This window comes from Aquimarina algiphila, assembly GCF_007489275.1.
GTDB classification, from domain to species: domain Bacteria; phylum Bacteroidota; class Bacteroidia; order Flavobacteriales; family Flavobacteriaceae; genus Aquimarina; species Aquimarina algiphila.
Window position 1 is genome coordinate 1 of the sequence record NZ_VLNR01000054.1, and the last position, 44,641, is coordinate 44,641.

Genomic DNA, 44,641 nt, shown 5'->3' on the forward strand with positions numbered 1-44,641 from the left:
AAGTGACGCAAACGTTTAATGCAGCACAACCATCACTTACAATTACAGGTTCTGGCTTTACAGGATTAGATGGAGAGTATTGGGCGACAGAAGATTCGGGTAATTTTGTGTTAGTTTCCAAAACAGGAGGGTTTACTATTTATTTCAGTACAACTGCTATAGCTCCTGATTGTGGAGGTGTTAGCACTACTTCTTTGCAGGATAAATCTAATATTGTAGTAAGCCCTAACCCAGCATCAAGTCATATTAACGTATCTATCGATAATAACATCGAAGCTAAAAGCAGAAATAATGTAATAGATGTTAGAATCGCAATATTTGATTTGGTTGGTAATGTGGTTAAAGTTAAAAACATACAAAATAGACAACAGCAATTAGAAGCAAAGATATCTGTTGAAGAATTAACTTCTGGACTATATATATTAGAAACTTTTGATAGAGTATCAAAAAGAAAATATCAAAGTAAGATATTGATTAATAGATAGTTTTTTTGAAGTCGACTTTTTAAGGATTATCTTAAAGAAGTGTTTAATCTATTTTATAATAAAGAGAGAGGTGAAAAACCTCTCTCTTATATTTTACCCAAATTAGACAACATGATAAAAAGCAGGATTATCAGATGATTAAGCTTATATGACGAGTTAAATAAATGTTAAAATAAAACAATAAAAGAGAACTCCTGATCCCCTGATGGAGTGATAATAGAATTTATTATTTAATCCGAAAATCAAATAATAATCCAGATATAACGAATTCTATTTTTTAAAAGTCAGATGGTAATTTATACAATACATAATCAAGTATTATTAGTATGTTTAATTCCTACAGTTTTGTTGTTTTTTACTTGTTAAATTATGTTAATACCGATTTCATCACATACTACGCAAAGGACTAAATAATTAAGAATAACGTTTATAAATATTAACTCAAAAACCAAACACAAAACCATTTTAATCATGAAACTTACAAAACTCAATTTTTTAATTGTATTTTTCCTTTTTGGGCTAGTAACAAAGGCTCAAACCCCCGAAGGAGAATTAAAAAGATGGCATAAGGTCAGTCTGACTTTTAACGGCCCCAATACCTCTGAGACCGCAAACCCAAATCCTTTTTCAGATTTTAGGTTAGAAGTAACATTTACACATCAAACCAGTAATAGAAGTTATACGGTACCCGGGTATTTTGCAGCTTGTGGTAATGCAGAAAACAATAGCTGTTCTTCAGGTAATAAATGGAGAGTACATTTTGCTCCTGAACAAACAGGAACTTGGAATTGGTCAGCATCATTTAAATCTGGAGCCAACGTCGCCATAAATGGTGGTGGATCAGGTGCTGGATTTATGGATGGAGCGAGCGGTTCTTTTAATGTAACAGAGTCTGATAAATCAGGAAGAGATCACAGAGCAAAAGATAAAGGAAGATTACAATATGTAGGAGAACATTACCTTAGATACTCGGGTACAAACCCTGCAAGTCCCAACGGACCTTGGTTTGTGAAAGCAGGAGCTGATTCTCCAGAAAATGCACTTAACTATGTAGATTTTGATGCTACACCAAGTTATAACAATAACCTTAATAAAATTGGTAATAAAACATGGCAGCCTCATCAAAAAGATTATGTAGCTGCAGATGCAAGTTCGTATACATGGAGTAATGATAAAGGAACAGAGATTTTGGGTATGATTAATTACCTTTCTTCTCAAGGAGCAAATGTAGTCTCTTTCTTAACTTGGAATACAAGTGGAGATGGAGGAGCTGTTTTTCCTCATGTTTTAAAAGTTTCTGAGCAAGAATATGGTAATACAGGAAGAGCACAACAGTGGAATAAAGTACATCATGATCGTTTTGATGTGTCCAAATTGGCCCAATGGGAAAAAATGATGGAGTATGCAGATAAAAAAGGTATATATCTTCATTTTAAAACCATGGAAACAGAAAATGATAATAAAATGGATGGCGATAATTTTGGTAGAGAAAGAAAATTATACTACCGAGAGTTAATTGCTAGGTTTAGTCATCATTTAGCACTTAATTGGAATCTTACAGAAGAGACTACTCTTAAGGATAATGTAGCAAAGGCTACAGCATCATACATTAAGGATGTAGATCCATATGATCATAATATTGTAATTCATACGTATCCTAACCAACAAGATCAAAGATATAACCCTTTACTAGGTAATAGCTCTGTCTTAACTGGTGCTTCTATTCAAACAGATAAGAATAAAGTACATAACGATGTTAAACGATGGTTAGAAAAATCTCGTAATGCAGGTAGAAAATGGGTTGTAGCTAACGATGAACAAGGTCCGGCTTCAACTGGAATTAGAGTTTCTGATAAAGAGGTAAGACACAAAGTCTTGTGGGGTACACTTATGGCCGGAGGAACTGGTGTAGAATACTATAGTGGTTATACAAATAATGATGGTGATATAAACGGAAACGATCATCGTAAAAGAGGAAATAAATATAAAGAAGGAGGATACGCTCTTAACTTTTTTAATAAGTACCTGCAGAAGGATATGGTAAAAATGACCTCTTCAGATGGTGTAACAGGAGATGGAAACGATTATGTTCTTGCAAACGCAGGAAAAATATATGCTGTTTACAGACCAAATGGTGGGTCTACAGGATTAAGCTTACCCGCAGGAAATAATAAATATGATGTACAGTGGTATAACCCACGTAGTGGAGGTAACCTAACTGCTAAAACAACCTTAGGAAGTAATTTGGTTGCTCCTGATAATAATGACTGGGTAGCACTAATTACTAGTAAAGATGGAAATGGAAACGGTGGTGGAGGCACTTGTGACAACACAAAAACAACTACATCGTCTCAGGATGCTTATTTACAAGGAAGCACTAGATTTAATACTGCAGATCTTAGAGTAGAAAGTGGAAATAGAGTTTCTTATATTAAATTTACGGCACCTTCAACTACAGAAAAAGTTACCGGAGTAAAATTAGAACTTACCGTATCTACAGATAATGGTAATGGACTAATAGAAATTTTTAAAGGGAGTTCTAATAACTGGACAGAAGGTAACCTTTCTAACAGTAATAAACCGGCTGAAGGAACTAAAATAGGATCTCTTAATACTACATATAGTGTAGGTCAATCTTACCAATGGGATTTATCAGGAATCGCTCCTGGTGAAACTGTTTCTTTGATTGTAAAACAAACTGGTGGTAACGATGTATCTTTTTATTCTAAAGAAGGAGCAACAGCGCCAAAACTTATTTTCGAACTTGATTGCGAAGATGCAGGTGGAAGCGGAAATTGTGGAACGGTTGCTATGAAGTCAATTTCAGATTTTCCAACACTATCAGTAACTGGTTTTTCTCCTGCATATAAAGACAATGTAAGAAATGCAGTAGCAATAGATGCTTCACAATATAAAGATAAGTTCGCTGCTGCAGAATCAACTTTTGATGGTGAAACAGGTAAATATGATATCAAATTAACAACGCTTACAGAGATTGATGGAGAATCTACCTATAGAATTTCTGTAGATGGTGTAAGAGTAGGGGAATTTAAAAATCCTACCACTACAACAGATTATGCTGAATCAGGAACTACTTTTAAAGATATTGAAGTTAAAAAAGGAGCGAAAATTAGAGTAGAATTTAATTCGCATACTAATGGTAATATTCCTGAAGGAAACGGTACAGCGTTTTCTCGTGGTAGATGGACAGCACTCGATTTCATTTGCCAGGGGGGCGGAGGTACTGACGGAGGTGGAGATACCGACGGAGGAGAAGGTTGTGTTGCTTTAGAGAAAAACGGAGTAGTAGCTGTAGAAGCAGAACATTTTGCAAGCCAGGAAAAAACAGGTAAAAGAAAATGGTATGTTCTTGAAGGTAGTACAACAGGAACTCCAACCCCAGATCCTGATCCAAATCATGCTAGTGGAGCTAGTAGTGGTGGATACTTAGAAATTTTACCTGATACAAGAGTTACACATGGTGATCCATTAATTGCTGGTGAAAACTTTAGCAATGTGGCTGGTCAACTTACCATTGTAAATTACAAAGTGAAGTTTACAAGTGCTGGTAGATATTTTGTTTGGGTTCGTGCTCATTCTACTGGTACAGAAGATAACGGAGTACACGTTGGTCTTAATGGTACATGGCCTGCATCAGGAAATAGAATGCAGTGGTGTAATGGTAAAAATCAATGGACTTGGGAAAGTAAACAACGTACAGCAGCAAATCACTGTGGCGAAGAACGTAAAATCTATTTGGATATTCCATCTGCCGGAGTGCATACAATCTCATTTTCTTTAAGAGAAGACGGATTTGAAATGGATAAGTTTGTATTGTCTAAAACTTATACAAAACCTACAGGTAATGGCCCAGCAGAAGTTTTGGTAGATTGTAACACCGGATCAGAAAATGCTAAGCCACAAGTAGGGATGACATCTCCAGCGAGCGGAACAACTTTTGGTAAAGAAGAAACCATTACACTTAGCGCAAATGCATCTGATAGTGATGGTACAGTAGCTAAGGTTGAGTTTTATATAGGAACGAACAAGGTTGGTGAAGATACAACAGCTCCTTATGAGATTACAACAACAATTCCTAATATAGGATCTTACAACGTCACCGCAAAAGCAACAGATGATAAAGGAGCTTCAACTACTTCGGCGAGTGTTATTATCGAAATAGAGGATAATACGATGCCTCCGGCAAGTACTGTTGATATTCCAGGAAATTTTGAAGCAGAAAGTTTTAGCGCGAAGTCAGGAGGTGTAAAAATAGAAAACACTCCTGGAACGACAGGTAAAAATTTAGGGTTTATTAAAAATAACGATTATGTAGAGTATAATGCAAATGTGCAATCTAGTGGAGAATATACTGTAGATATTTTTGCATCAAGTGCTGGTGTTGGTGGAACAATAGATATTGTAGAAGCAGGAACAGTGGTTGGTTCTGTAGATATACCGGTTAATAGTCAATGGCATGATTACAAAAAGTATTCTGTAAATGTTTTACTTTCTACAGGAGAAAAAACCATAAGATTGACATTTAAAGGAGGATCTGGATATTTATTTAATATAGATAAAGTCATGACCACCAAAATAGCAGCGCCTGTAGAGCAAACGATTACGTTATCACCAATTCATGATGCGTATTTACAAGGAACAACAAGATATAACAATGGATTGGTTAGAATAGAACAAAATAAGAGAACAGGATATTTGATGTTTGACCTTTCATCTATTAACGGTGCTATAACTAAGGCAGAATTAAAATTTAAAGTAAATTCTGATTCGGGTAATGGTAATCTTAATATACATAAAGGAAGTTCTAATACCTGGACAGAGGCGAATTTATCCAATACTAATAAGCCATCTGCAGGAGTTGTATTAGGGAATCTAAACTCTACTTATGGATTAGGTAATGTAAAAACAATACCTCTTAATGAAGGGGCAATATCTGGAGATGCATTATCATTAGTGCTTAATGTAACTTCAGGAAATGATTTTGCATTTGCATCAAAAGAGAATGCATCTAATACTCCTCCACAATTGGTAATTACCTATGAAGGAGCAAAACTGCAAAGTTTAGCTAGCAAAAAGAAAAATGGAATTAGTGTTTTTCCAAACCCTGTAATAGATATAGTTAATATATCTGGAGTATCTAATGGATCTAAGATTACAATTTTTAATTCAATCGGACTATTACAGAAAGAGATACAACTAAAAGAGGGTCAAAACTCAATAAATATTAATGATTTACCTTCTGGATATTATATTTTAAATGTAATGAATGCTAACAAAGTTATTTCGAGAACCAAAGTTCTTAAACAATAATAAAAAAGAGTTAGTTACTAAAAAGGGGAGCTATTTAGCTCCCCTTTTTTTATGGTTTTTTTTGAGTAAATAATCCTCGGGGTAAACCCACAGGGCATTCGTATGGAACTGAATTTTAATTTCGAGGCAAGCCTCGGGGTATTATACCCTTTGGCGGTGCCAATAAAATAGAAAAGATTAGAATAAATATTTGTTAAAGAAGCAACCCTTTGTTTTTTCAATTGTCCATGGATGTATAAAAACTACCAAAAGGTTCAATTATCAATTTGTAGAAAAAAATTGAATCTCATCAATTAAAACAGTGTAAAAACAAATGAACATGCTTCGAAATTCCAAATTTAAAAATCAAAGAACAAGGACCTACATCCTCATGATGTGTTGCCTTACGATGCTTTTGGCAAATACAACAGTTGTGAATGCTCAAGAGAGTTACAGTTTAAGTGGTACAATTAAGGATATTAATAATGGAGAAACACTTTTTGGTGCCTCTGTTTTTTTTAAAGGAACCTCAATTGGTGTAATTACCAATGAATATGGTTTTTACTCGATTACAGCTCCAAAAGGAAACTATACATTGGTTGTTTCTTATGTTGGATATACAGATATGAGTAAAGAAATTATACTGGATAAAAATCAAAAAGTAAATTTTGAGGTTACAGAATCTTCTACGCAATTAGATGAGGTTATCATCAAAAGTGAAGAATCAGAGCGTGTAAGCCTCAGAAAACCAGAAATGAGTGTCTCCAAACTTAATATTAAGACGGTAAAACAAATGCCTGTGGTATTAGGAGAAGTTGATATTGTAAAATCTATTCAGATGCTTCCCGGAGTGACTAATAATGGGGAAGGATCTAGTGGATTTCATGTAAGAGGCGGTGCGGCAGATCAAAATTTGGTATTACTTGATGAGGCTATAATTTATAATACTTCTCATTTATTAGGGTTCTTTTCGATTTTTAATGCAGATGCAATTAAAGATATTAAATTATATAAAGGAGGGATTCCTGCTCGTTTTGGAGGTAGAACCTCTTCTGTTTTGGATGTTCGTCAAAAAGATGGAAACAACAAGAACTTTGCTCTTACTGGCGGAATAGGAGTAATTTCTAGTCGAATTGCTGCCGAAGGCCCGATGTTTAATGACAAAGGTTCTTTTCTTGTAGCAGGTAGAGGTTCGTATTTAGATTTAATCTTAAAAGCAGCTGGAGAGAAAAATACAGTAGGGTTTTATGATGTAAATCTTAAAACCAATTATAGTATAAGCGAAAACAATAAACTATACCTGTCTGGATATTATGGTAGAGATACCTTCAAATTTGGAAATAATTTCAAAACCAGCTACGGAAACGTTTCGGGAAACTTAAGATGGAATCATATTTTTAATGATAAATTATTTTCAAACTTATCCCTTATTTATAGTAAGTATGATTATGATTTAGATATTGCTATAGAACAATTCGAATGGATTTCTTCGATTAATAATTATAATGCAAAGTATGACCTTAAGTACTACGCAAGTGATAAATTTAAATTAGATTTTGGAGTAAGTGGTATCTATTACGACTTTGATCCGGGACAAGTAGAACCAACATCTGAAAGTTCGTCAGTGAATCCGTTAACATTAGATCAGAAAAGAGCTGTTGAGAGTGGAGTATATGTAAATGCAGAACACAAAATCAGTGATAAACTCTCTGTACAATATGGTGTTAGATATAGTGCTTTTAGTAGATTAGGAGGGCAAGCACTGGTAGACTATGCAAATAATCAACCTGTTGTATATAATACCGCTTTAGGAATATATGAAAGAGGGACCGAAATAGGAGAAACTGATTTTAAGAAAAGCGAAAGCATCAAAAGCTTTGGTAATTTTGAACCTAGAGCCTCTTTGGCATATCAATTAAATGAGTACTCCTCTGTAAAAATGGGCTACTCTAGGGTTGCTCAATACATTCATTTGCTATCGAATACAACTGCGATTACTCCTTTGGATGTATGGACTCCTAGTGGAAAATATATAAAACCTCAATTATCAGATCAATATGCATTAGGGTATTTTAGAAATTTTAAAGATAAAATGTATTCTTTGGAGGTAGAAGCATATTATAAAACTACAGATAATAGAATCGATTATATAGATGGCTCTGATTTGATAGGAAATAATACTATTGAAACCGAAATTTTGAATGGAGAATCCAGAGCTTACGGATTAGAGTTACTATTTCGTAAAAACGAAGGTAACTTCACAGGATGGCTTGCATATACAGTATCAAAATCAGAGCAACGAACGCTTGGAGATAATGCTGGTGGACCTGGTATCAATAATGGAGATTGGTATAATACTGCATTTGATAGAACACATGATGTTTCACTTACCGGATCATATAAGTTAAATGATAAGTGGACTTTTGGAACCAATCTGGTTTTTCAAACCGGAAGACCAGTTACCTACCCTAATGGTCAATTCGAATATGAAGGATTATCTATAGCTACTTATGCTGATCGAAATTCTGATCGCTTACCAGCATATCATAGACTAGATATTTCTGCAACATATAGACCGAATAGAAAACCCAATAAAAGATGGAAAGGAGAATGGGTCTTTGGGATTTATAATGTATACAATCAGAAAAATGCAGCTTCAATCTCTTTTGGTCAAAATGTTGAAACAGGAGCAAATGAAGCAACAAGAACAGCGATTTTTGGGATAGTACCTTCGATAACGTATAACTTTAAATTTTAATGTGATGAAATACAGGTATTATACAAACCAAAATAAGTATTTGCAGATTGTATTTAAGACTAAAAAAACGATAAAAGATAAACAGATGAAAGCATATTTAACAATCATAATAGCATTGTTTGCTATCGTCTTTACATCCTGTGAAGATGTAATAGATGTAGACGTACAGACAGCACCCACCAGACTCACTATCGAAGCTTCATTGGATTGGGAAAAGGGAACTGCAGGAAATAATCAAACTATAAAATTAAGTACCTCCACTCCATTTTTTGATACAAACTCAGATACTGGTGTTACCGGTGCTTCTGTAAAAGTCACTAATGATACAAATGGGGCCGAGTTTATTTTTGCAGATCAAAATAATGGAGAGTATACCACTACAGATTTTGTGCCTATACTTAATCAATCCTATACTTTAGAAGTCGTGTATAATGGTGAAAACTACACCGCTACAGAAACACTGATGCCAGTAGTAGATATCAAAGAGGTTACTCAGTCCACAGAAAATGGTTTTGATGATGAGATTCTGGAAGTGAATATATTTTTTGATGACCCCGCTGATGAGGATAATTTTTATCTTTTTAGATTCAAAGAAGAAGGAGATCTTTTAGCAGAGTTCGAAGATTTTGATGATGAATTTACAAATGGAAGAGAAATTAGTTGGTATTATGAAAAGGAAGAAGATGAGGATACCAATACCGAAGAATTTACTTCAGGAGATGTTGTAGATATTGATTTATATGGTATTTCTGAAGCATACTATAACTACATAACTATACTCATAGAACAATCAGAAGGAGTAGGTCTTTTTAGTGCAACTCCTGTTGCTTTAAAAGGAAATTGTATTAATCTGGATAACCGGGAGAACTATGCTAATGGGTATTTTAGAGTAACGCAAGTAGTAAGAACCAGATATACTTTTGAGTAGTTAAGGCTAATAATAGTTTTATAAGATGGAAAATGCCCCAAAAAACTTGGGGCATTTTTATATCTATTAACAAATTCTACTGTATTTAATTATTTAGTAAACTTTTGTATCGCTTCATCGACATCAAGTTCTGCCAAAGATTCAATAATCATATCAGGCGTAAAAGCATAATTTACAAGATCCTTCTTTTTAGAAACTCCGGATAGTGTTAATATAGTATTATACCCCATTTGTATTGATCCTAAGATATCAGTATCCATAGTATCTCCAATCACAATAGTTTCATCGGTAGTTAACCCTAATTTTTTTCTTGCAGCTCTCATCATTACAGGGCTTGGTTTTCCAACACTAAATGCTTGTTTACCAGTAGCTTCTTCTATCATAGATACGATAGACTTAATTCCCAGGTTGGACCATCCTTTTTTCTTTGGAGATGGATCTAGATTTGTAGCAATGAGCCTAGCGCCGGATAAAATCATGTCTACAGCATTATTAGCCATTTCCAAAGTGAAATTACGACCTTCTCCAACAACTACATAATCCGGATCTGAAGTTACCAGAGAATATCCGTTTTCATGCAGACTTGTAATTAACCCGCCTTCACCCAAAATATAAGCAGTACCATTAGGTTTCATAAAACTCAAAAACCAAGCAGTGGCCATAGCACTGGTATACACATTTTCTTCTTTAATCGAGATTCCCATACCCAGTAGTTTATTTACCGCGTCTATCGGTGATCGTTGACTATTGTTTGTCATAAATAGAAACGGTATTTCTCTATCCTGTAATGTTTTGATAAAGACATCTGCTCCTTTTATAAGTTCGTTTCCATTATAAATGACACCATCCATGTCAATTAAAAATCCCTTCTTCATTCTTTTTCTGAGGTTAAGTTGTATTACAATTCGGACGTAAAGTTAGGGATAAGCAATAGAACTTAAAAATCAATAGTATAGTAAGTTTTTGAATTAAAAGATAAGATAGGTGCTTATTACAAGTACGGTAATCGCAGCACCGGTTATAAAAGCATATTTCCATGGAGTAACATCCACGTCTTCTGTTATTTTCTGTACATAATCTGTTTCTCTAGGGTATAGTTTTCCAATGATGAGCATGATACCAATATTTAAGACAAATAAGATAGCCATCACATGTAAAAAGTGAGGGTATGCTTCTGCTTCTATGAGGCTTAAAGCCGACTCGTCTGTAATGCCATTGACAGCTGCATTTGCTAATGCATTTTTGACCAGTATAGGTTTAATTGCGAATTGACTAATTAGATATAATGCAGAACCTGACAATACTCCTATTTTTGCCGCAATCGGAGGGACACGTTTCGTAAAGAAACCTATTACGATAACCGTTAAAATAGGAATACTATAAAAGCCGCTAAATTCTTGGATTCTTGCAAATAATCCATCTGGAGCGTCAAGGATAAATGGGGCGAGTAGCATTCCAAAAACACCTACGATAACTCCAAAAATCTTCCCGGCTTTTACAGCCTGAAGCTCATTGGCATTCTTCTTAAAATATTGTTTGTAAAGATCAAAACCAAAAAGAGTAGCGCTACTATTTAATACACTGTTAAATGAACTTAAAACAGCTCCAAAAAGTACAGCAGCAAAGAACCCTACAAAAGCTGGAGGCAATACTTTACGCACTAATGAAGGATATGCTTCATCAGGGTTTGCTAAATTACCATCAAACAGATGCCAGGCAATAATACCTGGAAGAACTACAATGATTGGGATTAAAAACTTAATCAATGCGGCCAAAATCATCCCTTTTTGTCCTTCTTTAAGAGTTCTTGCGCCAAAAACACGTTGTAAAATAGCTTGATTGGTTCCCCAATAAAACATTTGTACAAGCATCATTCCCGTAAAAATTGTTCCAAAAGGAATTGATGCAGTGGGGCCTCCTTGTACTTCAAATTTATCAGGATTATTTTCCCAGAGCGCATTAATACCATCGATTACAGAGCCATCTCCAACCATCATTAATCCAAAAAAAGGAATTAATAACCCTCCTGTGAGTAATCCTATTGCGTTAACCAAATCTGATACGGCAACGGCTTTTAATCCTCCAAAGATGGCATATACCATTCCTATTAAACCTATAGTCCACACACAAATCCATATGGTAGCACGTTGCGAAATTCCCATTAAACTTGGCAAGTCGAACATTGTACTAAACGCTAAAGAACCAGAGTATAATACAGAAGGTAACAATACCAAAGCATACCCACTTAAAAATAGTGCAGTAAGAATAGCTTTGGTCTGATGGTCAAATCGTTTTTCTACATATTCTGGGATAGTGGTAATTCCTCCTTTCATATAACTTGGTAGTAACCATACTGCAGTGATGATCATGGCAATAGCAGCCAAAGTTTCCCAGGCCATTACAAGAATACCTTCTGAAAAAGCTTGGCCATTAAGTCCTACTATTTGCTCTGCAGAAAGATTAGTCAGAAGTAAGGAACCAGCTATGGTGATAGCACCTAAGCTTCGACCACCTAAATAGTAACCATCAGCAGATTTTTCATCAGTTCCTTTAGTTTTCCACCAGGCGTATACTGCTACAGCCAGAGTAAATGCGATAAATGAAAGTATTCCCATGAAATAGTATATGTTAAAAGTTAAACTAAAGAAAGATGCTTACTATATTTTTTAAAAGATACAATTATTTGTCAAATGTATCCTGGAGATATCAGTATGGTTAAACTAAATCTCATTGTTTTTTTCTAATCTTACTAATCCACAAACAGGAACTTTTATTTGTACAACTCCTATAAGAATCATTAAATTATATTCTTTTATTTTTTGCCCTAAACAGTCATATATGATACAATGATAGGATCCAAAATTTTTAGTACTACTTAAAACAATGTTAGGAGTAGTTTGTCCATTGATAATATCAATTCGATTCGATTTTTCTTCAAAATCTATAACATAATTATCAAACAACCCGATAATCGTTAGTTCTTCAGTACTAGATGTAAGTATTGGATAATTAGCCAATGGTTTTTGAGGCGTAAAAACTCCGTTTAAAAGTGTATCTGCATTTGCTTTCCAATACTGAGTATAAAAACGAATCATTGATAATTCATCTTCTGTCGCCTCTTTTAAAAGCACAGAAAGTTGAGGGACACCAAAAAGTGTATTCACTACTTGTAAGGCTTTAATCTCTGTGGGTTCATCATGATGATATGTAAACATATCGCTATGCACTGCAGTTTTTCCACATAACATTTTGATATCTGTAATACGAACTCGGTTCATTGCAGAGTCTCCCGGGCAGTCAAATGCTCTAAACATGTTACCGTATTTACGCATAGCTGGTCCAGTATATTTTTGTCTAAACTCTATAACTACTTCTGGTTTTATAGCATGTAATGACGCCATAATATCTGTCATTAAACGATCTACTGCCAGGTTAACCGATGAATAATCTCTCCCATTTTCTTTGGTTAAAACGGTGGTGGGATATACTTTAAATTCATCTATAAAATCGAGTTTAAAGCCATCAATATTCCAATCATTAAGTGCACTGGTGTATAAATGAATAAGATGCTCTCTTACTTCTGGATATCTAGGATCAAATACAGGAGCCCATCGGTGTTCTTCGGTAAGAAATTTACCTTTAAATTTTTGATACGCTTTGGATTTTTTACCACAAAAAGGGACAGAATACCATAGCGCGATTTTCATTCCTGTTTTATGAATGTTGGCAACAAAATCTGACATTTCAGGAATTCTTTCAGGCTGCCAGTCTCCAGTAAAATCATAACCCCTGTTTTCATCAATGGTTTGCCAGCCATCATCCAGAATTATTAATTCATACCCTAATTCAGATGCAATTTTACATTCTTCTATTAATATTTGAGTGTCTAATTTTTGATGAAATTGATACCATGTAGAATATACTGGTACTTTTGCAAGGTTAGGGGTTTTGATAGGTTTTAAATTTTCAAAAGTACTCCACCAATGCCCAACATTCATCAGTGATTCAGAAAAATGTTGTTCTTGTGTGTCAATTCGTAATTGCGCCTGATAGTTTTTTATTTTATGATGCCTTTCTGTGAAAAATGAAATGTGACAATAGATAAAATTATCTTCTTCTCTATACAAAGCATTGAGTTCTGTTGTATGTATGGCGTCAGAACAAGCAAAAGTATGTACATTGGTATCCTTATGGCTAAAAAGAGAAATAATAGGAGAATCAACAGAGATTCTAGATTCCATATGATCCAGTTCCCAGTCATCCATAATTCTTTTTGCAAAATCTGTGGTGGGTTTCCAGACTCCTTTAATATTAATGGCAGGGATTTTCCATCGTAAAGTAATAGGATGGGGCTCAAAATCTGAATCTGCAGAAAAATTAATAGTATATATAGAAACTCCATCATTTTCAGAATTTAAAGCAATTGATACTTTAAAAGCTTCAGTTTCTCCAGTTACCTCTATATTGTGAGTAATTACGTCATTCATTAAGTAAAATTTTGTTCATTATATTTTAGCAACCTTATCGATTTGCTAAAACACCATTTTCTTCATTTTTAATTTTAAAAACTCTAATGCTATCATTATTTTGTGTAGCAATCACAAGTGGAATTTTATTCTTATTCTTAATAGAAATGATATGATTAGACTGTTTGGGAACCAGGAATCCACTTTCCTGATTTTTGATAGGGATAAAACCATTTTTTGACCCTTGAAGGTACATCCCGATCATGGCATCATGCCTTCCATAATTGGCTTCTGCAGAATAATTATTTCCTACAATCAATACATCTTTAAACCCATCGGTGTTAAAATCATCAACAAGAAAATCATTGATTGGAGACCTTTGGCAAATAGTAGGTAAATGATGAACAACAAAAGTGTTATTTCCAATATTTTCTGCATAGATTGATTCAAAAATATCGGCGCTCAGTGTCTGTTCTTCAAGATTCGTGATGTCTAATAATTCCTGAAAAGAAGCCTGTGCAAACTCATCATAAGTACCATATTTCTTTTTGAGAAGTACGAGTTGCTTCATAATATCATCTCGAGTATGGATGGGTTTTAAAGAAATTCCTGACGTAGTTTTGAAATACTGAGCAAGGATGGGATCAATACTTCCATTACCATCAAAATCGTCTTTATAGACGTAAACAGGTTGATCAAAAACTGGTTTAATAAACCCATTAAGCCCTTGGTTACCTGCTAGAATATCCATATCTCCGTCATTATCAAAATCGGCAGATGTTATGGTATTCCACCAACCTGACATTTTAATAATTTTGCCATCGGGAGTTTGCCATTGTATGGGAATTTTTTCTGCTTTATCTTTTTTTATGTTATACACTGTTATAGGCATCCAATGACCGACTACAATGAGTTCTTTTGCGGTGTTATCTGTAATATCTGACCATATAGCATCGGTTACAATTCCCTGATGAGAAAAGGAGATGTTTTTATCAATTGATAGTGTACCACTATTATTCTTTAAGATATAACTAGGTGTAGATTCTGGATATCTCCCGGGAAGTACACCTCCTCCTACAAAAATATCAGGATATCCATCGTTGTCAAAATCATTGGCTACTACACAAGATGTGTTGGTGTTAATTTGTGGAAGAATTTGATCTTCTGAGACAGTATAGTTTCCTTCTCCATTATTATAATATATGCGATCTTGTAATAAATTTGTATCAACACCAGCATCGGTACCTCCACTACCAATGTATATGTCGTCATCACCATCATTATCGATATCTAAAAATAAAGCTGCAGTATCTTCATATTTAGATTCGAATTCCTGAACAGGGAGATATATCCCCTCATTATTTTCGGCAAAAAGTTGTCCAGGCTTACTTTTGCTGCCGCCAATAAAAATTTCATCTCCAGTTTTATTGTCAATATCTGCGGTAATTATACAAGGGCCATTTGCATTAAACTGATGAGGTAGTAAAGATTGATACACATAGTCGTTTAAAATGTTTTCCTGATGTGTATAGGTGAGTATTTGTTTTTCTTTTTCAAATAATTTTTTAGGTTCTTTTGTTTTAGTTTCTTTTTCAGCTGAATGTTGGGTCATTGTTATCACCTGGTTAGTTTTGATATTTCTTTTTAAGGAAACGGTTCCGTTAGGCCAAATGACCTTTAGGGAGTCGATATGATCCGATGTAAAACCAAAATGTATAATAGGTTCTACAGAAGACAAGTATCCTTTTACAACAGATTGGTACTGAATTTGACTTTTTTCTTTTTCCCAAACAATGACTTTTGCTCCAATTGCTTTTTTGTTTTTTGGAGTTCCCTCTAGTTGCACACGCAGGTAGTTTTGTTCCTTTTCTGAAGTATGATTTTCCAGAATAAATGCAGGGCTATTGATATTATTGATAATTAAATCCAGATCACCATCTTTATCTAGATCAGCATAGGACGCGCCATTTGAAAAAGAGTTTTTTTCTTTAAACCATTGTGAAGATACATCCTGAAACTGAGTATTCCCTTTATTCTGATACATCACATTAGGGAGGTGTATCCCTGGGAGTTGATCGACAAAACTTTTGAATTTTTCTTTTCGGGTTTCTGGTGTTCCAAAAATATTATTTTGACCAGAGTAATTTACAAAATCAAGATCTGTAATATCTTTTACATATCCATTGGTAATGTAAAGGTCTTTTTCTCCATCATTGTTATAATCTGCAGCAAGTGGAGTCCAACTCCAATCAGTACTTGCAATGCCAGCGGCATATCCAATTTCTGATGCAGGTAAGACTTCTCCATCAATCAGACCATTGTGAATCTGCAATGTATTATGTATATATTGAGGAGTATATTTATTTCGTTGTGAGAGTAAATATTTATCATAATTGCTAAGCCCCAGCATTTTTTTTTGCCTTTCATAATCATTGGGCAACATATCTACAACCATAATGTCGGGTAACTGATCATTATTCATATCTGTTACATCTACTCCCATGGCATTATAGGTCTGTTTGGATACAATTTGATCATTCATTTCGTCAAAACCTAAGTGAACTCCGTTTGAATCCAAGCCTCTATTTATATACATCAGATCATTTGTAATAAAATCATTACTTACATAAATATCAGGTAGATTATCATTATTGAGATCGTTTATGGCGATGCCCAAACCAAAACCTTTATGGGTAATTCCTAAGCTGTCAGATACATTGGTGAAATATATTTGTTGGTCACTTTTTCTGGTTTTGTTTTCTAATAAATAATCTGCTAAATGATTTGGGAAGTATTTTTTTGGTAAAGGGATATTTCTATCTCTTGTAGTATTTCCATTATGAACAATGTAAGCGTCAAGATCTCCATCCAAATCGTAGTCAAAGAATACAGTTTGTTGACTATAGTTTCCGTCGTCTAATCCGTAAATTGCCGCTTTTTCTGTAAAGGTTGGAACACCAGATTCATTGATTCCATTATTTATAAATAATTGATTTTTGCAGTCATTCTGACAATCAGGTCCACCTACATTTAGGTATATATCGTCAAACCCGTCTACATTTATATCGACAATACTTACACCAGTGATCCAGGTATTAGTTTTGAAATTTGATATAATCGAGATGTCTTTAAATTTCATTTTACCTAGATTAAGATAAATTTTACTTGAAACTTGATTTCCTGTGAAAACAATATCTGGCAATCCATCATTATTGAAATCTCCAATTCCAACTCCGCCACCGTTGTAGCAATACTGAAAATCGATAACATTGATTTCATTATTTTCTATTATCGTATTTTCAAAATGTATATTAGAAATAGAGGCTGGAACAAAAGTAAATAGATGCTTTTCTTTGCTCTGATTTTTACAATTAGATAATAGTATGATGACTATGATATGATAGAATATTTTTTTCAAAAATATTGAGGTTAACATGTTTTAATAACCAAGCAAATCGGTGAGATTTGCTTGGTGACTAAAACAAAATACAATTACAAACAAACAATCAAAATAATGCTATATGTTTATATTTTAGTATCCAGGATTTGGTTTTAAATTTGGATTTGCTTGCAATTCTGTTAACGGAATCCATAAATATTCATCTTGCCCTGTGGTGAATACAGCTGCGGGTCCTGCCAGAGATTTTGGATGACGTCCTCCTGCAATAGTAGAACCTGGTCCCAATACATCATCAGCGAGCTCCCAACGTACCAGATCAAAGAAACGATGCCCTTCACCTGTTAATTCCATAATACGTTCATCGATTATAGCTTGTTCAACTTCTGCCTTACTTAGGGTAAGTGCCAAAGGAGCAATTTGAGCCCTTTCTCTAACCTGGTTGATATAAGGAATAGCTTCTGCGGTAGCCATATTTTCATTAAGAGCTTCGGCTAACATTAATAATACATCAGAATACCGTATAATTCTCCAATTGGTTCCTAAGGTATGCCCAAAACCAGGAATTTCTGCGCTAGACAAGTTTTCATCTAAACCTGCATATTTTCTAGAAAATAGTGCTGGAACGCCAAGATTTTCTGCGATTTCAATGCTTGGAGCAAAGTCTTCTGTAAATGGAGCTCCTCCATATCCGGTTGCTCCTGGGTAATCAAAAGCAATAGTTCTATTTCTTCTTATAACATCTCCATTATCTTCAAAAACTTGAAGAATATGTGGATTTATTACATGTCCTTGATCTAAACTTACATGTGGAGGAGAATAATCAATATGCCAGTTGGATTGAGATCCTGTAAGTGGTGAATCTGCTCCCCAAACAAAATTATCTTGTCCTACATATTGAAGTTCATACACAGATTCTGAATTATTTTCCATAGAAGGATCAGATGAAAAGTTATCTCCATAATTTTCAGAAGGTAGTAAAGAATAGCCTAATGTAGTTACTTCTGTAAAGTCTGTAATTGCATTTACCCAATCTTCCATGTATAAATAGGTTTTTCCTCGTAATGCAAGAGCTGATCCTCTGGTGGGACGTCCTATATCTTCTGCTCCCCAAGATTGTGGAAGTCTATTTATCGCTTCAGTAAGGTCTGCAATAATTGCTTCATGATACATTTCTGCCGTTGCATTAGAAGGAAAGAATTCTTCTGGGTTTTGAGGGTCAGGTGTTTGCATAACAAGTGGTGCCGTTCCAAAAAGATTTAACAAATACCAATTGCAAAATGCACGTTGAAAATGTGCTTGTCCTAAAATTTGATTTTGAACTTCTCCGGATAGCACACCATTTTCTGCATCTTCTTCTATAATTCTATTGGCCCTGGATATAGATTGGTATAATTGAGGATATAAGTCTACTGCCCACCTTGAAATACCTGGCTGTCCTTCTAATGTAGACATGGTCGTATTTTGTTGAAATGGGATTACATTATATGCGTCTGAACGTAGCATTGCGCCTGTATGGATAACTCGCCCCCAAAATAATACTGCAGTTATTGAATGGTACATTCCATTTACTGCAAGTTTAAAGTCATTTTCTGTTTGAAAAAATGCTGGTTCTGCTACGTTATTTGGATTTGAAATGTTAAGGTCTTCTTCATTACAGCTATAATAAATTACTACAAAAAGTAATAACATTATAAAAGGGAATAATTTTTTAATAGTTTTCATATTGTATTCTTTTTTGTTTTTAAAATGACATTTGTATCCCAATTACAAAGGTACGAGGTCTTGGTTGTGCTCTTACATCTAGCCCCCTGTCAAAAACAGAATCAGCATTAGTTAATGGCGTAAAACCAAAGAAACCGCGATTAGTTCCTAATCCACTATTGTTAGATCCTATTTCGGGGTCATATCCAGAATAATTTGTAATAGTAAATACATTCTGAATATTTGCAAATACTCTAGCATTAGAGATCCATTCTTTTCCTATGAAATCATTAAAACTATATCCTATTTCGAGTGTCTTAAGACGGAAAAAAGAACCGTCTTCTACAAAGAAATCTGATGGGAGTTGATTCCCAGCTGTATCTTGAGTAGTTACACGAGGAAGATTTGTATTTGGGTTTGCAGGAGTATAGGCATCTCTTACAATTCCAAGTTTGTTATCGTCTAAGAAGAAATATCCAAAGAATTTGGTAACATTATAAATTTCGTTTCCTTGAACTCCATTAAAGAAGGCTCCAAGATCCCAGTTTTTATAATTTGCAGAAAAGTTAATGCCATATGTGAAATCTGGTGTTGGATCACCTAAAGAGGTCTGGTCTTCATCATTTATGATGCCATCGTTATTAATATCAACCCTTCTGAAATCACCTGGTTGCAGTAAAGCTCTTCTATCAGGGTCATTAGCTAAGAAAGGATCATTATCTATTTCTGCCTGGCTATTATAAATGCCATCGGTCTCGAAACCAAAGAAAAATCCTAAAGGTTGCCCAACTTCAAAACGATTTGCTCTTAATCCTTCTTCATTATACGAGGGGCCTACAATTGGATTTGGAGAGTCTGTTAACTCGTTTTGGATGGCAGAAAGATTAACACCTACATTGAATGTGAAATCACCACCTTTGTCATACCTATAGGAGGCTTCAAATTCAAAACCTTTATTATTAATAGATGAAGCGTTTTGAAATACTGGATTTACAGATCCATTAGAATCTGGAATAGCAACGGCCTGAATCACGTCCTCATTATCTCTATTAAAATAGTCAAAACTTAATTTTAAGTCATTATTTAATAATGAAGTATCTAATCCAAAATTGATAGTTTTTGATGTCTCAAAACTTAATGTAGGATCGACTAAACTTGTAATTGCAAATCCTGGGATTTGTCCTGAAGAACCACCAAATGTGGTAGGAGAATTAGGTTCTACCACAGATTGGTTTGAAAAAGGATCTACGTTTTGAGATCCTAATTCTCCATATCCAGCTCTTAGTTTGAGTGAATTAAAGAGTCCATCTTTATTAAAGAAATTTTCATCACTAATAACCCATCCGGCAGAGAAAGAAGGGAATGTACCTGTATTAAATCCATCTGCAAAAAGAGAGGTCTTATCACGTCGTACTATGGCAGTGAATAAATATTTTTGTTTGTAATTGTAGTTTACACGTCCAAAAAATGAGAAAAGTTTATTATCAAAACGTCCTCCGCCAGAATTTATAATATTATCGGCAAACTGAGCTATATTGGTAATATTATTACTAGGGAGTCCTTCTGCATAAATAGCAAGTGTGTTTGTGGTAATATCTTGACGGGCACCACCTATAAGAAGATCAAAATTATGTTCTCCAATACCTTTTTTATAGTTAAGAGTAGGTTCGACATTTGTAGCATAACGTTCTCCCCTTACCTCTGTAAGATCGTTGAGTGGGTTAGCATTAGTCTCACTATCTATATTACTTTGAAAAAATGTGGGTTGAAAGGTATTTCTATAAAAACTGGTATATTCGGTTCCTACATTAAGCTTTGCAGTAAGTCCTTCGATAATTTCATATGAAAAATTTAAATTACCTAGAAAATTACGTTCTGTATTTTGATCATTTACTAATTGTGCGTTAGCAAATTTATTTGTCCCTCCAATTCCAAAAATTGGATCATTAATAGCCTCAAATCCACCTTCATTTTCAGGAGCAAAAGGACGAATAATAGGTACGGTACCTCCTTGGTTACCAAAAGCATTATTACGAGTAAATCTGTTTTCAGAAAATCCAAAAGATTCTTGAATTTTAAACTTTCCAATTTTAAATTCACTATTTAAACGTACATTTTTACGATTAAATTCTTCACTTATTAATAATCCTTCTTCATCATAATAGTTAGCACTAAAAAAATACTTTGAGTTTTCGCCACCACCAGATATATTAAATCCAAAATCTTGAATTGTACCCGAGTTTATGCTTAAATCTTGAAAATCTGTGTCGATTCCTGGATTAGGAATATTTCCTTCAAGCCCATCATTAACTCTACGTTGATTAAGAAATGCGATATATTCGGAGCCGTTAAGTAAATCAAGTGTTTTGGCTTGCGTATTAATTCCACTTCGTATATCAATATTTACTGTAGGAGAAGAGTCTTGTTTACCTCGATTGGTAGTAACAATAATAACTCCATTTGCAGCACGAGAACCATATATGGCTGCAGATGTCGCATCTTTTAATACTTGCAGATTTACAATATCTTTTGGATTTAAATAATTGATATTATCAGAAATGGCACCGTCAACAACATATAGAGGAAAGGAATTTGTCAAAGAGCTTACTCCACGTACAAAAACGTTTGCAGGACTACCAGGAGCACCCCCGGCAGTTTCTACCTGAACTCCTGCAAGTTTTCCTTGTAAGGCCGAGGTTGGATTTGCTGTAACAACTTGATTGATATCTTCTGATTTAATTTGAGATATAGCACCAGTAAGATCTCTCTTAGATTGTGTACCATATCCTACAACAACGATTTCATCAAGAGCAGCAGCATCTTCTTGTAATGTTACGTCAATAACAGATTGTCCGTTTACAGGAACTTCTTGAGTGATAAAACCTAGATAGCTAAAGGTTAATGTAGCATCTTCGGCTACATTGGATAAGGTGTATTTACCATCAAAATCTGTCGTAGTTCCATTTTGTGTTCCCTTTACTATGATGTTTACTCCAGGGAGAGGCCCCTGAGCCTCTGTTACTGTACCAGAAACTGTTTGTTGTGCAGAGACTGAAATAACAAGCCCAAATAAAAACATCATAATACTAGTGAATGTTTTTTGATTCATATGATTTGTGTTTATTGATAAAGTTTTGATTTCTTTTTTATTAAAAGCCAAGAAAGTGTAATTGTTTAATATGCTATGATACACTATGCTACTATGCAAATATAAAATTTTTTTTCACATAATTATAATTTGATGTTAATAAAACCAAGAATACTACATTTAAAATGTTAAAATTATATGATTTTTAAACAATTGGTTTTGAAAACTATTAGGGGTTTTGCAAGAATCCCTTTGTTTTTCTCGAATTCAGAAGCGAAAAAGTAATGTTTTGAAGAAAATGAGGAAAAAGTATAAATATTCTTTATAATGAGTTACGTTGTCTTAGGTAAGTAGGTATAATTTCTTGTATAGGGTTTCTTTCTTTGACAAAAATAGCAGCTTTTTTGGCCATGATTTCAAAATCTGTTGAGATTGTTGTTATTCCTCCAAAGGCAATTTCTTTTACAATATTATCATCATGTGCCAGGATCCCGATATCAGAGCCTATTCTATATTCCATTTTTCGAGCATCTTTTAGTACTTGCCAGAGGTATGTATCACTAATAGAAAAGAATACGGTACCTTTTTTTACGATATTGGATTCATAACTTTCTACTACTTTACCCTTAATATTATACTCCTTAATAAAACGTTTAAACGCATATAAAATATCGGGTGGTAAATCGGTATTTTCTTTAAAGAAAAGTACAAACTTGTCATACTTTTTAATTACAGGAGCAAGTTCTACTAGTTTATTATATGTAACCTCTTCAAATTCCTGTGCAATATATGAATACTCTTTTGGCATTTTTAGGTAACGGTCAATAAGCACTAATCTATCTGAAGGAATTTTTTTTAGAAGAGGAATTACTTCTTTATTTTGTATTGGAGCTATAACATACATTCCATATTTACGCGAAATGTTATCCATTATGGTTTTAAAAAGAGTAAGATTAGTATGGTGGAAAAAGATATCGATATGGTATTTTTTCCCAAGTTCTTTTCTAAAAGTATTATAAAACTCTTCTTGAAAACTGTGAAATGCAAATAGAATCAGTGCTACCTTTAAAGTAACTTTGGTCTCTTGACTTATAATATAATATCCTTTGAGATTTTTGGATTCTACTAACCCTCTTTCCTTTAATTCGGTATATGCTTTTACAAATGTTTTTCGAGCATAACCTATTTCAGCTACCATTTCGTTTATAGAAGGGAGTTTGTCGCCTACTTTAAGAACTCCAGAATCTATGGCCTCGATTATTCCGAGAACAATCTGTTCATGTTTAGAAACAGTATGTATATCCTGTAAGTCGTAAATCTTCTCTAATAACGGCAGCATATTATTTTATATGTTTTAAAATAGGTATAATTTTAAATTAAATTTCAAAATTATACCCTGATTCTTGTAATTCCCTATATCTTTTATAATCAAACTTGTATAGATAAGCCCCTTTTTTAGAAGTAGTTCTATCTTTTTCATCTAATTTGATAATTACGTCAAAAGAAAGGATTTTTTTTCTAAAATTACGGGTATCAAACTTTCTTCTATAAATAGCTTCATAAAGGGTTTGTAATTTAGGGATTGTAAATTTCTTTGGCAATAGCTCAAAACCAATGGGCTTATATCTGGCAACTTCCTCAATTCTTTTTAACGCATCAATACTCATTTGATTGTGATCCAGAATTAAATTTGGGATATTATCGATCTCATACCATCTTGCTCCTTTCTCCTCTACAATCTTTTTAATGGCATTGTCGATACGAATTAAAGCATATTGAGCGACAGAAATACATCTGTACCCAGGATCTCGGTCTACAGACCCATAAGTTTTTAATTCTTTCATGTAGACATTTTCCAAGCCGGTAAAGTCTTTGAGAATTCTAATGGCGGCATCAGAAACACTTTCTCCAATTTTTACAAAACTTCCGATTAGAGATAATGAATCTTTAAATGGGTCAATACGACGATCAAAAACGAGAAGTTTTAATTTTTGATTATCAAATCCGAAAATAATGCAATCAACTGCTACATAGAACTTGTCTTTTTCGTTATATATATCCATATCAAAGCCTTGAGTTTTTAAAAAGATTTTACTTTTAACACAAAGTAAGCAAAAAAATATAGTTCTATAATAATAAATGTAAAAAGTACATTTATTATATTTGCTTCCTTAAAAGTAAATATTGGCATATATTACCAAAAGACTAAAGTATATAAGAAATGGAAAATGATCATGAAGGATTTATATCCAATTTTAAAGCAGAGCTGGTAATTTTATCACCTGGTAGGATTAATTTCATTGGTGAACACACTGATTATAACAATGGATTCGTTTTACCTACAGCAATTGATAAAAAAATTATTTTTTCATTTAGAAAAAATAATACAGATTCTCAGTGTAATGTATATAGTCAAACGTATAAGAAGAAAATCCAGTTTGACCTAAATACATTGAAACCTAGTAATGAGGAATGGGAGAATTATATTCTAGGAGTAATGAATGAACTCAGTAAACTTACGGATAAGATAAGAGGCTTTGATTGTATTGTTAAAAGTGAGTTACCTATAGGTGCAGGAATTAGCTCTTCTGCAGCACTAGAATGTGGACTGGCTTATGGACTTAATGAACTTTTTGATCTAGAATTGCCTAAAATAAAATTAGTAGAGTTATCTCAAAGAGCAGAACATAATTATGTAGGAACAAAATGCGGGATTATGGATCAGTTTGCTTCTGTCATGAGTGAAGATCATAAAGTAATCCTCTTGGATTGTAAAACTCAGGAATATAGGTTAATTGATGGTAATTTTGATCCATATAAAATTTTATTACTGAATACCAATGTTTCTCACAATCTTGCAGAAAGTGAATATAATACCAGAAGAGCAGAATGTGAAGAAGCTGTGGCAATGATTTCAGAATCACATAGTAATGTAAAATCTCTTAGAGATGTTACAAAAAGTATGTTGGATGAATTTAAAGAGAAACTATCTCCGCTGCATTATGAAAGAGCGTCTTATGTGATTGAAGAAAATGATAGGGTACTTCAAGCTTCAGAATCATTGGAAAAAGGAGATTTACAACGATTTGGAAAACTTATGTATGCCTCTCATAATGGGTTGCAACATCAGTATGAAGTAAGTTGTAAAGAACTGGATTTTCTAGTTGATTTTTCTAAAGACAAGACAGAAATTGTCGGATCCAGAATGATGGGTGGTGGTTTTGGAGGATGTACAATAAACCTAATTCATAAGGATTATATAAATGAATATGTTGATTTAGTAACAAAAGCCTATAAAGAGCAGTTTGATATCGAACTAACCTCTTTTATAACTGTTCCAAGTCAAGGAACTTCAATACAAGAATAATGATGCAAGATTTTAACGATAACCCACACAGACGATTTAATATACTGACAGGAGAATGGATTTTGGTTTCTCCGCATAGAACCAAAAGACCTTGGCAAGGAAAAAATGAAGAACCAGCAAAGTTTTCTCAAGTCTCTTATGATGAGAACTGTTATTTATGTCCAGGAAATACAAGAGCAAGCGGAGATGTAAATCCTGAATATACTGCGCCTTTTTCTTTTACTAATGATTTTGCAGCGTTATTACAAGACGTCCCTGAAGAACAATTTGATGATGGATTATTAAAAGCAGAATCTGAAAGTGGTATTTGTAAAGTGGTTTGTTTTTCGCCAAACCATGCACTTACCTTACCAATTATGAAAGTTGAAGAGATTGCGCAAGTAATTGCACTTTGGCAGGAGGAGTTTATTGGGCTTGGAAAACGTAGTGATATTAACTATGTTCAAATATTTGAGAATAAAGGAGCCGTGATGGGCTGCAGTAATCCACATCCACATGGCCAAATATGGGCACAAAGATCAATTCCTGAAGAGATTATCAAAAAAACTCAACAACAAGAACACTATTGGAAAGATCATAAAAAATCTCTTTTAGGAGCGTATCTAGAACAAGAACTTGAGTTAAAAGAAAGAATTCTGGTAGAAAATGAACATTTTGTAGCTTTGGTTCCGTATTGGGCGATTTGGCCATATGAGACGATGATTATTCCGCGTAGAAAAGTAGAAACCATTGATCAGTTAACAGATGAAGAAGTGCGTGATTTTGCAGATATAATTAAAATATTGACCATTAAATATGATAATATTTTTAAAACATCATTTCCTTATTCGGCAGGAATTCACCAGGCACCTACAGATGGATTAAATCATGAAGAATGGCATATGCATATGTCCTTCTATCCACCATTATTGCGCTCATCTACGGTAAAGAAATTTATGGTTGGATATGAATTGTTTGCAAATCCACAGCGAGATATTACTGCAGAACAAGCAGCATTGACAATCAGATCACAAAGTAATGAACATTATACTAATTCGATATAAATAGGTAGTAAGATTTTTGAAATTTCGTGGTTTGAATTAGATAACAAGAAAGCTAAAGTTCTAAGCACTACTATTCAAAACTTTTATAGGGATCTTATTTTTGAAAAACCTAGATGTAATCTTTTTTCGCCAAAATATAAATAAGAGAAATTAATGTTTTGGCTTCAAATCTTTTTTTAAGAGCATTTATTCTATGTTCTATGGATCTTAAGCTATAAGGTTCAATATGATTCTTTTTAAGATAATTAGAAACATCGACTTGTGTTAACCCTATTTTTAGCTTGTCGAGTATAAGTTTTTCATACTCGTCAAGTGTTTCATTGTCGTTCATCATTGACATTTTAAATACTTCGGCTAAAATCAGAAATAAATAGGAATACTATTTATGGTTTTCCGTAATGGGGATAAATATTTATATGAAAAGAATTAAAAATCATTGATACTTCAAAAAAGGAGAATGCTGTGTCATCATTGAAATTTTTTACAATAAAAGTAAAGCGATTTTTTATCTACTGGTTTTCAGGTATATTTTACAATTTTCGATGTAATATAGGTCTTAATTAATATCTTGGTAGAAGCAAAATACAAATTTGTTGCATCAGCACATGAAACCGATACTACACTTTTCCATTTTACTTTTGTTTTTGTCTTTTTTTTATATAGGATCAGGGCAAATATTAGATGTTAATGAGCTCAAGCAAAAATTAGAAGACGCTAAAGCAGATACGATTAGAATAAAACTAATGTGCAATCTGGCCAGAGCAAATGAAGGTGTAGATTCTTTGAGTGTTTTTCAATATGGCTATGAAGCATTGAGATTAAGTAAAAAGCTACGCTATTCATATGGTACGGCTCTTTCCTATAAGACTATTGCCGATGGCTATTTAAGTTATTTTGATATAGAAAATTCAAAGAATTACTATTTTAATGCTCAAGAAGAAGTAGAACATCTTTTGAAAAAAGATTCTACAAAAGTGTACCTTCAATTATGGGCAAAGATCAATTTTAATCTTGGGGTTTTATATGGATATCAAGGAGATAATGAACAAGAGATTGCGTATGTAGAAAAGACTATTCCTATTGCCAGACAAATAAAAGACACTTTATTTTTAGCCATTGCAAATACTAATTTAGGGATAAAGTATATGAATTTTGCACAATTTAATAAAGCATATACATATTTTGAAAAAAGCGGACCTCAATATGAGGCACTTAATAATCCCGACGATATTATATTTGATCGCCTTAGTTTTTCTCTATGCCTATATGAGATGGATTCTCTTTCGACTATGAAAACAACATTAGATAAGGTGAAGTTTTACTTAGATAAAGTTCCTAAGTCAATTTATAACTATAAATATTATTCACATTTAGGGCTTTATTTAAGTGGAGTAAAAAGGTATGAAGAAGCAATAGAAATGTATGATAAATCATATGAATTATTACAAAACAATAAAATAAGATCTGAGTATGCTTCACTATTTATAAAATATGCTGAAACATACGAACAACTGGGAAATCTTAAAATGAGCAAAAAGTATATGATGGATTTTTTGCAAGAGTCATTAAAATCAGGCAATGATGTAAGTCGTGCCAAAGCATATTATAGATTAGCTAGGTACGAATCAAAAATCAAAAACTATAAAAAAGCTCATCATTATCTCAATCAATATATCCATCTTTTAGATAGCTTAGATATTCAGGAAACATCAAACAGGATTCAACAATTAGAGTTTCAATATCAATCAGAAAAAAAAGAAAAAGAGATTCTGGCATTAACCAATGAAAAAAACATAGTCGCTTTTAATTTAGAAAAAAAGCGATCAGAAGGATATTTAATGATTATAGCAATTATTACTTTGGTTTTTGTGTTGTTGGTAGGATATCAAATATATAGGGATAAATCAAGAGAAAGCCGTTTGGCTGATAGAAAACATGCAGAAGAAATGGTAGCACTAAAACATGAGCAGCAGGCGAAGATTTTTTCTGCTATGATAGAGGGTCAGGAAAGAGAACGAAAACGATTGGCGATTGATCTTCATGATGGTTTGGGAGGAAGATTATCTGCAATTAGTTTGAAGTTGTCTAAATTGGATAAAGACAATCTCAAAACGTATCCGAAACAAGAATTAAGTAATGTACAAAATGATATTCGGGAATCGTTATCAGAGTTACGAGGTATTGCCAGAAACTTGATGCCAGAGACACTTATTAAATATGGTTTAGAAGCTGCACTAAGAGACTATTGCACTAATATGAATAGTAATGAAAGTCAAGTCACACTTCAGTTTTATGGAGATGATAAGAAAATTGCAATTCATAATCAAGTTACCATGTACAGGATAGTCCAGGAATTGATTAATAATGCTATCAAACATGCTAAGGCTTCAGAGGTTTTGGTTCAATACATCCACGAAAATGAGAAAATAGATATCATTGTAGAGGATAATGGAGTTGGTTTTAATGCATCTTCTATTAAAGATAAAAAAGGTATGGGATTAGATAACCTAAAAACAAGAGTTGATTATTTAGAAGGTTTTTTTGAAATACAATCAAAAATAGATGAAGGGACCACAGTTACAGTGCAAATCAATGCGTAGTATGAAAAAAGAATCAATAAGAACAGTAATAGTTGATGACCATCAGATGGTTATTGAAGGTCTTAAAACATTATTAAACGGATATGAGAGTATTGAGATTACTTCTTTTTTTACTACAGGGAAAGCCGTTTTGGAGTTTCTAAACAATCAACCCGTAGATATTGTTTTATTAGACGTAAACTTACCAGATATAAATGGTGTTGAGATTTGTAAAATTATTCATGAAAAGTATCCAGAGACAAAAACTCTAGGGTTAAGTACTTATAATGAGCCTAGTATTATCAATCAAATGATAAAAAATGGAGTTAAAGGATATCTGTTAAAAAATGCAACTGCAGATGAATTGGTTCATGCTATTACTCAGATCCATAATGGAAACTTTTATTTTGGAAGTGAAATTCAGAATATTTTGGCTTCTTCTATTACTGATGATAAGGATGCGCCACCAAAACTAACCCGACGCGAAAAGCATGTCTTAACTCTAATAGCGAATGGTAAAACTACGAATCAAATCGCTGAGGAATTATTTATTAGTCCATTGACTGTAGAAACTCATAGAAGGAATCTAATTAGAAAAATGGAAGTTACCAATGCGGCTGCTTTGGTTAAAATTGCAATTGACAAGAACCTGATTTAAGCAACTCAATACATATCAAAATTAATAATCCCAACACAAGCTATTATTCCAGTTTTTATGAAAAAAATGAAACAATTAATTAGTACTGCGATAACCTTGATTACTATTATTACCTATGGTCAGAAAAATGATAAAGTCGATTTAAAGTGGAAGTTGGATGAAAACGAAACTTTAATTTATAAAATTATAGAAAGTAAAATTGACACTTCTACTACTGGTTCTAAAGTTGATGATTTGATTAACGTGCTGAAAAATGATGAAGTAACTCAGGTCAAAAAAACACAACTCTTATTACAAGAAGTAAGCGATTCTATGCAAAAGATTATTAAGAGAACAGAACTCACTCATGTTAGTCCAAATGTAATTGACATAGTAATAAGTCAGAAAAAAAAGACAAGATCAATATCTATACAAGAAAATAAAGAGAATGTAAATCGACAAATTTTGGTAAGAGGATCGGTATACGAAGATGGAAGTATTCATAGTTTTTGGTTAGATAATTTTTTAAAAAATAAAATAGCACTCTTTTTTGAACTACCAACCAAGTCCGTGGGTGTTGGAGATACTTGGAAGATAGATGTTAATACAATGAATATACACCGAAGATTTAAATGTGATTCTGCATATAAAACGAATAAAGTACGGCTAGTTGATTTAAAAAAAACAAATAAGGATACTATAGCGATTATAAAATATGAGATAGAAGAATACTTTAAAGGATCAAATACATACAATTCTAGTACCAAAGAAGAAAAAATGATGAAGTTTGGATATTATGCAACTGCAGAATTTTCTATACATAACGGAAGATGGATTTCTTACAATGCGATAATGGAAGCTGAAGAACGTAACAGAAGAGAAAACATGAAATTTGTTTTGACTTATCGTTTAATAAAAGAATGATTATTCTTTATTTCCTGAAATACTTTTCTTTTGAACCTTGTTTAAAACCTTTTTAGATCATAGTTATACCCGAAAACCAGTAGAAAAAAATACAATGTTTAGGGTATTTTTTTATGTAAAATGATCCCCTAATTTTGATTCTAAATTAACTGATTAATAAATAGTTACTAAGTGAGGTGACATTTGTTAATAGCTTAAAATTTTGATTTTGGAAACAATACAGTGGATTCCCTTGTTTTTAAGTCTTGTACTATTTTCATGTACTGATAATGACAATTCACCTGATAAAGAAATAGAACAGGCATTAAATCCAAAAGTTGAAGGTAAAATTTTTATAGGAAACAAGGTGAACGGCGGATGGATATTAGATTTAGATACCGGGCACTATAGTAAGATTCCAAATACGGATTGGGATGAGAATCCTAATTACCCAGGACTTGCAAGTTTTAGTGCAGCAGCATTATACTATGGAAACGGGGAGTTCGTAGAAACGATTGAGAATTGTGTGGTAGAATTTGGTAATGATAAAGATTGTATTGTTTTTCACAATAATGATGGAAACATAAACGGAAGTTTTCAAATTTCAGACATTGCTTTAAGTACAGCTAGACTTTCGCCAGATGGTACTTCTGTGGCTATAACAGTAGAAAATGAAGGTAATCCCTTTAAAATATTACATGTATATAATCGCTCTGGAGAGTTAATGAGAGTATTCGATAAAAGAAAAATTAACAGTGATGATTTTTCATGGACAACAAGCAATCAAATTGTTTATATATCAGGACAGTCAATTTATGTTTCAAATTCAGATGTGCCAATAATCACTTTTAGAGATGAAGGTATAATTCCGGGAGAACCTTCTATTAGTCCTGATGGAACCCAAGTTGTTTTTACTTTGGGAGAAGATACTAGTCAAGGAGTAGAAGGAACTATCTGGTTAATTAATATTGATGGTACTGGGCTTCGACAATTGACCACAAAAGAAATGGATCTTCCTGTAACTCCATCTCACAAATCAGCGATATGGTCTCCAGATGGGCAATGGGTGTTTGTGGTCGATGGTACATCGATTGAAGGAAATGCTTATGTTGTTCCCGCAGATGCCCAAAAAGTTGAGTTAACTCAAAAAAGAAATACACTAGCAGTTCCTGTGCTATCATATTTTCGAGAAACTTTTGAATTTCAGGATAATGATCCTATCTCTTTAAGTAGTCAATTTGGAGTGAATTATGGAGAGATTTATTGGTTGCCATAAGCTAAAATGCATTTTACACTTCATTAGGATTTGAACAAAATTATAGCTTGAAATAATTTATCTCGCTTTAAAAATTCACATAAATCATTTTAAATTAAATACTAAAAACAAACGATTAATTATGAAAACTTTTTTTATTTCTGCCATCATTTTATTAAGTGCTTTTTCTGTTCACGCACAGAAAGATGTAGTATTTGGTATAAAAGCAGGGCTTAACTTTTCAAAATTTGGCAAAGATGTAGATGCTGATGGACGTACTAGTCTTTTTATTGGGGGATTGGCTGATATTACATTAGACAATGAACAATTTCATATTCAACCTGAAATACTATATTCTTCAGAAGGATCAGAAGATCTTGAAGCCAATTTTATAAGAGTATTAGGAGTTGGGAAATATTACCCTATGGATGAGTTAAGTCTAGAAGCAGGGCCTCAATTTGGCTTCTTGATCTCTGGTGATGAAGCAGTAGAAGATAATGCCAAATCATTCGATTTTGGATTGACTTTTGGAGTTGGATATGAATTAAGCGATATAGGTCTTTTGTTCAATCTTAGATACAATGTTGGTATTGCAAATCTTGGAGAAAATGACGTAGATACTAATATGTCTAGTTTTCAACTAGGAGTAGGATATAAATTTTATTAAGTTTTTAGATATTAAGTAATTTTTTTATCCAGAGTGGCTTTTTAAAATCCTGCTCTGGATTTTTTCAATAAATAAAATTTGAGACAAATGAAAATGGCAGGTTTTGGTCCACGATTGATCGCAATATTATTAGATGCATTTTTGATAAGTATCATCATAATCTTTATAGGTTCTGCAGTGCTTAAACTTTTTTTGGGCAATGTAGAAACCTTGTTAAGCAAACTTAATGGGGATGAACTATTAATGGGGGTATTGTTCTATTGTATTGGAATACCAGTACTAACAATATTGTATCAATCCTTGTTTGAATCTTCTAATTTTCAGGGAACTCCAGGTAAAGTGATTTCTAATATCAAAGTTGTGAATTACAATGGCGATAAAGCCTCATTTTGGTTTTGTATACTACGTAACGCTTCCAGGGTATTATCTTCTTTCTTCATGATTGGATATTTGATGGTATTTTTTACCAAAGAACAACAGACACTTCATGACATTATATCAAAAACTTATGTGGTGAAAAGGTAAAAGAGACTACCTGTTTTTTTGTTTTATAAATCATTAGAGAAAAAAACTTCCTTTAATTTATAAGGATTATTTATCGATTTGGATTATTTTATAACCGTTACTATATTTGTAGCCTATATTGATACCACAATAGATGCTATTACTCACCTGTAGAATTACTTTACATTATATATGTCTAGTAAAATAAGGACAAAGTTTTAAATACTATTCAATAAGTAATTCTGAATATCAGTTAATTTTTGTTGAAGTTTTGACAAAATAGATAAGCATTATGTAACTTTAATAAAAAGTAATTCTGATAAGAGCTATAGAATTAAAGTGATATCAATTGAAATATTCGATGGCGAATTGTATATTACCGATTTTAAAAATATAAGATAAAAGAATGGAACTAATCGAAAAAGCTTTGGAGTTTGAAAGTAGAACGATGAGTAATATGACTACAAGTGATAGAGTTGAAGCTTCTAGAGAGGCTAAAGCTCTTATTTTAAGTATTAATCAGGTCTATAAAGAAACTAAAGATCCTGAACTTATGGATATTATGAAGCGACTTACCGCTAAAAAACAAAAAATAGAAAAAAGATTAAAAGGACTTCCTCCTGAGACAATTTAAATATTGATATATGTTTAGATTATTTAAAAATAATCTGAAGTAGAAGTTTTGCAAAAGAAATATGAGAAGTTAATGAGTCAATGATATGAATTATCTAGCATTAAATTATGCAGAAAGTGATAAAAAATATACAATGACCGAAGAAATTCTCAAGAAAATAGAAGAACTTCAGAGAAAATAGTTTCTAAAGGAAAATATATAATATAGGGAATGAACATAAGGTATTTTCTTGGATCAATACTAATCATTCCCCTTTTACCATTGATGTATATTCAAGGTAAATCAATAAGATCAAAAGTACCCACCCTACCAGAGGCTAAAGGAAATCAAGGTATAAGTTTTGGGACCTCTGAAAAAAGACTTCGGGTACTTGCCATTGGAGAAAGTACAATCGCTGGAGTTGGTGTTAAAACCCATCAAGAAGGTTTTACGGGTTCGTTTGCAAATGAACTCGCATTAAAATTAGAATCCAATATCCACTGGAAAGTATATGCAAAAAGTGGGTATACTGCAGAAAAAGTAACAGAACGAATTATTCCCAAAATTAATGAAATTGACACAGATATTATAGTCATTGGACTTGGAGGAAATGATGCATTTACTCTAAATAGTCCAAAAAAATGGAGGAGTCAAATACAAGAATTAATTTATCAATTACGATTAAAATTTAAAAATGCAATAATTATTTTTGCAAATATGCCTCCTATAAAGGAATTTCCTGCATTTACACCTCTCATAAAAGCAACAATTGGAAACTTAGTTGAAATATTGGGTGATGAGTTAGACGACATAGTCAATGATCAGGAAAATGTATACTATTATTCCCGAAAAATAACTTTGAATAATTGGACCAAAAGGCTAAATATAAAAGCAAAACCTTCAGAATTTTTTAGTGATGGAGTTCATCCCTCCAAGCTTACTTATCAAACCTGGGCCAAGGATATGGTAAACTTCATATTAGGAGAAAAAGAAATTAAAAGTAGTATAAAACATAAGCTGAGCTAACAATATTTTAATATTTCTTTTTATATCTATTGAATCGCTATAATTAGTTGAGATAAATCCTAAGTTTTAATAATCTTCTGTACATCAATTAGATACCTCGTATTTAGAGGGGTTCATGTATTTTTAAAAAACACTTATTGTTAAACTATAATGAATTAACATATTTTTGTTTAAGTATTTTGTAAATTTGTTAAACAATTTTAGAAAATGAAAAAAACACAACTTCCAACAAAAATTTGTAAAGTATGTAAGTTGTCATTTAGTTGGAGGAAAAAATGGGAACGTGTTTGGGATGATGTTCAATATTGTAGTGAACGATGTCGAAGAAATAAAAATAAGTAGATGAGCAGTACAGGTTTAGTTTGGTTTAGAAATGATTTAAGAATTAATGATAATAGTTCTTTACTTAAAGCCGTGACTGATAACGAAAATGTAATTGCAATATTTTTTTTTGATCCAAGGCATTTCGAATTAGGAACTTATGGATTTAAAAAAACAGAAAAGTATAGAGCTCTTTTCTTATTAGAAACGATAGCCGTTTTAAAAGAAAATTTAAAAAAACTTAATATTTCTTTGTTTGTATATCGTCAGTATCCAGAAGATGTTATTCCTCAATTTTTAGAAGGACAGAATATAAAAAAAATCTATCTTCAGAAAGAATGGACCTACGAAGAATCTAAGATCCTCAATACGGTAAAAAAAAGCACACAACGTTATGATTTAGAATGGGTAGAAACCTATGATCAGTTTCTTTTTCATCCAGAAGATATACCTTTTACTACAAATAGCGTTCCCCAGGTATTCACAGATTTTAGGAAGAAATGTGAGAGATACACTTCGGTTAGATCCACAACTACGGTGTCTCCGTTATCTATGAACAACAAAGTCAAAAATGAGACTAATATTCCTTCTCTTTCAGATTTAGGATTTGAGAATTTTGAAATAGATTCCAGAACGGCATTTCCTTTTAAGGGAGGAGAAGATCAGGCGTTAGATCGTGTTGATGAGTATTTTTGGAAGACCCAACAACTCTCTCGTTACAAGAAGACCCGTAATGGACTATTAGGAAAAGAGTATAGCTCCAAACTTTCAGCCTGGTTAGCAAATGGAAGTATTTCTCCTAGAATAATATATCACGAAGTTAAAAAATATGAAAAACAAATTACCAAAAATGATTCTACCTATTGGTTGATTTTCGAATTAATTTGGCGAGACTTTTTTAAATATATCTCTCTAAAACATGGTAACAACATATTTAAGATGGGAGGCATTCTTTGCAAAGATTATCAATGGAAAAATAATAAAGAATCTATCGATAACTGGATCCATGGAAAAACTTTGGAACCTTTCGTAAATGCTAATATGATAGAACTTAAGAATACAGGATGGATGAGTAACCGAGGTAGACAAAATGTGGCATCTTTTTTTTCAAAAGAACAAGAATTGGATTGGAGAATTGGAGCATCATATTTTGAGTCTCTTTTGATAGACTACGATGTACATAGTAATTATGGAAATTGGTTATATGTCTCAGGTGTTGGAAATGATCCGAGAGACAGAAAATTTAATATAAAAACACAGGCAGAACGATACGATGGTCAGCAAAATTATCAAAACCAATGGCTTCAAACTACTTTATTTTAATATATGATATTAAGACTATTACTTGGTGATCAACTTAATCAAAAACACTCGTGGTATACTGATGGAACTGAGGATGTTTGTTATTTTATGGCAGAAATGCGTCAAGAAACTGATTATACAAAGCATCATATACAAAAAATAGTAGCTTTTTTTAAAAGTATGCAGAATTTTGCGGATTGGTTGCAAAATCAAAAGTATCAAATCACATATTATAAATTAGATGATCCTGAAAATCAACAAGACTTAATACTAAATCTAAAAAAGATCATCAAAGAAAAAAACATTACCAAATTTGAATATCAGTTACCAGATGAATATCGATTAGATAAACAATTAGCAGAGTTTTGTAGCACATTATCCATAGAATTTGAGGCATTTGATACTGAGCACTTTTTGACAACTAGAACAGATCTTGCCATATTTTTTAAGGGGAAAAAACAATATACCATGGAGTATTTCTATCGCAATATGCGAAAGCAATATGACATTATGATGATCACAAAAAAAGACCCAGAAGGAGGTAAATGGAATTTTGACCAAAGTAATCGCAAAAAATGGAAAGGTGATCCTCCTATTCCAATAGAAGAAACCATAAAAAATGATATTAACGGGATAGTTGATTATATCAAAAAATGTGAGGTTAAAACTATAGGGAATATTGATGTAAGACACTTTAATTGGCCTACATCGCGACAAGAAAGTTTATCGATCTTAACCTATTTTTGTGAACACTTATTGATTCATTTTGGAGATTATCAAGATGCAATGCATTCTGATGAGAAATACCTTTTCCATAGTAGATTATCTTTTGCGATGAATAGCAAAATGCTACATCCTTTGGAAGTAATAGAAACCGTAATTCAATATTGGAGAGCACATCAAGAGGATATTCAGATTTCTCAAGTAGAAGGTTTTGTTCGTCAGATTTTGGGTTGGAGAGAATATATGAGAGGAATATACTGGATGAAAATGCCAGAATATCAAAATATAAATGTCTTAGAAAATCAAAACTCACTCCCTGATTTTTACTGGACAGGAAAAACCAAAATGAATTGCCTTCATCATGCGATACAACAGAGTCTAGATCATGCATATGCGCATCATATTCAAAGACTTATGGTTACAGGTAATTATGCATTACTTACACAAACACATCCAGATGAAGTTGATCAATGGTATCTGGGAATATATATCGATGCTATCGAATGGGTAGAGATCACCAATACGAGAGGAATGAGTCAGTTTGCTGACGGAGGAATTGTCGCGACCAAACCTTATGTATCTAGTGGTAGTTATATTAATAAGATGAGTAATTATTGTAAAGGATGTCATTATAAAGTTGCCAAAAAAACAGAAGATGATGCATGCCCGTTTAATGCTTTATATTGGAATTTCTTAGATGATAAACAAGAGTATTTTAAGAATAATCAGAGGATGAGTATGATGCTTAATTTATTGCATAAAATGGATAAAAAAAAGCTTGAGGCACTTAAAGAAAGAGCTAACCATATTATTAACGCACCCAATGAATATTAATAAACAAGAACATATCAATGTCGTTTGGTTTAAACGAGATCTTAGATTACAGGATAATGAAGCTATTAATAATGCTATTTTGGCGGATAAACCTATTTTATTGCTTTATGTTTTTGAAAATTCGCTTAAAGAAGATAATCATTATAGTGAGCGGCATTGGAACTTTATTAAACAATCTTTACAGGATCTCAACAAACAACTTTTGCCTTTTAAGACTAAAGTGTTAACGGTATCATCAGAAATACTTAAAACTTTTGGAACATTACAGCAGTTCTGGAAGATTGACACTGTTTTTTCACATCAGGAGACAGGAATTAAAATAACATACGACAGGGATAAAAATTTTAGAACTTTTTGTAAAAACAATCTAATTACCTGGATAGAAAATGGAAATAATGGAATTTTTCGGGGATTAAAAAATAGAAAAACATGGCAAGAGGACTGTGAACAGTACATGCAACAATCACAATTTGAGTTACACTTAGATAACACAAATTTTATTCCGCTTGAAACACTTCATGAAATTGAAAAAGTTTTTGTTCTGGAAAATCTAGATACTCCAAAAAATAAAAGTTTTCAAAAAGGAGGGACTTCAAATGCTATGAAATATTTACAGTCTTTCTTTTATAATGGAAGATATAAAAATTACAGTTTTGATATTTCCAAACCAGAACTTGCACGTAAAAGCTGTAGTCGATTATCCCCCTATCTGGCGTGGGGTAATCTTTCTATTCGGCAAGTATGGCAATATGCAATGCAATTTAGGCAAATATCAGATCATAAAAAACAAGTTGATGCCTTTGCATCAAGATTACATTGGCAAGTTCATTTTGTTCAAAAATTTGAAATGGAAGACGTTATGGAGTTCGAAAGTATTAATAAAGGATACCGAAGACTTAAAAAGAACCTTTCAAAATCATATCAAATTGCATGGAAGGAAGGAAAAACAGGATATCCAATTATAGATGCATGTATGCGCTGCTTGAAGGAGACAGGATACATTAATTTTAGAATGCGTGCTATGGTAGTGTCTTTTTTTACTCATAATCTTTGGCAGCCATGGCAGGCAGCAAGTGCACATTTATCGAGCATGTTTTTGGATTTTGAACCCGGAATTCATTTTCCACAATTGCAAATGCAAGCAGGGGAGACAGGAATTAATATACTTAGAATCTATAACCCTATCAAAAATAGCAAAGAGCATGATCCAGAGGGTATATTTATCAAAAAATGGGTATCAGAACTACAAAACGTTCCTGTAGAGTTTATCCATGAACCTTATAAAATGACAGTATTGGATCAGAAGTTTAACGATATTACAATTGGAGAGGATTACCCTCTGCCTATTGTAGATATTCATAGCACTCGTAAAAAAGCAAGCGATACACTTTGGAGTATGAAAGATGATGCTCTGGTAAAAAAAGAAAGTCAGCGTATTCTAAAAAAACATACACAACCTGATAGAAATAAACTTGATTAATATGAAGAAAAATTTATCCGTTAGAGATATTGACCGAATTATTGAAATGGCATGGGAGGACAGAACCCCATTCGAAGCTATTTTGATGCAGTTTAATTTAAAAGAACAAGATGTTATTGATTTGATGCGAAGAGAGATGAAGTTTTCGAGTTTTAAAATGTGGCGAAAACGAGTACAAGGAAGAAAGACAAAACATGTAAAGAAGCGTATTTTTGAAGAAGGAAGATTTAAATGTACAAGACAACGGCAAATAACACATAATAAAATCTCGAAACGTTAAGAGATTGAATTAATCAATTTGAAATGATCTTTATTACTAAAGAAAAATTGATTATTTTAAAAATAAATATTACATAAACACATATGAAAAAGAAAAAACCTGATCATGTAGTGTATAACGAAGAAGAAGAACGTTATGACGCAGCCCTAAAACCTTATGCTACTGATACAGGAGCTCCTGTAATTACAACTACAGATACAGTTGCCTGGAAAAATGCAAATATTTATAAAGTTAATAAGCAGGTTAAAGCACAATATGATGAGCTAAAAGCACAGTATGATGAGTTAATTGCCAAATTTGAATACAATAATTTGGTTTATGGAGCTAAGTTTAATTTTGAACCTGTGGTAGGAGAAGTATATCATTTATATAAAAACCATAAAGAAGAATCCTTTTTGTCTATTATCGCCCCAGAGGAATGTAGTTTTGAACATTTAGGAAGTTTCCGGCTTAATGCTGATAAAATGTGGGAAAGTATATAGATCTAAGATCCTCTAGATAAATATTGATGGACATTATAAAAAATTATATCATTTTCAAGATGTTTTCAACCATTTTATGGCTAATTTCAAATTGCTTTGAATTAACGGGTTAGTGTATACAGCTTACATATACAAAGTAGTTTTAATATATGTGTCACTGTAAAGTTGTTTTGTTCTTATGCACAAATCATTCTTTTTTATAACTATCAAATAGGATTATTAAAGTGGAGAAGATGGGACTCGAACCCACGACCTCTTGACTGCCAGTCAATTTTTATAATAACCATAATGAATTAATATTCAATATGTTAGATTAAAAATACAATTTTCTTCGTAAGGTTTTCGTAAGATTTTAAGACGTTTTTTAATTAAAACACTTAAAACTTTAAACCATGAAATTTTTAAAATTACTATTCATTACCTTAATTATTATCTCCTGCTCTGCTCAACAAGAAGAAGAAATTGATCCATTATTAGAAGAAATTAACCTATCAGAATGTAATTATAATTTTGTAAAAGATACACAAATTGTAAAATCAGATTTAAAATTCTTATCCTCTACCCAAATTTTTGATGATAATGGGAAACAAGGTGTAGTAAGTATATATTTTGAATTAGAATTTAATGAAGAAAATTATAAGATAAACTTCCATACCGAGTCAAATATCTTTGATAATTATTTAGGATTTCGAGACGCTGATATTTCTAATCACGAGGTAGTGATTAGCTTTTATTTTGAAGGTGTTGAAAAAACAATTATAGGTATTGCCAACAAAGTTGATCTTATTGAAAGCAAAAATCTAATTAAACCAGATTCTTTTATGGGATATACTTTTAGTATAGAAAATGTTGGCTATGATTTACTAGATAGTTTAAGGGATAAAAAACTAATTAAATTCTCTATTCACGAAGATATGTATGGTATTTATTCATCATACCGTAAGGATATATCTAAAGAAATCAAATGTATAACCTATGCGATAGAAAATTGAAAATTTGTTTTTGGTTCGTTTTTGGTGTAAATTTGGTTCGGTTAGATTTTTTTATACGAACTTAAATTTTATTATTATGCCTAGGCAAAGTATTTCGTTTACCAAACCAAATGATGACTGGTTAAAACAACAAATAAAGAGTGAAGAATATACGAGTAAAAGCGAACTTATAAATAGTTTAATACGCAAAGCGAGAGAACATGAAAAAGAAATTGAATTTATAAGAGCCAAACTCATTAGATCTGAAGAAAGTGTTTTACAACAAGGTTTTACGAATAAAAACCCTGATGAAATTTTAAAAGGCTTTAAAGCAAAAAAAATAATTTGAACACAGAATATACATTATCTCCTGATGCAGAAGCCGATTTATATAGAATATGGTTATTTGGTGTTAGCAAGTTTGGGGAAGCACAAGCAGACAAATATTTTTTTAATTTTTTTAATCATTTTGATAGAATTGCTAATAACCCATATCAATTTAGATCTGTAGACCACATTAGAAAAGGATATCGGGTTTGTATTTGTGGTGTTGATGCTATTTATTATAAAGTCAACAAAAATACAGTAGAAATAATGGCTATTATTGGGAGCCAGGATATTAATGATATTTTATAAGAATGAAGATCCAACAAGAATTACACCTAGAAGAAGATATAGTAAGAACTCTAGAAAAGGAAGCAAAGAAACAAAACCTTAGTTTAAAAAACTATTTAGAAAATTTGGCTGTACAACAAGCTGGACGATTAGAAGTCCTATCAAAAGAATATACCTATATGATGGATAACTTACTTGATCGGTTTGATAAAAACGAAATCGAATTCTCATCAATAAATGAAGCATTAAATCGAAATGGAATATCAGGTTCAAGTAGCTAAATAGACGAGAGACTTGATTAAATTTCTAAAATAAATTTACTTTTTTTTACAAGTATTTAACACTTAGTTGTGATTTTATTTCTAAATTTGAGTAATCCTACCTAATTTTAAGATATTGAGGTTTACTTATAAATTGCAATATCCTATATGCTGAAATATTGCGGGTTTCCGTAACAAAGCAGAACAAATTTTCGATCAAATTTTGCGGTTTTTCCGCAGACGAGAAGAGCCATTTAATAACTATTTTTGTTAAAATTATATTAATCACCGACACAATATGTAAAGACACTACTAGAAGAGGTACATCTACTAATTAAGTTCATCGCTTTATTTTAATCTAAGTATTCAGGTTATTTTTGTAATAACCCATAAAATATTTAATTAAAATGAAAAAATTAGTATTAGTATCAATAGTAGTGTTAGGATCATTATTTGTCAGTTGTGAAAAATCAAGCATAAATGAAGAAATTACAGAGTTTGAATTACAGGAAACAGACAAAGGAGACATTGTACGCCCAGGAGACGATCCGGGTTCACTCCATGAGGTCGAACTTTATAAAGTGGATAAAGGTGACATTATTAGGCCAGGAGATAGACCAAACTAATATTTCAAGGAAACTATTGGCTTCATTTTTAGTAGTCTTGTCTGGATCAATTATTTTTGCAGACAAGATTACTACTTTTGGAATAACTGAGAATAATGGCTACAGAAATGTGGAAACTTTTGTATGGTTGATAACTCAAAGTTTATCTCCAATTATTCTGTGCTTAGCAGCAATGCTTAAACCTTTCAAGATCTTTTATTCTATTCCACTTTATATTTATTTCATACAACTTTATTGGGTTTTTGATTATGATACAAAAGTTGATGACCCATTACTTCATTTTTACGCCGTTTCATTCAGTCTTGGTGTATTCTTTTTTATTTCTATTACCATTTATTTAATAAAACAAATAGCTTCTTCTAATCGCATATTATTATTAAACATTCGAAAATTAACACGTCATATTGGTGTTACGGTAAGAAATAAATATATAAAAGAAGAAGATAAAAAAGACTATACAATTGACACAGTCAAAGTTATAGATTCGTTGGATTTAGATTAATGAAATGAGGCAATAGTTATCATTTCTCCCCTAGAAAAAGATTGATATGAAACAAAAAGAAGCACTAGAGAGTCTTTACAAAAAAAATAAGTTTATTGATGAAGATGTTAAAGAAATCATTATTAGCGATGTGGTGTCTGAGATTGAAAAAAGGGAAGAAGAACTGTCTAAGAAAATAATACAATTAAAAGATTTAGGTATTACTCAAGAGACTATAAAAAATATTATCTTAAGTAAGTATAATTCTGGAATTTGGTTTAAATATACTTAGATGTTAGATTAAATAGACTACTTTCCTTTTAGAACTTTACTAAATATCTCATCAATATCCATATTTAAAGTCTTAGTTAATTCTAAATAGAAACGACTTTTAAAAGAATCAACTTGCATTAATTCATTCCAATTACTTACGCTTTCAGTCGCTAATTTTTCTATTTTTCTTTTGTCAAGTGATATGCTATCATTATCTCCTGAGTTTTCCAAATCGAAAAAATCTGTTAAAACTTTTTCATCTGAAGGCCTTAAGGATTTTCTATTTACAGCCATTCTAATAGCTGCTTGATCCATTTGTATGGGCTCTCCTATTTCTTTGTAACTAAGCTTGTTGATGCTTTTGAAAAGAAGAAGTTTCTTGTAAAAATCCATGTTTTTAAGGTTTGTTTTTTTTCTTTTTAGAACATTTTTTGTTCTAAATCGAAAAATTGTTCTATATTTGTTTCGTAATCACGAACAAACAATGCAAATATATACAAAGTTGTACAAATGAAGATACAGGATACTTTAAAACGGGCTTATGATGAACTTCCACGAGAATTTAAAACCAGACCATCACAGATTTGTGAGGTTAGCCCCGCTTATTTTAATAGAATCGTAAAAGGCGAACCAAAAGGTAAAGATATTTATGTAGAGGCATTAGATGCGGTTATCCAAACAGGAGAAGAGTTTAAGGAGTGGGCAATGGATAAAGCAGATAGGATTATTAACTGTAAGTCAAATGCAGAGTAGTATGAAAAAGAAAAAAACAATAAATAGGGATACAGAGGTAAGAATGGGTGAGATAGAAGATTTTTTTATACAAAAAGGCTTAATTATAACAAAAGAACAAAACACAATTGATATTGCTTTACAAAAAGCATTGTTACGTAAAAGAGCTCTTACTATACCACAATTAAAAAAATCTAATGTGTTTCCTAGAGTAAAAACTTATCAAACTTTTAGAAACTGGTGTTCTAGTGGTAAATGGAAAGAAGGTGTTGATTGGTACCGAGATAAAAAAGGAAAGATAATGATACTGACTTCCAGTATTAAAGAATTAGCAGGTATAGAATAACCTCAGAAAGCAAATAAACTTTTAAAACTCAAAAATATGATTTTCACAATTACAATAATGACATTAATACTAATAGGCCTTATGATTTTGGTCTATCAAAAAGAACAATATCATAAAAACGTAAAATTCTAATTATGGAAACAATAGAAGATTTACAATCGCAATTAAACAGGGCAAAAGCCCAA

The 44,641-nt window shown here is 32.4% G+C and carries 39 protein-coding genes; 29 read left to right on the forward strand and 10 right to left on the reverse strand.

Translation table 11 applies throughout. The features are described from left to right. The 4 genes from FOF46_RS21375 to FOF46_RS21390 all read left to right on the forward strand — a co-directional run. Window positions 1–485 (forward strand): T9SS type A sorting domain-containing protein (locus tag FOF46_RS21375; RefSeq protein WP_143917854.1); only part of this gene is annotated, 485 nt, incomplete at its 5' end. A gap of 471 nt (window positions 486–956) precedes the next feature. Beyond that, the gene (locus tag FOF46_RS21380) at window positions 957–5,816 is read left to right on the forward strand and encodes a CBM96 family carbohydrate-binding protein (protein WP_143917855.1); all 4,860 of its coding nucleotides are present in this window, start codon (window positions 957–959) and stop codon (window positions 5,814–5,816) included. Window positions 5,817–6,186: 370 nt separating this feature from the next. Continuing rightward, complete coding sequence (locus FOF46_RS21385) at window positions 6,187–8,553, forward strand: TonB-dependent receptor (RefSeq protein ID WP_109436359.1); 2,367 nt, start codon at window positions 6,187–6,189, stop codon at window positions 8,551–8,553. A gap of 85 nt (window positions 8,554–8,638) precedes the next feature. After that, window positions 8,639–9,481: a DUF4249 family protein gene (locus FOF46_RS21390; RefSeq protein ID WP_109436466.1), complete on the forward strand. Its 843-nt coding sequence runs from the start codon at window positions 8,639–8,641 to the stop codon at window positions 9,479–9,481. A gap of 89 nt (window positions 9,482–9,570) precedes the next feature. Here FOF46_RS21390 and FOF46_RS21395 read toward each other — a convergent pair whose 3' ends face one another. The 8 genes from FOF46_RS21395 to FOF46_RS21430 all read right to left on the reverse strand — a co-directional run bounded on the left by FOF46_RS21395 (window position 9,571) and on the right by FOF46_RS21430 (window position 24,199). After that, on the reverse strand, window positions 9,571–10,356 hold the full coding sequence (locus FOF46_RS21395; protein ID WP_109436360.1) for an HAD-IIA family hydrolase: 786 nt from the start codon (window positions 10,354–10,356) through the stop codon (window positions 9,571–9,573). A 93-nt stretch (window positions 10,357–10,449) separates the two neighbouring features. Beyond that, window positions 10,450–12,096 (reverse strand): solute:sodium symporter family transporter, encoded by a 1,647-nt coding sequence (locus FOF46_RS21400; RefSeq protein ID WP_109436361.1) that lies wholly within the window; start codon window positions 12,094–12,096, stop codon window positions 10,450–10,452. Window positions 12,097–12,201: 105 nt separating this feature from the next. Continuing rightward, the gene (locus FOF46_RS21405; RefSeq protein ID WP_143917856.1) at window positions 12,202–13,968 is read right to left on the reverse strand and encodes a glycoside hydrolase family 36 protein; all 1,767 of its coding nucleotides are present in this window, start codon (window positions 13,966–13,968) and stop codon (window positions 12,202–12,204) included. A 34-nt stretch (window positions 13,969–14,002) separates the two neighbouring features. Further along, window positions 14,003–17,365 carry a VCBS repeat-containing protein gene (locus FOF46_RS21410; RefSeq protein ID WP_244299697.1) on the reverse strand — a complete coding sequence of 1,121 codons (3,363 nt, stop codon included), beginning with the start codon at window positions 17,363–17,365 and terminating at the stop codon, window positions 14,003–14,005. Window positions 17,366–17,479: 114 nt separating this feature from the next. After that, on the reverse strand, window positions 17,480–19,069 hold the full coding sequence (locus FOF46_RS21415) for a RagB/SusD family nutrient uptake outer membrane protein (protein WP_109436467.1): 1,590 nt from the start codon (window positions 19,067–19,069) through the stop codon (window positions 17,480–17,482). 19 nt (window positions 19,070–19,088) lie between these two features. Further along, window positions 19,089–22,157: a SusC/RagA family TonB-linked outer membrane protein gene (locus FOF46_RS21420; RefSeq protein WP_143917858.1), complete on the reverse strand. Its 3,069-nt coding sequence runs from the start codon at window positions 22,155–22,157 to the stop codon at window positions 19,089–19,091. A 301-nt stretch (window positions 22,158–22,458) separates the two neighbouring features. Continuing rightward, window positions 22,459–23,475, reverse strand: a complete 1,017-nt coding sequence (locus FOF46_RS21425; protein WP_109436365.1) for a GntR family transcriptional regulator — start codon at window positions 23,473–23,475, stop codon at window positions 22,459–22,461. 37 nt (window positions 23,476–23,512) lie between these two features. After that, complete coding sequence (locus tag FOF46_RS21430) at window positions 23,513–24,199, reverse strand: NUDIX hydrolase (protein WP_143917859.1); 687 nt, start codon at window positions 24,197–24,199, stop codon at window positions 23,513–23,515. A 158-nt stretch (window positions 24,200–24,357) separates the two neighbouring features. On the opposite strand from FOF46_RS21430, the gene galK reads away from it, so the two are divergent. Further along, on the forward strand, window positions 24,358–25,503 hold the full coding sequence (galK, locus tag FOF46_RS21435; RefSeq protein WP_143917860.1) for a galactokinase: 1,146 nt from the start codon (window positions 24,358–24,360) through the stop codon (window positions 25,501–25,503). Further along, the gene (locus FOF46_RS21440; protein ID WP_143917861.1) at window positions 25,503–26,546 is read left to right on the forward strand and encodes a UDP-glucose--hexose-1-phosphate uridylyltransferase; all 1,044 of its coding nucleotides are present in this window, start codon (window positions 25,503–25,505) and stop codon (window positions 26,544–26,546) included. Before galK ends, FOF46_RS21440 begins: the two co-directional genes overlap by 1 nt. Window positions 26,547–26,655: 109 nt before the next feature. On the opposite strand, the gene FOF46_RS21445 is transcribed toward FOF46_RS21440, so the two are convergent. Beyond that, on the reverse strand, window positions 26,656–26,877 hold the full coding sequence (locus tag FOF46_RS21445; protein WP_143917862.1) for a hypothetical protein: 222 nt from the start codon (window positions 26,875–26,877) through the stop codon (window positions 26,656–26,658). 274 nt (window positions 26,878–27,151) lie between these two features. Here FOF46_RS21445 and FOF46_RS21450 point away from each other — a divergent pair, with 274 nt between their 5' ends. The 21 genes from FOF46_RS21450 (at window position 27,152) to FOF46_RS21555 (ending at window position 43,397) form a co-directional block, all read left to right on the forward strand. Beyond that, on the forward strand, window positions 27,152–29,146 hold the full coding sequence (locus tag FOF46_RS21450; RefSeq protein ID WP_109436370.1) for a tetratricopeptide repeat-containing sensor histidine kinase: 1,995 nt from the start codon (window positions 27,152–27,154) through the stop codon (window positions 29,144–29,146). A 1-nt stretch (window position 29,147) separates the two neighbouring features. Beyond that, entirely contained in the window at window positions 29,148–29,783 is a 636-nt protein-coding gene (locus FOF46_RS21455) for a response regulator (RefSeq protein ID WP_109436371.1), read from the forward strand. Window positions 29,784–29,849: 66 nt separating this feature from the next. Beyond that, complete coding sequence (locus FOF46_RS21460; protein WP_143917863.1) at window positions 29,850–30,686, forward strand: hypothetical protein; 837 nt, start codon at window positions 29,850–29,852, stop codon at window positions 30,684–30,686. A gap of 208 nt (window positions 30,687–30,894) precedes the next feature. Next, on the forward strand, window positions 30,895–31,941 hold the full coding sequence (locus tag FOF46_RS21465; protein ID WP_143917864.1) for a TolB family protein: 1,047 nt from the start codon (window positions 30,895–30,897) through the stop codon (window positions 31,939–31,941). 121 nt (window positions 31,942–32,062) lie between these two features. Continuing rightward, window positions 32,063–32,587 (forward strand): outer membrane beta-barrel protein, encoded by a 525-nt coding sequence (locus FOF46_RS21470; RefSeq protein ID WP_109436374.1) that lies wholly within the window; start codon window positions 32,063–32,065, stop codon window positions 32,585–32,587. 87 nt (window positions 32,588–32,674) lie between these two features. After that, window positions 32,675–33,112, forward strand: coding sequence for an RDD family protein (locus tag FOF46_RS21475; RefSeq protein ID WP_143917865.1), 438 nt, complete (start codon window positions 32,675–32,677; stop codon window positions 33,110–33,112). Window positions 33,113–33,497: 385 nt separating this feature from the next. Then, the gene (locus FOF46_RS21480) at window positions 33,498–33,725 is read left to right on the forward strand and encodes a hypothetical protein (protein ID WP_109436376.1); all 228 of its coding nucleotides are present in this window, start codon (window positions 33,498–33,500) and stop codon (window positions 33,723–33,725) included. 210 nt (window positions 33,726–33,935) lie between these two features. Then, the gene (locus FOF46_RS21485; protein ID WP_109436377.1) at window positions 33,936–34,730 is read left to right on the forward strand and encodes an SGNH/GDSL hydrolase family protein; all 795 of its coding nucleotides are present in this window, start codon (window positions 33,936–33,938) and stop codon (window positions 34,728–34,730) included. A 207-nt stretch (window positions 34,731–34,937) separates the two neighbouring features. Beyond that, window positions 34,938–35,072: a DUF2256 domain-containing protein gene (locus tag FOF46_RS21490; protein ID WP_109436378.1), complete on the forward strand. Its 135-nt coding sequence runs from the start codon at window positions 34,938–34,940 to the stop codon at window positions 35,070–35,072. Then, entirely contained in the window at window positions 35,073–36,374 is a 1,302-nt protein-coding gene (locus FOF46_RS21495) for a DASH family cryptochrome (protein WP_143917866.1), read from the forward strand. Window positions 36,375–36,377: 3 nt separating this feature from the next. Then, complete coding sequence (locus FOF46_RS21500) at window positions 36,378–37,910, forward strand: cryptochrome/photolyase family protein (protein WP_143917867.1); 1,533 nt, start codon at window positions 36,378–36,380, stop codon at window positions 37,908–37,910. Further along, on the forward strand, window positions 37,900–39,390 hold the full coding sequence (locus FOF46_RS21505; protein ID WP_143917868.1) for a cryptochrome/deoxyribodipyrimidine photo-lyase family protein: 1,491 nt from the start codon (window positions 37,900–37,902) through the stop codon (window positions 39,388–39,390). Before FOF46_RS21500 ends, FOF46_RS21505 begins: the two co-directional genes overlap by 11 nt. A 1-nt stretch (window position 39,391) precedes the next feature. Next, window positions 39,392–39,670 (forward strand): TIGR03643 family protein, encoded by a 279-nt coding sequence (locus tag FOF46_RS21510; RefSeq protein ID WP_143917869.1) that lies wholly within the window; start codon window positions 39,392–39,394, stop codon window positions 39,668–39,670. Window positions 39,671–39,753: 83 nt separating this feature from the next. Then, window positions 39,754–40,152 carry a DUF2452 domain-containing protein gene (locus FOF46_RS21515; RefSeq protein WP_109436383.1) on the forward strand — a complete coding sequence of 133 codons (399 nt, stop codon included), beginning with the start codon at window positions 39,754–39,756 and terminating at the stop codon, window positions 40,150–40,152. A gap of 392 nt (window positions 40,153–40,544) precedes the next feature. After that, window positions 40,545–41,144 carry a hypothetical protein gene (locus tag FOF46_RS21525; RefSeq protein WP_143917870.1) on the forward strand — a complete coding sequence of 200 codons (600 nt, stop codon included), beginning with the start codon at window positions 40,545–40,547 and terminating at the stop codon, window positions 41,142–41,144. Between the two features lie 76 nt (window positions 41,145–41,220). After that, window positions 41,221–41,472 carry a ribbon-helix-helix domain-containing protein gene (locus tag FOF46_RS21530; RefSeq protein ID WP_143917871.1) on the forward strand — a complete coding sequence of 84 codons (252 nt, stop codon included), beginning with the start codon at window positions 41,221–41,223 and terminating at the stop codon, window positions 41,470–41,472. Then, the gene (locus FOF46_RS21535) at window positions 41,469–41,759 is read left to right on the forward strand and encodes a type II toxin-antitoxin system RelE/ParE family toxin (protein WP_143917872.1); all 291 of its coding nucleotides are present in this window, start codon (window positions 41,469–41,471) and stop codon (window positions 41,757–41,759) included. Before FOF46_RS21530 ends, FOF46_RS21535 begins: the two co-directional genes overlap by 4 nt. A gap of 2 nt (window positions 41,760–41,761) precedes the next feature. Continuing rightward, window positions 41,762–42,019 carry a hypothetical protein gene (locus FOF46_RS21540; protein ID WP_143917873.1) on the forward strand — a complete coding sequence of 86 codons (258 nt, stop codon included), beginning with the start codon at window positions 41,762–41,764 and terminating at the stop codon, window positions 42,017–42,019. A gap of 386 nt (window positions 42,020–42,405) precedes the next feature. Further along, on the forward strand, window positions 42,406–42,624 hold the full coding sequence (locus FOF46_RS21545; protein ID WP_143917874.1) for a hypothetical protein: 219 nt from the start codon (window positions 42,406–42,408) through the stop codon (window positions 42,622–42,624). Beyond that, window positions 42,590–43,126 carry a hypothetical protein gene (locus FOF46_RS21550; protein WP_143917875.1) on the forward strand — a complete coding sequence of 179 codons (537 nt, stop codon included), beginning with the start codon at window positions 42,590–42,592 and terminating at the stop codon, window positions 43,124–43,126. The genes FOF46_RS21545 and FOF46_RS21550 overlap by 35 nt, the downstream gene beginning before the upstream one ends. Before the next feature lie 46 nt (window positions 43,127–43,172). Further along, a complete protein-coding gene (locus tag FOF46_RS21555) occupies window positions 43,173–43,397 on the forward strand; it encodes a hypothetical protein (protein ID WP_143917876.1) in 225 nt (74 codons plus the stop codon). A 17-nt stretch (window positions 43,398–43,414) separates the two neighbouring features. Here the strand turns inward: FOF46_RS21555 and FOF46_RS21560 are convergent, their stop codons facing one another. Then, window positions 43,415–43,771, reverse strand: a complete 357-nt coding sequence (locus FOF46_RS21560) for a hypothetical protein (RefSeq protein ID WP_143917877.1) — start codon at window positions 43,769–43,771, stop codon at window positions 43,415–43,417. A gap of 117 nt (window positions 43,772–43,888) precedes the next feature. Between FOF46_RS21560 and FOF46_RS21565 the strand changes: the two genes are divergently transcribed. Together FOF46_RS21565 and FOF46_RS21570 are read left to right on the forward strand one after the other, a co-directional pair. Continuing rightward, entirely contained in the window at window positions 43,889–44,131 is a 243-nt protein-coding gene (locus FOF46_RS21565) for a hypothetical protein (RefSeq protein WP_143917878.1), read from the forward strand. A gap of 1 nt (window position 44,132) precedes the next feature. Further along, window positions 44,133–44,456 (forward strand): hypothetical protein, encoded by a 324-nt coding sequence (locus tag FOF46_RS21570; protein WP_143917879.1) that lies wholly within the window; start codon window positions 44,133–44,135, stop codon window positions 44,454–44,456. Window positions 44,457–44,641 lie beyond the last annotated feature (185 nt).

Excerpts from the sequence above, each read along its gene's own strand:
- galK (WP_143917860.1), top strand. The coding sequence starts at position 24,358 with ATGGAAAATGATCATGAAGGATTTATATCCAATTTTAAAGCAGAGCTG.
- FOF46_RS21400 (WP_109436361.1), bottom strand. The coding sequence starts at position 12,096 with ATGGGAATACTTTCATTTATCGCATTTACTCTGGCTGTAGCAGTATAC.
- FOF46_RS21460 (WP_143917863.1), top strand. The coding sequence starts at position 29,850 with ATGAAACAATTAATTAGTACTGCGATAACCTTGATTACTATTATTACC.
- FOF46_RS21415 (WP_109436467.1), bottom strand. The coding sequence starts at position 19,069 with ATGAAAACTATTAAAAAATTATTCCCTTTTATAATGTTATTACTTTTT.
- FOF46_RS21455 (WP_109436371.1), top strand. The coding sequence starts at position 29,148 with ATGAAAAAAGAATCAATAAGAACAGTAATAGTTGATGACCATCAGATG.
- FOF46_RS21390 (WP_109436466.1), top strand. The coding sequence starts at position 8,639 with ATGAAAGCATATTTAACAATCATAATAGCATTGTTTGCTATCGTCTTT.
- FOF46_RS21545 (WP_143917874.1), top strand. The coding sequence starts at position 42,406 with ATGAAAAAATTAGTATTAGTATCAATAGTAGTGTTAGGATCATTATTT.
- FOF46_RS21470 (WP_109436374.1), top strand. The coding sequence starts at position 32,063 with ATGAAAACTTTTTTTATTTCTGCCATCATTTTATTAAGTGCTTTTTCT.
- FOF46_RS21405 (WP_143917856.1), bottom strand. The coding sequence starts at position 13,968 with ATGAATGACGTAATTACTCACAATATAGAGGTAACTGGAGAAACTGAA.
- FOF46_RS21510 (WP_143917869.1), top strand. The coding sequence starts at position 39,392 with ATGAAGAAAAATTTATCCGTTAGAGATATTGACCGAATTATTGAAATG.
- FOF46_RS21490 (WP_109436378.1), top strand. The coding sequence starts at position 34,938 with ATGAAAAAAACACAACTTCCAACAAAAATTTGTAAAGTATGTAAGTTG.
- FOF46_RS21445 (WP_143917862.1), bottom strand. The coding sequence starts at position 26,877 with ATGAACGACAATGAAACACTTGACGAGTATGAAAAACTTATACTCGAC.
- FOF46_RS21525 (WP_143917870.1), top strand. The coding sequence starts at position 40,545 with ATGAAATTTTTAAAATTACTATTCATTACCTTAATTATTATCTCCTGC.
- FOF46_RS21430 (WP_143917859.1), bottom strand. The coding sequence starts at position 24,199 with ATGGATATATATAACGAAAAAGACAAGTTCTATGTAGCAGTTGATTGC.
- FOF46_RS21500 (WP_143917867.1), top strand. The coding sequence starts at position 36,378 with ATGATATTAAGACTATTACTTGGTGATCAACTTAATCAAAAACACTCG.
- FOF46_RS21555 (WP_143917876.1), top strand. The coding sequence starts at position 43,173 with ATGAAACAAAAAGAAGCACTAGAGAGTCTTTACAAAAAAAATAAGTTT.
- FOF46_RS21530 (WP_143917871.1), top strand. The coding sequence starts at position 41,221 with ATGCCTAGGCAAAGTATTTCGTTTACCAAACCAAATGATGACTGGTTA.
- FOF46_RS21380 (WP_143917855.1), top strand. The coding sequence starts at position 957 with ATGAAACTTACAAAACTCAATTTTTTAATTGTATTTTTCCTTTTTGGG.
- FOF46_RS21565 (WP_143917878.1), top strand. The coding sequence starts at position 43,889 with ATGAAGATACAGGATACTTTAAAACGGGCTTATGATGAACTTCCACGA.
- FOF46_RS21475 (WP_143917865.1), top strand. The coding sequence starts at position 32,675 with ATGAAAATGGCAGGTTTTGGTCCACGATTGATCGCAATATTATTAGAT.
- FOF46_RS21395 (WP_109436360.1), bottom strand. The coding sequence starts at position 10,356 with ATGAAGAAGGGATTTTTAATTGACATGGATGGTGTCATTTATAATGGA.
- FOF46_RS21480 (WP_109436376.1), top strand. The coding sequence starts at position 33,498 with ATGGAACTAATCGAAAAAGCTTTGGAGTTTGAAAGTAGAACGATGAGT.
- FOF46_RS21505 (WP_143917868.1), top strand. The coding sequence starts at position 37,900 with ATGAATATTAATAAACAAGAACATATCAATGTCGTTTGGTTTAAACGA.
- FOF46_RS21495 (WP_143917866.1), top strand. The coding sequence starts at position 35,073 with ATGAGCAGTACAGGTTTAGTTTGGTTTAGAAATGATTTAAGAATTAAT.
- FOF46_RS21385 (WP_109436359.1), top strand. The coding sequence starts at position 6,187 with ATGATGTGTTGCCTTACGATGCTTTTGGCAAATACAACAGTTGTGAAT.
- FOF46_RS21420 (WP_143917858.1), bottom strand. The coding sequence starts at position 22,157 with ATGAATCAAAAAACATTCACTAGTATTATGATGTTTTTATTTGGGCTT.
- FOF46_RS21485 (WP_109436377.1), top strand. The coding sequence starts at position 33,936 with ATGAACATAAGGTATTTTCTTGGATCAATACTAATCATTCCCCTTTTA.
- FOF46_RS21570 (WP_143917879.1), top strand. The coding sequence starts at position 44,133 with ATGAAAAAGAAAAAAACAATAAATAGGGATACAGAGGTAAGAATGGGT.
- FOF46_RS21425 (WP_109436365.1), bottom strand. The coding sequence starts at position 23,475 with ATGCTGCCGTTATTAGAGAAGATTTACGACTTACAGGATATACATACT.
- FOF46_RS21450 (WP_109436370.1), top strand. The coding sequence starts at position 27,152 with ATGAAACCGATACTACACTTTTCCATTTTACTTTTGTTTTTGTCTTTT.
- FOF46_RS21560 (WP_143917877.1), bottom strand. The coding sequence starts at position 43,771 with ATGGATTTTTACAAGAAACTTCTTCTTTTCAAAAGCATCAACAAGCTT.
- FOF46_RS21540 (WP_143917873.1), top strand. The coding sequence starts at position 41,762 with ATGAAGATCCAACAAGAATTACACCTAGAAGAAGATATAGTAAGAACT.
- FOF46_RS21440 (WP_143917861.1), top strand. The coding sequence starts at position 25,503 with ATGATGCAAGATTTTAACGATAACCCACACAGACGATTTAATATACTG.
- FOF46_RS21515 (WP_109436383.1), top strand. The coding sequence starts at position 39,754 with ATGAAAAAGAAAAAACCTGATCATGTAGTGTATAACGAAGAAGAAGAA.